The organism is Achromobacter sp. 1014246743 (genome assembly GCF_059760725.1).
The window spans coordinates 1-53,963 of sequence record NZ_JCBANA010000047.1 but is presented as its reverse complement, the minus strand read 5'-3'; the positions used below and the strand labels follow the sequence as shown (position 1 = coordinate 53,963).

Sequence of the window (53,963 nt, the reverse complement as noted above, 5' to 3'; positions counted from 1 at the left end):
TAACCCCCGAAAGGGTCGAGTCATACGTCGCTACTCAAAGGAAGTGAGGTATGTTCTTAAACTTGACGTCTAAGGTACTTCACTTCTAGTGAGCACTTGATTTCATTGTGCTTGTGACCGAAGTCACCCTGCACTCGCATCAAGCGCCCACACTTATCGGTTGTTTAATTGTTAAAGAGCGGCACTGCTAAATTCTGTACTGCGTTTACTTCTTGCTGCTATCTGCCGGTCAACTTCGGCTAACTTCGCTTTCGCGTCGTCGCTGTCGTTGCAGCAGAGAAACGAGATTATGAAGAAGTTTTTATCGTTTGTCAAGTCAGCTTCGCTTCGCTTTAAAACTTTCGTTTTTAACGCAAACTCGCTGCCCTGCTTTACGACCCCTTCAGGTCTCGCCCTAGCAGCTATCGAAACATCAGGGTTAACCCTAACTTTTCGGCAACTGCCAAGCCTGAAACTATAACACAACTTTTGCAGATTATGCAACCGGCTTTTGCCTAATTTGCATCCTATCTTGCAACCCCGCCATCCGGTGAATTCCTTCACTTTCCAGCAGCCCCGGGAAACCCCAGAGGTTGGCTACCGCTCAGTCGGCTAGCAACTTGATTCAGACTACCCTACCGGGTAAACCCTGATTCGCTGTCACCAGCCAAGCCCAAGCCTATAGCACAATTTTTGCAGATTGTGCAACTGGCTTCTGCCTGATTTGCACCATCTTTTGCAAAACCCGCTGACTGCTGGTTCGAGAACCGTTGCCGGTTCATCGCCTTGGAGCCCTGCGGCAGATCCGTTCGCTTTTGCGTCCCGATCCGTTGCACTTGCTTGGCTTCGCGGTTCACAAAACTGCTTGAACTGCGAAGGAGCGAGACTATAGCACAGAATTTTGCGTTGTCACACGCAGGACGCAAAAAGCTTGATGAATTCCGCTTCGGGCGCCGCAGCAACCGCCCCGTCAGCCCACCAAGCCAGTCCGCCACGATGGGCCTCGAGCCTCTTTCGCGCTGGCTTGCCCCACACTTCCCCGTCCGCCACGCCTGCCGGCCCTGGCCGGCGGACGGCCTGGTTACCGCACAGGGCAGTCATCTGCGCACAGGACGGCAATCTATATATAGAGGCGAACTTGCGCTCATTTCGCTATCTATATAGATAGCTGAACTTGGCTCTATATAGATAGAGTTGAACCATCGACTTGCCTGGCCCATGGGTACGTTTACTATTCGCCTTGGCGCCGTGCCCGCGCCCTACACCACCGGAGAAGATGCCCCCATGCCCCCAACCATCGCGTCGAGCGAAGATATCCTGATCAACATCACGCCCTTCGAGACGCGCGTCGCGCTGGTCGAGCAGGGGTCGGTGCAGGAGCTGCACGTGGAACGCAGCATCCAGCGCGGGCACGTGGGCAATATCTATCTGGGACGGGTGGTCCGGGTATTGCCGGGCATGCAGAGCGCCTTCATCGATATCGGCCTGGAACGGGCTGCGTTCATCCATATTGCGGATCTGCGCGAGAACCGGGGCGAACGCAGCCAGGGCCTGACCCCGACGCCCATCGAGAAGTTGCTGTTCGAGGGCCAGACCATCATGGTCCAGGTGGTCAAGGACCCGCTGGGCACCAAGGGGGCCCGGCTGTCGACGCAGATCAGCATGGCCGGCCGCATGCTGGTGTATCTGCCGCATGACCCGCACATCGGCATCTCGCAGAAAATCGATTCGGAATCCGAGCGCATCCAGCTGCGCGAGCGCCTGCAGGCACTGATGCCCGCCGAGGAAAAAGGCGGCTTCATCGTGCGCACCCAGGCCGAGGGCGCCACGGACGATGAACTGACCGCCGACCTGGAATACCTGCGCAAGTTGTGGGCGAGCGTGCAGGCTGCCGCTCGGACGCACCCGGCGCCGACGCTGCTGCACCAGGACCTGACGCTGGCGCAACGCGTGCTGCGCGATATGGTGGGGCCGTCGACCGGCTCGATCCTGGTGGATTCGCGCACCACCACCGCGGCCATGCTGGAGTGGGCCCGCATCTATACGCCATCAGTGGTGGACCGCATCCAGCATTACAGCGGCGAGCGCCCCCTGTTCGACACGGCCAATGTGGACGAAGAGATCGCTCGGGCGCTGTCGCGCCGGGTGGACCTGAAGTCGGGGGGCTACCTGATCATCGACCAGACCGAGGCGTTGACGACGGTGGATGTGAACACCGGCGGCTTCGTGGGCGGCCGCAATTTCGACGACACCATCTTCAAGACCAACCTGGAAGCGGCGCAGGCGATAGCCCGCCAGCTGCGGCTGCGCAATCTGGGCGGCATCGTGATCCTGGACTTCATCGACATGGAAGAGCAGGAGCACCGCGAAACCGTGCTGGCCGAATTGAAGAAGGCGCTGTCGCGCGACCGCACCCGCATGACGGTCAACGGCTTCACGCAGCTGGGCCTGGTGGAGATGACGCGCAAGCGCACCCGCGATTCGCTGGCGCATCAGTTGTGCGAGCCCTGCCCCATGTGCGAATCGCGTGGCAATGTGCGTACGCCGCGCACGGTCTGCTACGAGATCCTGCGTGAAATCCTGCGCGAGGCGCGGCAGTTCAATCCCAAGGAATTCCGCATCCTGGCATCGCAGGACGTGGTGGATCTGTTCCTGGAGGAAGAAAGCCAGCACCTGGCGATGCTGGGCGACTTCGTGGGCAAGCGGGTGTCGCTGGAAGTGGAGAGCACGTACACGCAAGAGAAATACGACATCATTCTGGTCTGACGCAGGGACGACGGCCGCCGCTCGCGGCCCGGTTTCGGGCCCGGTTTCGGGCCCGGAGCGAAACCTGAACCGAGGCCGCGAGCAAGCCCCGCGCAGCACACCGCCTTCGGGCGGTTTTCTTTTGGTTGCGGCTACCGGGAGCCGCATCCCGCGACGCTGCCGCCCGTGGATGGCGCACTATCAGTTAACACGCAAACTTTCACGTCAATGTGTGTGAAATTTGTATCCCTGCACTTCGATTGAAATGAAGTTTGAAACCCGTGGCGAGGCGAGCGTTGACCCGATAAGCTCGCGGGCGGCTGGGCTGGCTCGCCTTTTTTTTGGGCCACGCCCTTTCCTATGCTTTCGGAGAATCACCCCATGAAATCCCTATTCCGTCCGTTCGTTGCGCTGGCCCTCGCCTTGCCGCTGATGCTGGCCGCCTGCGGCAGCAAAGAACCCGAACAGCGCGCCGCGTTCATGCAGTTCCTGCAGACGCGTATCGTCGACAAGCCTGGCGTGCGCGTGCCCAAGCTGACGGACGAAGAGAAGAAGTCGTTCGGCGACTACGCCTCGCAATATGCGGTGATCACGGACTTCAACTCGGGCATGGACGCGTCGGTCAAGCCGATGGGTAACCTGATGCAGAAGGGCGCGGTGCGCTCGCTGAATGACGTGGTCGCCCGCCGCGATGACCTGAAGACGGTGCAGGCCGGCCTGAAAGACATGGGCGAAGCGCTGACCAAGGAACAGGCCAAGGCGGATGCCGCTCGCGCCCAGCTCAAGCAGCCCGACGACCTGAAGGCGGTCTATGACAAGGCGTACGAGAAGACGGTGACCCTGCCGGCCAATACGTTCCGCGAAGTGCTGCCGCAAATCACCGGCACGCTCGATAGCAGCCTGGCGATCGCCGACTACGTGGAGGCACACAAGTCGCAGATCGACCTGTCGGGTCCGGTAGCCCGCGTGCAGGATCCGACCGTGCAGGCCGAGCTGAACAAGCTGCTGCAGGAACTGACCGCCCAGGCGCAGAAGGTGCAGCAGGCGCAGACCCGCCTGCAAGCGGTGATGATGGGCAAGTAAGCCGCCCCCCGCCCTGCCTGACCGAAAGCCGCCTTGTGCGGCTTTCTTCTTTTACGCTGGGCCAGGCCGCCTACCCGGCGATGACGCGATTGCGGCCCGATTCCTTGGCGCGGTAGACCGCGGCATCGGCGGCTTCGACCAGCGAGGCGGCGTCGTCGCCTGGCTTGGGGATGCGGGTCGCCACGCCGATGCTGACCGTGACGATGCCGCCTTCATTGTCTTCGTGCTGGGCGCACAGGCCGACGACGGCCTGGCGGATCGTTTCGGCGATTTCCAGCGCCTGGGCCTGCGAGGTGTCAGGCAACAATGCGACGAATTCCTCGCCCCCATAGCGCGCGGCCAAGTCACGCGGGCGACGCGCCTTGCCCCTTAAGGTCAAGGCCAGGATCTTGAGCAGTTCATCGCCTTCCTGGTGGCCATAGCGATCGTTGTAGCGCTTGAAGCGATCAGCATCCAGGAACAGCAAGGACAGCGGCTTGCCTTCGCGAATGGCGCTCTGCCATTCGCGCTGCAGGGTTTCATCGAACGTGCGGCGATTGGCGATGCCGGTCAGGCCGTCGGTCTGGGCCTCTTTTTCGAGCTGGCTTTCGACTTCCATGCGCAAGCGCGTCTCGCGCCGGTACAGCACGATCTGGGCCATGACCGAGGCGAACAGCGCCAGCGTGATGGGAATGATCAACATGGCGCGCCGCACCCAGGGCTCGAGCACCTGATCGACCGCCATGGCGACGTCGATGATCAGCGGCGTACCCGGCACGCTGTCGAAGGTGTAGAGGCGATTGACGCCGTCGGGCGCCAGCACGCCGACAAACACGCCTTCGCGGCGGATCAGGAATTGCTGGAAATCCAGTTCCTGGCCGATGTCAGCGCCGAGATCATGCTTTGAATACGGCGTGCGCGCGATGACGGCGCCGTCGTTGCGGAAAATGGTGATGGCATCCTGAGGGCCGATGGATAGGCCGTCGAAGCGATCGCGGAAATACGCCAGCCGCAGGGATCCGGTGACCACGCCTGCGAAGCTGCCGTCCGCGTTGGACAGGCTGCGGCTGATGCCGATGCTTTCGTCGCCGCCTCGCAAGCGGCTGAGGTAGGGCCGGCTGATGTACATGCCGAGATCCGGGCTGTCGCGGTGGACCTGGAAGAAGTCGCGGTCGGAGAAATTGCCGCCAGGGGAGTCGAGGCTTTGGGAGTCGTACCGGACGTTGCCGTCCTTGTCGAGGATGAGGATCGTGCCCAGGTATTCCGCCGTCGCCGCACGATCGAACAAAAAGCGCTGCAAGGTGGCCCGTGGCAAGTCCTGGATGCCCGGTTCACGCAGACGCTCGATCACCCCTTGCAGCGACAGATCGTAGACGCGAATGGTGCGGCCGATGTCGGCGGACAGCACCTCGGTCAGGTTGCCCGCGGCGACGTAGGCCTGGTTCCAGGTGGTGCGCCGATCCATCCAGAGCAGTGCCACCGAGGCGGCACAGATGCCGATGGCGATCAGCCCCGCCAGCGCATACAGGCTGCGGTGTAGTAACCCATGGGACTTCAATACGGCGCTCCTTCGCGATCGCGGGGGGTGTCGTGCTTTTTGGGGTCATAATGCCGCAAGCGTGTGCAGCCAGGCAAGACGGCCTTGCCCGCATGCCCCAAGCATCTCGGCCCCGTTCCCATTGAACGAATCTATGAACAGCCAGGACCGGATTTACAGCTTGCCCCAATTACGGTTCACCCAATGGCTGGTGGACCCGGGCCGCAATGTGCCGCCAGACATCCGCGTGGCGCTGGTACGTGGCCTGTTCGGTTCATTGCCGATTTTCTTTGGCGGCATCATCAATACCCTGCTGGTCGCGGCGTTGATTACCGCCCGCCGACCCGAATTGCCGTTCCTGCTGTGGCTCGGCCTGGAAACGCTGGTGTGCGCTTCACGCATCGTTGTGCTGGTGTCCGCCCGTCGCCTGGCCTTGGCGGGCAGGCCCACGCCAACGGACCTGTATGTGATGCTGGCGCTGTGCTGGGCTGGCAGCGTGGGTTACGGCACGTTCATCAGCCTGATCAGCGGCGACTGGATCGCAGCGACCCTGGCCTGCCTGTCGGCCGCCTCCATGGTGGGCGGGATTTGTGTGCGCAACTTCGGCGCCCCCCGGCTCTCGGCAGCCATGGTGGCGCTCAGCGTCGGCCCCTGCGCCCTGGGCGCCTTGTTTACACAAGAGCCCATTTTCTGGCTGGTCCTGGTGCAGGTGCCGCTCTACATGACATCGATGTCGATGGCGTCGTACCGCCTCAATGGCATGCTGGTGTCGACCATGCTGGCGGAACGCGAAAACGAACGCCAGGCGCGGCAGGACTCGCTGACGGGCCTGTTGAATCGGTATGGCCTATTGCGTGCGCTGGACCAGGCCGTGGAGCGCGCCAGGCGGGGAACGGCTGAATTCGCCGTGCTGTACCTGGACCTGGACGGTTTCAAGGCGGTCAATGATACCTATGGGCACGGCACCGGCGACATGCTGTTGAAGCAAGTGTCAGAGCGGCTGCAAGCCCTGCAACCGCCCGACGCCCAGGCCGGCCGGATCGGCGGCGACGAATTCGTGTTGCTGATGCATCTGGACCCCACCGAAGACATCCAGCGGTTTTCGGACCGGATCATCGACAGCGTCCGGCAGCCCTATGATTTGCAGCAGGGCATGCCGGTGTTCATCGGCGGCAGCATCGGCATTGCCTTGATACCGCGCCATGGCGCGGACACCGCCGCCGTGCTGCATGCGGCCGACCGGGCGCTGTACCTGGCCAAGTCGGCCGGAAAGAGCCGGGCCGCGATGGCGCAGTTGTAAGACCGCGCCCGGCGGCAGGCCTTGGCCCGGCCACATGGCCGTCACGACGCGACGGCGGCCGCAATCCGGAAGGGAAACGCCTTGGCGCCGCGCGCCTTGTCGGTTTCCCGGTGGGCGCTGATCGCCCAGGCCGGACCGGCCGACACGGCGAATTGGCGCATGGCGCCGGCGGAAAACCCACATTGCAGGGTCGTGGCTTGACGCCTTGCAAGCTCCAGTCCGACAGCGTGTGGGGTCGTGGAAATACGATCCGATTGCAGCATGGCAGCCCCCTGGCTAACGCGCTTCGAAGCGAAGCGCCGTGGAAACCAATCTACCTCAGCGGATCGGGCTTGCGCGTGAAATGATGCGTAAAGTAATGCAAAGAGTCGGTAATAAGCCGGTCATGCCCCAGCTCGGTGCAGCCCAGGTCGGCCACCCTGCCCGGCGGCGCGTGAGCCCGCGGGATCAGGCAGGTGCGCCGGGCTCGTCATGAGCGGCGTGCCCGGTGGTTTCCCGGTCGGGCTGGTCATTCCTGCCGTCGGCCGGCCCCGTCATGTTGCCGTACAGCAGCGAGCGGCCGGCGAACAGGCCGCCAGCGACCTCGAGTTCGAACCGTTCGGTGTCCCGCCGCCGCACGTCGGCCACCACGTCGGCAGCCTCGTCCGCCGGCACGCCGATCACGCGCAGGGCAGCCTCGCCGAACGCCAGCGCCGATTCCAGGGTTTCGCGAACCTGGTAATCGACCCCTTCCCTGGCCAGGGCCAGCGAGTGGATCCGGTCGTAGGCGCGCACCACCAACTGCACCAAGGGGAATTCGGCCTTGATCAGCTTGACCATGTGGTTGACCGACTGCGGGTTGTCGATACAGATCAGGATAGCCTTGGCGTTTTCGGCACCCGCCGTGCGCAGCATGTCGATGCGGGTACCGTCCCCGTAATACACCTTGACGCCCCACTTGGCGGCGGCGCGAATGGCGTCGGTGTCTGTATCCAGGATCGATACCTTCATGCCGCGCGCCAGCATGGCCTGGGTGACGATCTGGCCGAAACGGCCGAAGCCGACGATGAGTGCGCAGCCGTCCAGGTCCTGGGCCACGTCGACGCCTTCCATCGAAGGTGCCGGCTTGGGCAGCAGCCAACGCAAGGCCAGCACGCACAGCGGCGTGAGGGCCATGGAAATGATGACGACGGCGATCAGCACCGCCGCCAGGTGGGCATCGAAGATGCCGGCGGCCGCGGCGGCGCCGTACAGCACGAACGCGAATTCGCCGCCCTGCGCCAGCAGGGCGGCACGGGTCATGGCTTCGGCATGGCTGGCGCGCAGCAGCCGGGCCACCAGATACACGCCCAGCGATTTGACCAGCATGAACACCACGACCGCGGCCAGGATCAACTGCCATTCCCGGGCCACCGCGGACAAGTCCAGCGACATGCCGACACCCAGGAAGAACAGGCCCAAGAGGATGCCGCGGAAGGGTTCGACGTCGGCTTCCAGCTGATGGCGGAAGGTGGATTCGGACAGCAGCACGCCGGCCAGGAAGGCGCCCATGGCCATGGACAGGCCGCCCAGTTCCATGACCAGTGCCGCCCCCAGCACCACCAGCAAGGCGGCGGCGGTCATGACCTCGCGGGCTTGCGCGGCGGCCAGCAGTCGGAACAAGGGGTTGAGCAGCCAGCGCCCCGCGGCCAGCAAGGCCAGGATGCAGCCGACGGCAATGGCCGATTGCAGCCAGGGATCGCCGTGTTCGCCACCGCCTGACGGCGCCAGCAAGGCCACCAACGCCAGCAGCGGCACGATGGCCAGGTCTTCGAGCAGCAGGATGGAGACGATGCGCTGGCCCTGGGCGCTGGCGGTTTCATCGCGCTCGGCCAGGATCTGCATGACGATGGCGGTGGATGACAGCACGAAGCCCATCGCCGCCATGAAGGCCGCGGCGCCCGACAGGCCGGCGGCCAGGCCGACCAGGGTCAGCAGCGCGCCGCAGGCCAGCACCTGGGCCACACCCAGCCCGAAGATCTCGCCCCGCAGCTTCCATAGCCGCGACGGCTGCATTTCCAGGCCGATGATGAAGAGAAACATCACGACGCCCAGCTCGGCGACGTGCAGGATGGACTTGGGGTCGGAGAACCAGCCGATGCCGAAGGGCCCGATCACCAGACCGGCGGCGAGATAGCCCAGGACGGACCCCAGGCCCAGGCGCTTGAACAAGGGCACGGCCACCACCGCCGCCCCCAGCAAGACCACGACATTGACGAGCTGGTTGCCATCGGCGGGCACGGACATGGGCGGCTCCAGGGTGGCGCGGCGCCGGGGCGCCGCGCGCGGCGGGGGTCAGTCTTCGCGGAACTGCATCTTGTAGAGCGACGCGTACAGGCCGTTGGCGGCCAGCAGCTGGGCGTGGGGGCCCTGCTCGACGATCTTGCCGGCATCCAGCACGATGATGCGGTCGGCGTTCTGCACGGTGGACAGGCGGTGCGCGATGACCAGCGTGGTGCGGCCCTTCATCAGGCGTTCGAGCGAGGCCTGGACCTGGCGCTCGGATTCGTTGTCGAGCGCCGAGGTGGCTTCGTCGAGAATCAGGATGGGTGCGTTCTTGATGAGGGCGCGGGCAATCGCCAGGCGCTGGCGCTGGCCGCCGGACAGACGGGCCGCGTTTTCGCCCACGGGGGTATTGATACCCTGCGGCAGGCCTTCGACGAAGTCCAGCAGGTTGGCGGCGGCGAGCGCATCGCGTACCTGCTGCTCGCTGGCCTGGCCCAGGGCGCCATAGCCCACGTTGGCGGCGATGCTGTCATCGAACAGCACGACGTCCTGGCTGACCAGCGACAGGTGCGAACGCAGGCTGCGCAGCTTCAGGTCGTTGATGGGCACGTCGTCCACGAAGATGGCGCCGCTGTCGGCCAGCACGAAGCGCGGCAGCATGTTGACCAGCGTGGTCTTGCCGCTGCCGGAGCGGCCCACCAGGGCCACGGTCTGGCCGGGTTCGACCACGAAGGACACGTCGTTGACGGTATCGCGGTCGGCGTCGGAGAAACGGTGCGTGACGTTGCGGAATTCGACCTTGCCGCGCACGGGTTCGGGCAGTTCGCGGGTGCCGTCGTCGCCTTCGGGGACCTGGTCGATCAGGGTGAAGACGCTTTCGGCGGACACCAGCATTTTCTGCATGCGGGCGGCCAGGTTGGTCAGGCGCTTGATGGGATCGAAGATCTGGGCCAGCGCGGCCATGAAGGACGCAAAGCTGCCCACCGTGAGTGCGCCGCTGTTGGCCTGGCTGAACGCCACGGCGATGACGGCGCCCACCGAGATCGAGATGCAGACCTGGGTCAGGGGCGTCAGGGCCGCGTCGGCGGTGGCGGTGCGCATGGCGTAGCGGCGCAGGCGCGTGCTGACGAAATCGAAGCGGCCGCGTTCGACTTCATAGCCGTCGAACAGCTTGATGACGCGCTGGCCGTCGATGCCTTCGCTGACCACGCGGGTCAGCTCGGCGTTCATGTTGACGGTTTCGCGGTTGATGCGGCGCAGGCGCTTGATGAAGACCCGGGCGATCAGTACCGAGACCGGCAGCATGATCAGGATGATCAGGGTCAGGACCCAGGACATGTACAGCAGCACGCAGATCAGCGCGATGACGACGAGGGTTTCGCGCACCAGCACGGTGATGACGTCGGTGGCGTAGCCGGTGACGTTGCCCGCGTCGATGGTGAAGCGGTTGAGCAGGCGACCGGTGTCGCCGCGCTTGAAATCGGCGTCGGGCAGACCCAGGAGGCGATCGAACATGTCGCGCCGCATGCCCAGCAGCACGTTGTTGGCGACCCATGCCAGGAGGTAGTCGCTGAAGAAGTTGCAGACGCCGCGCACGAAGATCAAGCCCACCACCGCCAACGGCAGCGCCCAGACGTAATAGGGTTTGGCGCCCGAGAAGCCCTCGTCGAGCAGGGGCTTCATAATGACGGCCAGCGTGGGCTGCGTGGCGGCGGCGCCGGCCATCAGCAGCGTTGCCAGCACCAGCCCCTTCCAGTAGGAGCCCACCCGGCTGTAGATGCGGCTCCAGAGTTCGGCTTTGACGGGCTGGGAGCCCGCGGGCGCGTTGCGTGCGGCAGAATTCAAGGAATCACTCGCTTTAATACAATTGTGCCCGGGATTGTACCGGCTACGCGCTGCAGCGCGGCGCCCGCCCCCGTCCTTCAGCCCTAATTGCGCGTCGCGCCCGTCCATGTCCGAAATCAGTTGCCTTTACGTCCGCCTGCCCAATTGGGTGGGTGATGTCTGCATGAGCCTGCCCAGCCTGCGCATCCTTCAGGCCACCGGCGTGCCCCTGGTGATCTGCGCCCGCCCCTGGGCCCGCGACCTGCTGGACGGCGTGGCGAAACGGGATTTCATCCCCATGCTGGGAAAAGTGGGGCCGGATAGAGCCCAGGTCAATGCACACCGTCGCAGCCTGGGCGCCGAAGGGCGCCGCGCGCGAGGCCTGCTGCTGCCGGATTCGCTGTCCAGCGCGCTGGTGTTCCGCCTGGCGGGCCTGCCGTCGGCCGGCTACCGGGACGACGGCCGCAGCTTCCTGTTGCGCTGGCCGGTGGCCAAGCCCGAAGCCGCGCTGCACGCGGTCCAGTCCTGGTACCACCTGACGCGCGAGGCCTTGACCCGCTGGGGCCTGCCCCCCGGCCCTGCCGAGCCGGGCCCGACGCTGGACCTGCCCCTGACGCCCGCCCATGAAAGCGCTGCAGCGCTGGCGCTGGAAGCGGCCGGGTTGGCAGGCCAGCGCTTCGTGCTGATCGCCCCCACGGCCACCGGGCTGCACAAGGGCAAGGTCAAGGTGTGGCCGGGATTCGATACACTTACGCGCGCGCTGCAGGCACGGGGGCATACCGTGGTAATGTGCCCCCCTCCGGCGGAAACCGACGAAGCCCGGCGCAATGCGCCGACGGCGCAGTTGCTGCCTCCCCTGTCCTTGGGCGCGTTCGCTGCCCTCACGGCCAGGGCGGCGCTGGTGATATGTAACGATTCCGGCGTGTCGCACGTCGCCGCGGCCGCTGCCGCCCGGGAACTGACGCTGTTCGGCGTCACCCGCCCGGGTCGCACCGGCCCCTGGTCGCCCAGGGCGGTGTGCGTCGGAGAGGAATCGGCATGGCCGTCCATGGAACAGGTGGAACAGCAAGCGAACCTGCTGCTGGACGGCGCGCAGTAAACGGATTGTTTTGACATGACCCTTTCCAGCTATCTCGCGAACCTGATCATTCCCTACAATTTGTGCGTGACCCTGGTCGTTGTCGGCCTGGTCCTTGGCCTGTTCCGCCTGCGCAAGACGGGCGGCGCCATCATCCTGGCCGGCCTGCTATGGGCGCTGGCCTGGTCGCTGCCGGCCACGTCGCTGTGGCTGGGCGGGGCGCTGGAAAGCCGCTATCCGCATTTGCCCCCCGCCGAATCGCCCACCGCGGACGCCATCGTGGTGCTGGGCGGCAACACCGCCAACGGCCGCGCCAACTGGTTCCTGCCCTATGACAAGGACACGGCGGTCGTGCGCATTGATACCGCGGCGCAGTTGTACCTGGCCGGCCGCGCGCCCAAGGTCGTGCTGTCCGGCGGCGCCCTGGAAGGCGACGTCAGCGAGGCCCGCGGCATGGCCCACACCATCCGCCAGCAAGGCGTGCCGGAATCGGCCCTGATCCTGGAGAACGCCAGCCGCACGACGTACGAAAACGCGGCCCTGACCGAAGACCAGTTGAAGACCCGCGGCATCGGCAAGGTGCTGCTGGTGACGTCGGCCCTGCACATGCCGCGCGCCATGGCGGCCTTCTCCAAGCAGGGCGTCACCGCCATCGCCGCGCCCGCCCCGCCCCAGATCGTGCGCCCCGCCGACGGTTCACTGAACCCCTGGCTGCCCGACCAACGCACCTTCGACGCCAGCCGTTCCATCATCAAGGAATACGCCGGGCTGTTCGTATATTGGCTGCGCGGGTGGGTCTGAACATGAGCACGGCGCTGGCCTGCCGGCCGGGCTGCGGGGCCTGTTGCATCGCGCCGTCGATCACGAGCGCGATTCCGGGGATGCCGGATGGCAAGCCGGCGGGAGTGCCCTGTATCCAGCTGCTGCCCGACATGCGCTGCGCGATCTTCGGCCAGCCTTCGCGTCCGGACTTCTGCGGCGGGCTGCAGGCCCAGCACGACATGTGCGGCCCGGACCGGGAATACGCGATCCGCTGGCTGGGTGAATTGGAACAGGCCACGGCGCCGCACCATTGAAAAACGGGACCTTTCGGGTCCCGTTTTCATTTGGCGGAGCGGGACGGGTCAGCCGCGCTCGTCCAGCACCGCCTGATACAGCGCTTCGTAGCGCGCCGCCACGGTTTCCCAGCTTTGGTCGCGGGCGATGGCCAGGCCGCGTTCGGACAGGGCCGCGCGCAGGTCGGGTTCGTCGCCCAGGCGCTGCAAGGCCTGGGCCAGCTGGGCACCGTCGCGCGGGTCTTGCAGGATGAGCGCGTCCTTGCCCGCCGACAGGTATTGGGCAAAACCACAGTAGGCGGGCGAGCTGACCACGACGGGCAAGCCGTGGGACATGGCTTCCAGGGGGGCCATGGCGTAGCTGTCGTTCAGGGTCGGGTGAGCATAGATGTCGGCCGCGGCGAAATACTGGGCGACGTCGGGCGTGGGGTCGACCAGCGTGACGCGCTGGGCGACTGCGCCGGCCGCCCGCACGCGTTCGCGGGTAGCGTCGTCGGCGCCCACGACCAGCAGGCGGTACGGCGCAGGCAGGAGCGCCAGGGCGTCAAGCAGCGCGGGCAAGCCCTTGCGCAGCGGATTGCGGGCAACCAGCAGGCAGCCGATGGTGTCGGCGTCCCAGCCAAGCCGGGCCCGGGTCGCGCCGCGCCCGGCGGCGGCTTCGGGCGAAGGCAGCTTCACGCCCGGCGCAATGATGTCGACCGGCAGTTCCGGGCCGTAGCTGCGGTGCAACTGGTCCATGATCAGCCCGGACACCGCCACCACGCGGCGTGCCGGCGCCTGGCGCACGCGGAATTTCTCGAGCAGCAGGTAGGTGGCCAGGCGCGGGCTGAGCCAGGCCAGCACGCGTTTGGCCGGCTTGGCACGGGTCAGCCGGTTGTAGCGTACGGGGGTGACGTGCATGACCTGGATTTCACCGGCCCAACCGTTCATGTGCGAATGCACGATGTCATAGCGGCCGCGAGTCAGGCGGTCGGCCTTCCAGGCGAAGTACAGCACCCGCATCCAGCTGGGCAGCCAGCCGGGAAAGCGCACGGGCAGGAAAGGGAAAGGCAGGTCGCTGTCGAAGTCGCGGGCGACGATGGAAACGTCGTGACGCTGGCCGAGCACGCGCATGAGTTCGACGCCGTAGGCCTCGGCGCCGCCGAAGCGGTTGCCGAAGCGGTCGACCAGCAATGCGATGCGCAGCCGCCGCTCAGCCGCGACCGCGCTTGTCTTCATAGCCGGTCAGGCATTTCTGCAGGAAACGGAAGATGCCGGTCGAGCGCGACACCGTTACCCGCGGCAGGCCGAAGGGATCGTCGCTGGCGTTGGCCAGGCCGCGCTTGGTGAGCGTGGCGTTGTCGTAGCCGGCTTCGCGCGCCATGACCAGGTGTTCGGGGCCGTGGTCGCCGTAGGGATAGCAGAAGGCCGTGACCGGGGCGCCCAGCGCCTGTTCCAGCACGTCTTTGGACTCGACCATCTGGCGGCGGGCCTCGTCGGGTGTCATTTCGGGCAGGTGGACGTGGTCCAGCGTGTGCGAGCCGACTTCGTGGCCGGACGCGGCCCATTGGCGCATTTCTTCGATCGTCATGAGCGGCGAGTGCGGAATGCCGATCTTGGCATCCCAGACGTTGCCGCCGTCGAACTGATTGGCCACCAGGTAGTTGGTGGCGGTGAATCCCAGTTTGTCCAGCACCGGCATGGCGTTCTGGACGACGTTGCGATAGCCGTCGTCGAACGTGATGCCGAACACCTTGCCGCGGCGCTCGCCCCGCACGTAGGGCATGACGTCGCGCATCGACAGACCGCGGTAACCGAGGAAACGCATCCAGCGCATCTGCCGCGCGAAGTCGTCGGGGTGCACCGTCAGGCCGCGAAACGGCGTGCCCTTGGGGTTGGGCTCGCCGATCTGGTGGTACATGAGAATGGGGATAGACATGGGGCGAATTATAAAGGCTCAGTGTCCGGCCAATGTACGCTGTGGTAGACGTCGACGGTGGCTTGGGCGAAACGCGCCAGGTTGAAGTCGCGCAGGCTGGTTTCGCGGGCATTGGCGCCCATGGCCCGGACTGTCTCGGGATGGGCCAGCATGTCCTGCAGGCGCGCGGTCATGGCGGCCACGTCGCGCACCGGCACGATCCAGCCGTCGACCCCGTCTGTGACGTTTTCAGGCAGGCCGCCGGCATTGGTGACCAGGGCGGGCAGGCCCAGGCACATGATTTCGCGGCAGGCGAACGACAGCGCTTCGCGGTAAGACAGCACAAAGCCGGCGTGGCACGACGCCAGCGCGGCGCGTACGTCGTCGAGCAGGCCGGGAAAGCGCACCTGGTCGATCATGCCCAGCTCGCGCACGCGGGCCAGCTTGGCCTCGTTGGGCGGATCGCCCGCCACCAGCAGCAGTACCCGTTCCTTGTCGCCCGGCGGCAGGGCCGCGACGGCGGCGACCAGATCAAGCCAGCCCTTGTCGTAGTCGGTGCCGCCCGCGCTGCCCAGGAGCAGCTTGCCGCGCCAATCGGGGCCGAAGAAGATGTCGCGCAGCTTGTCCAGGCTGTCGGCCGGCGGCGGCGCGAAGAACTGGGTGTCGATGCCGTGGCGGATGGTGGTGATGGGCCGCCGCTGGTAGGGCGAATCGGCCAGCAGGCGATGGATGTAGTCGCTGACCGCGATGCTGTGATCGGTGGCCAGGGCCACCCGCAGCTTGTGGCCGAAGCTGGCCACGGGGTGGTCGTTGTGCTTGGTGAAGACGATGCGCGGACGGCGCGCCATGGCCAGCGTGGCCAGCATGACCTGCTTGTGGTCGGCCGAGCCGTTGGCATGGATGATGTCGAAGCGGCCGTCCTTGATCAGACGACGCAGGCGGGCGCGGTCGCCGAACCAGGACGAGGGTCGCGTGGTGTAGCGCATGTCCACGACCGTCACGCCGGGAATGGCCTTGGCGTAGCGGTACAGGCGGCTGCTGGCGGGCGCGGCGACGGTGATCTGGTGATCCGCCACCAGGGCGCGCGCCAGGTTGATGATGTAGGTGACGTGGCCGCCGCCGTTGTTGGCGTGGAAGTTGGTGTAGAGAATCCTCACTTCTTCTTCTCGGCCAGGAACATCAGCTTCGAATAGCGGAAGAAGCTGCCCGCGGCCGCAGTGACGGCCAGCACCAGGCCGTGGCGCCCATCCAGGAAGCCGCGCCGGATCAGGTAGATGCGGACAAAGGTCCAGAAGCTGTGGCCCAGCGCGCCGAAGACGGACGTGCGTCGGCCCTTGGCGTACATCATGGCGGCGGCATCGGACGAATAGCGGTTGACCTTGGTGATCAGCGCGTCCAGGTTGTCGTAGGGATAGTGGTTGAAGTAGCCCTTCAGTTGCAACGGCTGGCCGTTGACCGGCACCACCCGCTCGTGCACCGCGGCGTCGTTGAAGCGTGCGGTGCCGCGCTTGAACAGGCGCAGCACGTAGTCGGGCCACCAGCCGCTGTGGCGAATGTCGCGACCGCAGAAGTTCGACAGGCGCGCGATCTCGTAGGTATCGGCGCGCGGGGCGCTGATCGTTTCCTGGATTTCGCGGGCCAGTTCGGGGGTGACGCGCTCATCGGCGTCGATGGACAGCACCCAGTCGCCGGTGGCCAGGTCCAGTGCGCGGTTTTTCTGCGGGCCGAAACCGGGCCAGTCGGGGGTGACTTCAACGCGCGCGCCCAGCGCCCGCGCCAATTCGACCGTGCCGTCGGTGCTGCCGGAGTCCACCACGATGAATTCGTCGGCAAAGGCCACGGACTTCAGGCAATCGGCAATGTTGGCCGCTTCGTTCTTGGTGATGACTATGACTGATAACTTCATCCGCGATTCCTAAGACGCTTTTTCCAGGCCTTCCAGGCGTGATAGCGCGGCCCCCAGAAGGGATCGCGCGACAGCCAGATGCGCCGGTTCAGCCAGGTGCCGCCCTGGTTGCGCACCGCGAAGCGGTAGATGTGTTCGGGGTCGGCGGCGGGCGTGTTCTGGCCGAAAGGGTCGGTAGTGTACAAGTGGCGAAAGCCCGCCTGCCGGGCGGCCGCGACGTAGTCGGCGTCGAAATAGCCCTGCGGCCAGCAGAGGTGGTCGCTGGCCTGGCCCAGGCGGCGCGTCAGCGTTTCACGCGAGTCGGCCAATTCCTGGGCGATGTGGGCCCGCTTGGCGTCGACATCGGCGCCGCAGACCTTGTCCCAGCGCGTGTGGGTATGGGTGTGCGAATGGAATTCGAAGGTGCCGGCGGCCCGCATGGCTTCGATTTCGCTCCAGCGCAGCATGGCATCGTCACTGCGGCCCGCGGCCACCAGTTGTTTGCAGGCGTCGTGGTCGGGCGTGGCCGGCAGCGGCAGGCCCTGCCCTGCGTGTGGCCGCAGCGGGCCATCGCCGATCCAGCCGGTGATGGTGAACAGCACGGCGCGCATGCCGTAACGCGCCAGGATGGGGTGTGCATGGACCCAGTTGTTCAGGTAGCCGTCGTCGAAGGTGATCAGCACCGAGCGCTCCGGCACCGAGGCGCCGGCCAGGTAGGCTGCGAACTGGTCGGTGGACAGGGACTGGTAGCCCGCCCGCGCCAGGCGCGAGATCTGGGCCTCGAACACGTCGGGCACGGCGTTGATCATGCCGCCGGCCGGCGTGACGTGGTGGTACATCAGCACCGGGACGTTGGGCGCATTCATCCGCGGCGCTCCGCCAGCCACTTGGTATAGACGGCCTCGGTGGTTTCAGCCAGCCGGGCGGGCGAGAAGACGCCTTCGTCCCAGACCATCTTGCGGCCGGCCTCGCCCATGCGGCGGCGCAGGTCCGCGTCGTCGATCAGCTTTTCCAGCGCGGCCGTCAGCGCAGCCGGATCCTTGGGCGGCACCAGGATGCCGGTTTCGCCGTTGCGGAACATCTCGGATACGCCGCCCACGTCGGTGCCGATGACCGGCAGGCCGCTGGCCTGGGCTTCGACGTAGACGGTGCCGGACGCTTCCTGCTGCGTGGCCAGCGCGAACAGGTCGCAACCCGCCAAGAGGTTCGGCACGTCGCGACGCGTACCCATCAGGTGGATGCGATCTTGCAGGCCGCGCTCGGCCACGTAGGCCTGGGTCTGCTCGAATACGGGCGAGCCGCCCCCCACGAACACCAGGTGCAACTTGGGCCGGCTGGCCATCAGCGGCGCAATGGCGTCGATCAGGTCTTTGTGGCCCTTGGTGGCGCGCATGACGGCGACGCAACCCACCACCAGGTCGTCCGGCGCCAGCCCGAGTTCTTCGCGCAGGGTGGAATGCTCGACCGGCGGCGGCAGCACGATGGGCGAATACACGGTGGCGACCCGTTCGGGGGGCACGCCGCGTTCGATCAGGTGTTCGCGCACGTGGTCGCTGACCGTGGTGACGCGGTGCGGCAGCCGGGTGTAGGACCAGAGCGAGCCGACCTTGTTGGACAGGTGACGGGTGCGCACGATGAGCGGCGTGCCCGCCAGCCGGCCGGCGGCGGCGGCAATGACGGTATCGCGGCGGCTGTGCGTGTTGAGCACGTCGAAACGGCCCTCGCGCAGGATGCGGCGGATGGTGGCCACGCCCTTCAGGTAGTTGAGCGGGCCGTCCATGTCCAGCGTATGCACGGTGAAGCCGGCTTCGGACAGGCGCTGGGCCAGCAGCGCATGCGGCTGGCAGATGGCTTCAAGGTGGTGCCCGCGCGCGCGCATGGCGTTCATTTCCTTGAAGATACGCCCTTCCTGGCCGCCGAAACTGGTGGCGGCTTCAGAGTGAACGATACGCATCAGTACGTGACCTCCACGCCGTTCGGCTTGGTCCAGGCGCTCAGGTTGGCGAGCAGCGTGTCGGCCATGCGGACCCGCCATTCTTCGCCCAGCCGCACCGTGCACAGGAAGTTGTTCTTGGTATAGACGATATCGACCGGCACGCCGGGGATGCCGTTTTCGGGCTCGGCGCGGAACGGGTTCAGCATCTGGCGCAGGCGCGCGGCATCGGCCGCGCCGTTGAGCTTGACGCGCAGCGACTTGGCGCGCGCCTCGCGGGCCAGCTGCAGGTCGTAGAGCTGGTCGGCCACGATGCGCATGCCGCCGGAATAGTCGTCGTTGCTGACCTTGCCCTGCACGATGACCAGCTGGTCTTCGCGCAGCCGGTTGCGGTGCTTTTCGTACAGCTCGTTGAAGACCGAGATTTCGACCTGGGCGGTGCCATCGTCGAGCACGGCGAAGACCATCTTGCCGCGGCGGGTCATCATGACGCGCACGCTGGCCAGCACCCCGCACATCCATTGCAGGTCGCGCTGCGGTTCGACCCGCGCCAGCTGCATCGGCACGATCTGGCGCACTTCGTCGCGCCAGGCATCGAACAGGTGGCCGCTGTAGTAGTAACCCAGCGCGGACTTTTCTTCGGTGAGCTTCTTGTGCAGGTCCCAGGGCGCGACCTTGGCCAGTTCGCCGGCCACCACGTCGCTGCTGTCGTCGCCGAACAGGGACGACTGGTTGGCGCTGCGCGCGGCCTGCTCGGCCGCTTCCATGGCGGTAGGCACCGACGCCAGCATGGCGGCGCGGTTGGGTTCGATGGTGTCGAACGCGCCCGCCTTGATCAGGGCTTCGATGGTGCGGCGGTTGACGGCGTGCTTGCTGACGCGGCGGCAGAAGTCGAACAGGTTCAGGAACGGGCCGCCTTCCTTGCGCGCGCGCAGGATGTCTTCGACCGCGCCCTGCCCCGTGCCCTTCACGGCGCCCAGGCCGTAGCGCATGGTGCGCGGGGGCTTGCCCTTTTCGGTGTACTTGTCGGCCACCGGCTCGAAGCGATACCCCGAGAAGTTGACGTCGGGCGGCAGCACTTCGACGCCGTTGTCCTGCGCGTCGCGGCAGAAGATCTGGACCTTGTCGGTGTCGTCCATATCGGACGACATGGTGGCGGCCAGGAATTCGGTGGGGTGATAGGCCTTGAGCCAGGCGGTCTGGTACGAGATGAGCGCGTAGGCGGCCGAGTGCGACTTGTTGAAGCCGTAGCCCGCGAACTTTTCCATCAGGTCGAACAGCTTGACCGCCAGGTCGGGATCGTGGCCCTTTTCCTTGGCGCCCTGCTCGAACAGCTCGCGGTGCTTGGCCATTTCCTCGGGCTTTTTCTTGCCCATGGCGCGGCGCAGCAGGTCGGCGCCGCCCAGCGAGTAGCCGCCGATGATCTGCGAGATCAGCATCACCTGTTCCTGGTAGACGATGACCCCGTAGGTGCTCTTGAGGGTCGCTTCCAGGTCGGCATGGAAGTAGTCCACCGCGGCACGGCCGTGCTTGCGGTTGACGAAGTCGTCCACCATGCCCGATTCCAGCGGCCCCGGTCGGTACAGGGCCAGCATGGCGATGATGTCTTCGAAGGTGTTGGGGCGCAGCTTCTTGAGCAGTTCCTTCATGCCGCGCGATTCCAGCTGGAACACCGCGGTGGTGTTCGCGTCGCACAGAATCTTGTAGGCAGCCGGGTCGTCCAGGCTGAGCGCCATGACGTCGAAGTCGCGCTTGTCTTCGTTGAACTGGCGCACGTAGCGCACGGCCCAGTCCAGGATGGTCAGGTTGCGCAGGCCCAGGAAGTCGAACTTGACCAGGCCGGCAGCTTCGACGTCGTCTTTGTCGAACTGCGAGACCGCACTGTTTTCCTGGCCGGGCTGGCAATACAGCGGGCAGAAGTCGGTGAGCTTGCCGGGCGCGATGAGCACGCCGCCGGCGTGCATGCCGATGTTGCGGGTCAGGCCTTCGAGCGGCTTGGCCAGGTCGACCAGGGCGCGCACTTCTTCTTCCTGTTCGTAGCGGTCCTTGAAGGCGGGTTCGTCCTTCAGGGTGCGCTCGAGCGACCAGGGGTCCATCGGGTTGAACGGGATCAGCTTGGACAGGCCATCGCAGAACATGTAGGGCATGTCCAGCACGCGGCCGGCGTCGCGCACCACGGCCTTGGCGCCCAGCGTACCGAAGGTGGCGATCTGGCTGACGGCGGCGCGGCCGTATTTTTCCTTGACGTAGTCGATGACCCGTTCGCGGTTGTCCTGGCAGAAGTCGATATCGAAGTCGGGCATGGAGACCCGCTCGGGATTCAGGAAGCGCTCGAACAGCAAGTCGTAGCGGATCGGGTCCAGGTCGGTAATGCCCAGCGCGTACGCCACCAGCGAACCGGCGCCGGAACCCCGGCCGGGACCCACCGGCACGCCGTTGTTCTTGCCCCAGTTGATGAAGTCCTGCACGATCAGGAAGTAGCCCGGAAAGCCCATCTGGATGATGGTCTTGCATTCCCAGCGCAGGCGTTCGTAGTACTGCTCGCGCCTGGACTCGCGCTCAGCGACGTCCGGGAACAGGAACTCCATGCGCTTTTCCAGGCCTTCCTCGGACAGCTGGACCAGGTAGTCGTCCAGCGTCACGCCGTCGGGCGTGGGGAAGTCGGGCAGGCGCGGCTTGCCCAGCACCAGGCTCAAATTGCAGCGCTTGGCGATTTCGACCGTGTTGGCCAGCGCCGAGGGCACGTCGGCGAAGCGGCGGGCCATTTCCTCGGAACTGAGCAGGTACTGCTCTTTGGTGAAGCGGCGCACGCGGCGCGGGTTGGCCAGGATTTCGCCTTCGGCGATGCAGACCCGGGCCTCGTGCGCCTGGAACTCGTATTCGTCCAGGAACTGCACCGGGTGCGTGGCCACCACGGGCAGGCCGGCTTCGGCGGCCAGGCGCATGGCGGCCTGGGTGTAGGCTTCGTCGCCGTCCATGCCGACGCGTTGCAGTTCGATGTAGTAGCAGCCCGGGAACATCAGCGCCCATTGGCGCGCCAACGCCAGCGCCGACACGGCGTTGCCCGCGTCCAGCGCCTGGCCGACGTCACCGCCGCGGCCGCCCGACAGCACGATCAGGCCGTCCTGCCCTTGCAGCCATTCGCGGCGGATTTCGGCGCGGCCCTTGCCCTGGTTGGTCAGGAATGAGCGCGACAGCAGTTCGCACAGGTTCAGGTAGCCCTGATGGTTGCGCACCAGCAGCAGCACCCGGAAGGGCTTGGTGGGATCTTCGTCGTTGGTCAGCCAGACATCGGCGCCGGCGATGGGCTTGACGCCCGCGCCGCGCGCGCCCTTGTAGAACTTGATCAGGCCGAACAGGTTCGACAGATCGGTCAGGGCCACCGCGGGCTGGCCCAGCTTGGCCACGCGCTTGATGAGGTCGGGGATGCGCACGATGCCGTCCACCACCGAGAACTCGGAATGGACGCGCAGGTGAACAAATGGGGACGGGTTTGTTACGGCTTCGGACATAGCGGAATTGTACCTAGTCGAACGCCCCAAAAACGCGCCAGCGACGATTCGACCGCCGCCTGCCCGGCGCCCCTGTGTAACAATAGACGATTGGACCTGACTCACCCGCCGCAGGACGAGATTTACGTATGAAATGGCTGATACCCGGGATCTGGCTCGCCGCCATCCTGTTCGCGCACTTCCGTGGCCGCGTCAAGCTGCCGCTGGGCCGGCAATTGCTGGATCACTCGGTGTTGCTCGCGCCCGTCAATGCCTTCATGGTGCTGGCGTCCCGCGTGCCGTCCACGCCCTACCTGACCACCAGCGAGATCGCCGAGCTCAAGGTGCTGGACGACAACTGGGAAACCATTCGCGACGAAGCCGTGCAGATGGCCGAGCTGCGCCGCATCAAGGCGGCCGACAGCCACAACGACATCGGCTTCAATTCGTTCTTCAAGTATGGCTGGAAGCGCTTCTACCTGAAGTGGTATGACGCGCGCCACCCGTCGGCCGAAGAACTGTGCCCCAAGACGGTGGCGATCCTGAAGACGCTGCCCAAGGTCAAGGCGGCCATGTTCGCCGAGCTGCCGCCGGGCGGCCAGCTGAACCCGCACCGCGACCCGTTCGCGGGCTCGCTGCGCTACCACCTGGGCCTGGTGACGCCCAACGACGACGGCTGCCACATCATCGTCGACGGCGAACAGTACAGCTGGCGCGACGGCGAAAGCGTGGTGTTCGACGAAACCTACGTCCACGAAGCCTACAACCGCACCGATCAGAACCGCATCATCCTGTTCTGCGACGTCGAGCGGCCGCTGAAATGGGGCTGGGCCGAAGCGTTCAACCGCTGGTTCGGCCGGGTGGTGATGTCGGCCGCCAGCTCGCCCAACGACGGCGGCGACCAGACCGGCGCCATCAACAAGCTGACCCACGCGCACTGGGTCATCGACCAGAAGCGCAAGGCCTTCAAGGCCTGGAACCGCACGGTGTACAAGGCCACCAAGTATGGCCTGATCGTGCTGGTCATCGCGGGCTTCATCGCGCTGTAACGCGCCCCGCGCCTGATACGACGGCGGGCCGTTCGGCCCGCCGCGCCTTCCCTTCCTACCCCGCGTCGCGGTCCGGCAGCGTCAGCAAGCCGGTGTGGTAGTCGTAGCCGTAGATTTCACCGTAGCGGCCCCACTCCACCGCGATCTTCAGCACGCGCTCGGCTTCGTCGGGCTTGAGGAATTCTTCCAGCGAATCCAGGAAGTTCTTTTCCGGCAGAGCGCCGGCAGGCTCCTGTTCCAGGCTGTGGCGGATGTGCGCGGCCAGCGGCACGTGCGCCAGCAACTGGCGCCCGAAGATGATCTGCTTTTGCCCCTGGTCGGCATGCACGTAGCGCTGGCCCAGCGGCGTCAGGAAGATGTCGCCCTTGTCGATCTGCGCCAGCCCGAACAGCCCCAGCGCTTCGCAGGCCGGCAGCAGGTCGTCGTCGGAAATCTCGGCTTCCTCGGCCAGCTTGGGCAGGTCGGCGCGGCCGTTGAACGGGTCTTCGGCCAGCACGTCCAGCACGCCTTCCATGCGCTCGACCTCGGTCTGCGGGAAGCGGTAGCCCAGGCCTTGCTGGCGCGGGGTGGGCACGTCGTGGGCCGGGCGCTGGGTCATCAGCGCGTAGACCTCGTCGATCAGCGCGCGGACCTGGGGCGAATCGGCGTTACGCGGCCGCGGCAGGCCGATCTGGACCTGGCTGCGGATGCGGCCGGGATCGCTGGAGAAGATGATGATGCGATCGGCCATCATGACCGCTTCTTCGATGTTGTGCGAGACGATGAGGATGCCCTTGGTGGAGATGCGGCTTTCGTCCCACAGCTCGAGCATGTCGTCGCGCAGGGTTTCGCCGGTCAGCACGTCCAGCGCCGAGAAGGCTTCGTCCATCAGCAGCACGTCCGGGTTCATGACCAGGGCGCGGGCGATGCCCACTCGCTGGCGCATGCCGCCGGACAGTTCGCGCGGCAAGGCGCCGCCGAAACCGCCCAGGCCCATCAGGTCCAGCACGGCATCGGCGCGCTTGGCGCGTTCGGCGGGCGCCACGCCCTGGGCTTCCAGGCCCAGTTCGACGTTCTGCTGGGCGGTCAGCCACGGAAACAGCGCGAACGACTGGAACACCATGGCGATGCCCGCCGCCGGGCCATACACGGGCTGGCCGCGGTAGGTGACGGTGCCCTGGTCGGCGTTGACCAGCCCCGCCATGATGCGCAGGAGCGTTGATTTGCCCGAGCCGGACTTGCCCAGCAGGGCGACGATTTCGCCTTCGCGCAGGGTGAAGTCCACGTGCTCCAGCACGTTGCGGGCGGTGCCGTCCGCGGCGCGGAACGACTTGCCGACGTCGTGCAGTTCGATCAGGAGATGGGTGTTCATCAGGACTCCTATCGGCCGCGGTCTTCGGCCAGCAAATACAGTTTTCGCCAGAAAAACCGGTTCAACAGCATGACGAAGATGCTCATGACCCCGATGCCGAGCGCGATGCGATGGAAGTCGCCCTGCTCGGTCATCTGCTTGATGTAGCTGCCCAGGCCATCGGCGACCAGCGAGGTATTGCCCCAGGACACGTATTCGGCCACGATGCTGGCGTTCCAGGACCCGCCGCTGGCCGTGATGGCGCCGGTGATGAAGCTGGGAAACACTGCCGGCAGGTACACCCGGCGCCACAGCAGCCAGCCCTTCAGGCCCAGGTTGCTGGCCGCCAGCCGCAATTCGTTGGGAATGGTCGACGCACCCGCCACCACGTTGAACAGGATGTACCACTGGGTGCCGAAGATGATCAGCGGGCTGAGCCAGATGTTGGGGTTCAGTTTCAACGCCACCATCACGAACACCACGGCCGGGAACAGCAGGTTGACCGGGAACGCCGCCAGGAACTGCGCCACGGCCTGCACCCGCTGCGAATACTTGGGCCGCAGGCCGATCCAGACGGCAATGGGCACCCAGATGGCCGAGGCCAGGCCGATCAGCACCATCACCCGCACCAGCGTGATGCCGCCCAGGCCGACCACGTGCAGCACTTCGGCCCAGCCCACTTCCGCGTGCACGAAGACCACCAGCTTGTAGGTGGCCAGCAGCGCGCCGGCAGCCAGCAGGGAATCCCAGATGCGGGTCCAGCGCGGGTCCGGCGCCTTGGCGCGGGCGCGGATCGAGGTGCCGTCGTACGACACGCTGAACCAGCCCAGCGCGCGGCGCATGCGGGCCCAGAACAGGTTGGACAGGGCCTGCATCCAACGGCTGCGGCGGGTCCAGTCCAGCAGCCAGGACTGCTGGGCGACGTCGGCCTGCGATTCCTCGAAGCGGAACTTGTCGGCCCAGGCCAGCAGCGGGCGGAAGAACAACTGGTCGTAGAGCAGGATGCCGGCCATCATGGCGCCGATGGCCCAGGCGATGGCGGTGCCGTTCTCGGCATCAATGGCCACGGCGATGTACGAGCCGATGCCAGGCAGCTTGATGTCCTGCCCGGCCACCGAAATGGCTTCGGCCGCCACCAGGAAGAACCAGCCGCCGGACATGGACATCATCATGTTCCAGAGCAGGCCCGGCGTGGCGTAGGGCAATTCCAGCCGCCAGAAGCGCTGCCAGCCCGACAGCCGGAAAACGCGGGCGGCCTCGTTCAGTTCGGCCGGCACCGTACGCATGGACTGGTACAGGCTGAACGCCATGTTCCAGGCCTGCGAGGTGAAGATGGCGAAGATCGCCGCGCATTCCACCCCCAGCAGGTTGCCGGGGAACAAGGCGATGAACGGGGCGATGGCGATGGCCTGAAAACCCAGGATGGGCACCGACTGCAGGATGTCCAGCATCGGGATCATCGCTTTTTCAGCCGTGCGGTACTTGGCGGCGATGGCCGCGAAGACAAAGCTGAACAGCAGCGAAAAAGCCAGCGCCGTGAACATGCGCAGGATGGTGCGCAACAGGTAGTACGGCAGGTAGATCGGGTCCAGCGAGATGGGCAGTTCTTCGCCGACGGCGAAGGGGCGGCTCATCTGCGAGGCGCCGTAGGCCATGGCGGCCAGCACCACCAGGACCAGGGGCAGCAGCGCCCAGTCCCAGCGGTTGGGCGAGGAGCGGGACGACGAGGACGGGCGGGTCCGGGTGCTGAAAAGCTCGAACATGTCGGCAATGCTCCAGGGAGCGGCGGGGAAAGGCCCGCGCATTGAAGCATAACCAGATGACGTGTCTCTGAACGGAAAACGACTGAAATCTGTCTGTAATACGGGACGGCTCGCGCCGTCCCGCCGTCAGCGTTGCAGGGACTCCCAGCTTTTCATCAGTCGCTTGACCGACACCGGCATGGGCGTGCGCAATTCCTGCGCAAACAGCGCCACCCGCAGCTCTTCGAGCAGCCAGCGGAATTCGTCCAGGCGCGGGTCGGGCGCCCCCTTCAGGGCCGAGCGGGCCCGCTGGTACTGGGTGAGCAGCGGCGCCATTTCGGCCACCAGCTTGGCATCCCGCCCCGGGTCGGCGCGCAGCTTGTCGATGCGCGCCACGGCCGCCTTCAGGTAGCGCGGAAAGTGGGACAGCTGGGCGTACGGGGTGTCGCGGATGAACCACTTGGGCATCAGCGCCCCCAACTGCTGCTGCAGGTCGGCGTAGGCGGACGCGTGCGGCTTGGCCTGCGGCAGCTTGCGCTGCAGGGCCGCGTATTCCGTCAGCACCGTGCCGGCCAGGCGCGCGACTTCCTGGGCCAACAGGCCCAGGCGGCCCTTGCCTTCGGCCCGGCGGGCCTCGAACTGCTGCTCGTTGACCGGCCAGGGCTCGGCCAGGCAGGCCTGGCCCAGGGCGCAGTCGATGATCTGGTCGCGCAGTTCTTCCTGCGTACCCAGCGTCATGTAGAGCATGCTGATCCTGGTAAGGTCGGCCAGGTTCTTTTCCAGGAACTTGACCTGCTCGCGCAGGCCCAGCCGGAACAGCTTGAGCAGGCCGGCGCGGTGGGCCTTGCGGGCCTCGTCCGGGTCGTCGAACACGTCCAGGTCGCAATGCGCGCCCCGATCGACCAGCGCCGGATAGCCGATGACCGACCGGCCGCGGCGCTTGATCTCGAGGATCTCCGGCAGCGGGCCGAACGACCAGGAGGTCAGGTTTTCATGCGCCAGCGCCTGGGCCACCTGGGTGTCGCTGGCGGCCAGTTGCTGGAAGGTGGCCTGGGCCTGCTTGCCGAATTCGGCGCGCAGCTGGGCCAGGTTGCGGCCGGCGGACAACATGCGGCCGTGTTCGTCGACCACCCGGAAGTTCATGAACAGGTGGGCCGGCAGGGTTTCCAGCTTGAAATCGGCCACGGCCGGGCGCACCTGCACCTGGTCCCACATATCGGCGATCAGGGCGTCGACCAGGCCCATCTGGGGATCGGCCATGCGCTCGAACCAGCGGTCATAGAAACCGGCGGCGTAATCAGGCAGCGGCACGCAGTGGCGCCGCAGCTTCTGCGGCAGCGACTTGAGCAGCAGGTGCGCCTTTTCCTTGAGCATGCCGGGCACCAGCCATTCGCAGCGCGCCGGGTCGATCTGGTTCAGGGCGAACAGCGGCACCGACAGCGTCACGCCGTCGCGCGGCGAGCCGGGTTCGAAGTGATAGTCCAGCGCCATCGACACGCCCTGCCACTCGACCTTCTTGGGAAAGACGTCGGTAGTGACACCGGCGGCCTCGTGCCGCATGAGTTCGTCGCGCGTCAGCATCAGCTTGGCGGCCGCGGCCTTGTCCAGGCCGCCCACCCACTTTTCCAGCGTGGCGGTCTGCGAGATGTCGGCCGGCAGCTGGCGGTCGTAGAAGGCGTAGATCAGCTCGTCGTCGACCAGGATGTCCGGGCGGCGGGTCTGGTGTTCGAGCTTTTCGATGCCGGCGATCAGCTTGCGGTTGTGGGCCACGAAGGCCAGGCGCGTGTCGATCTCGCCCGGCACCAGGGCCTGGCGGATGAACAGTTCGCGCGCCTCGCGCGGATGCACGCGGCCGTACTGGATGCGCCGGCCGGTGTAGATGGTCAGGCCATACAGCGTGGCGCGTTCGTTGGCCACCACCTGGCCGGCCTTCTTTTCCCAGCGCGGGTCGGACCAGTTCTTGCGGATCAGGTGGGCGCCCACCTTTTCCAGCCAGACCGGGTCGATGCGGGCCACGCAACGCGCATACAGGCGGGTGGTCTCGACCAGTTCGGCGGCCACGATCCAGCGCCCGGCCTTCTTGACCAGGCGCGAGCCGGGGTGGATATGGAAGCGGATGTCGCGGGCGCCCTGGTAATGGCCGCCCTCGTCGCTCTTGAAACCGATGTTGCCGAGCAGGCCCGACAGCAGCGCCAGGTGCAGTTGCTCGTAGGTGGCTTCGATTTGATTGACGCGCCAGCCCTGCTCGCCCACCAGGGCGGCCAGCTGGGTGTGGACGTCGTGCCATTCGCGCAACCGGATCGGCGACAGGAAGTTCTGCCGCAACAGACCCACCAGCTTGCGCTGCGAGGCCTTGTGCTGGACCTGTTCGCCGTACCAGCGCCACAGCTTCAGGAAGGAAATGAATTCGGACTTGTCGTCGGCGAACTTGGCGTGCGCGGCCTCGGCGGCCTCGCGTTCCTGCATGGGGCGGTCGCGCGCGTCCTGCACCGACAGGGCCGAGGCGATGATCAGCATTTCGGCCAGGCATTGCTGTTCGCGCGCGGCCAGGATCATGCGCCCGATGCGCGGGTCGACCGGCAGCTTGGCCAGTTCGTGGCCCGTCTGGGTCAGCACGAACGAGGCGCCGGTGCGGGTGGCGTCGGTATCGTCGTCGACCGAGGCCAGCTCGATGGCGCCCAGTTCCTGCAGCAGGTGGTAGCCGTCGGCCACCGCGCGCCCAGGCGGCGCCTCGACGAAGGGGAACTGCTCGATGTCGTCCAGCTTGAGCGACTTCATCCGCAGGATGACCGAGGCCAGCGACGAGCGCAGCACTTCGGGGTCGGTGAAGGCGGCCCGCGCGTTGAAGTCGGCTTCGTCGTAGAGCCGGATGCAGACGCCCGGACCCACGCGGCCGCAACGACCGGCGCGCTGGTTGGCCGAAGCCCGGCTGATGGGCTCGATGCGCAGCTGCTCGACCTTGTTGCGCCACGAATAGCGCTTGATGCGGGCCAGGCCGCTGTCGACCACGAAGCGGATGCCGGGCACCGTCAGCGAGGTTTCGGCCACGTTGGTGGCCAGCACGATGCGCCGCGCATTGCCGCGCGGATGGAAGATCTGTTCCTGTTCGGCCTGCGACAGGCGCGCGTACAGCGGCAGCACCTCGGTGCCGGCCGGGTGGCGTTTGCGCAGGGCCTCGGCCGATTCGCGGATCTCGCGTTCGCCGGGCAGGAACACCAGCACGTCGCCCGGGCCGTGGCGGGCGCACTCGTCCACTGCGTCGACGATGGCGTCGATCAGGTCGCGCTCTTCGTCGCCGGACATGCGTTCGCGGTCGCGCCCGGCCTTGGCGGGGGGGTCGTCTTCGGCGGGTTCTTCCCGCACCGGGCGGTAGCGCAGTTCAACCGGATACAGGCGGCCCGAGACCTCGATGACCGGCGCGGGCTTGTCTTCGGACGCCGCGAAATGGCGGGCAAAACGCTCGGCGTCGATGGTGGCCGACGTGATGATGATCTTCAGGTCCGGGCGCCGCGGCAGCAACTGCTTCAGGTAGCCCAGCAGGAAGTCGATGTTCAGGCTGCGCTCGTGCGCCTCGTCGATGATGATCGTGTCGTAGCGGCGCAAAAGCGGGTCGCGCTGCGACTCGGCCAGCAGGATGCCGTCGGTCATCAGCTTGATGGACGCGTTGGGGCCGGTGCGGTCGTTGAAACGCACCTGGTAGCCCACCACCTCGCCCATCGGCGTATTCAGCTCTTCGGCGATGCGCTTGGCCACGGATGTCGCGGCCAGCCGGCGCGGCTGGGTGTGGCCGATCATCTTCTGGCGGCCGCGGCCCAGTTCCAGGCAGATCTTGGGCAGCTGGGTGGTCTTGCCCGAGCCGGTCTCGCCGCTGACGATCACCACCTGGTGGTTGGCGATGGCGCGCGCGATCTCCTGGCGCCGCGCGCTGACGGGCAGGTCTTCGGGGTAGGAAACGACCGGAATGGGCCGTTCGGGGCGGGGCGCCCGGCGCTCGGCCTGGGCCGCGCCGTCGGCCCGCGGTTTTCCGGGGGCACGGGTCGACCCGTCAGCCGCTTCAGGCGGCCGCGGGCGGGAAGATTCTGGCATGTACGATTTGTCCGGTTAGCTGTCTATTATATAAACGCCCCGCGGCCATATAATTTCGGCACGCCGCCCTTGCGACGGCGCGTTGACGCGGCCCCTGCCGCGTTGTTGCCACTCTCAGGAATTGCCCCGCCCATCATGCCCGACCTGGAACCAGACACCGTCTCCGCCCTTGAAGCCCCTGAATTCGCCCCTGCCCAGTTCGTCCGATGGTTCCGAGATGTGGCGCCCTATGTGCATGCGTTCCGAGGCAAGACCTTCGTGGTGGCGTTTGGCGGTGAATTGGTGCAGGCCGGCGCGCTGAACGCGCTGGTCCAGGACTTGTCGCTGCTGTCCTCGCTGGGCATCCGGCTGGTGCTGGTGCACGGCTCGCGCCCCCAGGTCAACGAACAGCTGCGCCTGAAGGGCTTCACCCAGCAATTCGACCGTGGCCTGGCGCCCACCGACGCCGCCGCGCTGGAATGCGCCAAGGAAGCCGCCGGCGAGATCCGCCTGGATATCGAGGCCGCTTTCAGCCAGGGCTTGCCCAATACACCGATGTCGCACGCCCACATCCGCGTCATTTCGGGCAATTTCGTCACCGCCCGCCCCACCGGCGTGCTCGAAGGCGTCGACTACAAGCACACCGGCCAGGTGCGCAAGATCGACGTCGACGCGCTGAAGTTCGCCATCGAAAAGGGCTCGTCGGTCGTGCTGCTGTCGCCGCTGGGCTTCTCGCCCACGGGCGACGCCTTCAACCTGGCCATGGAAGACCTGGCCACCAGCGTGGCCGTGGCGCTGCGCGCCGAAAAACTGATCTTCCTGTCCAGCGGCCAAGGCGTGCTGAACGAAGACGGCACCGTGGACACCGAACTGGCCCGCGTGGACGCCGACGGCCTGTTGGCCGCCGGCTCGCTGGACGAAGAAACCGGCGCCTACCTGCAATATGCGTCGCTGGCGGTCAAGCGCGGCGTGGCCCGCGCCCACCTGGTGCCCTTCGCGCTGGACGGCAGCGTGCTGCTCGAGATCTTCACCCACGACGGCGTGGGGACCATGGTGGTCGAAGACACCCTGGATGACCTGCGCCCGGCCACCATCGACGATGTCGGCGCCATCCTCAGCCTGATCGAGCCCCTGGAAGCCGACGGCACGCTGGTGCCGCGCCCCCGCAGCGTGGTCGAGCGCGACGTCGAGAACTTCACCGTGCTCGAGCACGACGGCGTGATCTACGGCTGCGCGGCCTTGCACACGTTCGCCGACGAGCAGATGGCCGAAATGGCCTGCCTGATCGTGCACCCCGAATGGCAAGGCTCGGGCGAAGGCGAAATCCTGCTGCGGCACATGGAATCGCGCGCCCGCGCCACCGGGGCCAAGCGCCTGTTCGTGCTGACCACCCGCACCTCGCACTGGTTCATGAAGCGCGGTTTCGTGCAGGGCGGCATCACCGATCTGCCGCGCGAAAAGCAGAACCACTACAACCGTTCGCGCAACAGCCTGGTGTTCATCAAGAAGCTGTAACGCCCGGCCCTACCCGCAGGGGCCGAAGGGGCTTGGCGCCGTCCGCGCGCCAAGCCCGCTAAAATGGCCCATTACTTATTCTTTCCGGCAGCGAACCATGGCCCGTATCGTCAACTGTGTGAAATTGAAGCGTGAAGCCGAAGGGCTGGATTTTCCGCCCTACCCCGGCGAACTCGGCACCCGTATCTGGCAGAGCATTTCCAAGGAAGCTTGGGAAGAGTGGAAGCAGGTGCAGACGCGCCTGGTCAACGAAAACCGCCTGAACCTGGCCGACGCCCGCGCCCGCAAGTACCTGCAGCAGCAGATGGAACGCTTCCTGTTCGAAGACGGCAGCGTCGAAGCCCAGGGCTACGTCCCGCCCTCGGCCTGAATCCGGCGCCGCCTCTCGCGGCAAGCCTGTGAAGCCCCTCGCCCGCGAGGGGCTTCGCGTTTTGGCGGCCCGCCCCGCCCCGCCCCGCACTGGCCTTAAGATTCCGATATCGCAGGCCGTATTAATGCTGTCATGAACGAAGAACCGAGTTCCGTCGCCACGCCCGACCTGCCCCCGGCCATCCGGCGTGCGTTGGGTATCGCCCCCGACCGCAAGCGCGGCACGCTCGACGACGTGCGGCATGTCGTCATCCTGATGCAGGAAAACCGGTCCTTCGACCACTATTTCGGCGCGCTGCCGGGCGTGCGCGGGCTGGCCGACCCGCATCGGGTGCCCACGGCCAGCGGCAACGTACTGACCCAGGTCCACGGCCGCCAGACCCTGCGCCCCTACGCGCTGCACGCCGACTACGCCAGCCACACGCCGGTGGGCTACATCACCCCGCATACCTGGGACGACGCCCAGCGCGCCTGGAACGATGGCCGCATGGACCAATGGCTGGCCGCCAAGAGCCGCCTGGGCCTGGGCGCCTACCGCCCCGACGAGGTGCCGTTCCAGACCGCGCTGGCCAACGCCTTCACCGTGTGCGATGCCTACCACTGCGCGATTCATGCCGGCACCAATCCGAACCGGCTGTTCCTGTGGACCGGCACCAACGATCCGCTGGGGCGCGCGGGCGGCCCCGCGCTGGTCAACACGTTCGACCGCCTGGGCCCGGCCGACCAGGGCTACGGCTGGACGACCTACCCCGAACGCCTGCAGGCCGCCGGCATCGACTGGCGCATCTACCAGGACATGGCGGACAACTTCCACGACAATCCGCTGGCGGGCTTTCGGCAGTACCGCCGCCAGCACGCCAGCGCGGCCGCGCAGGCCCCGTTGCGCGACCGCGCCCTGTCGACCCATACCCTGGACGACCTGGCCCGCGACGTGGACCAGGGGACGCTGCCGCAGGTGTCGTGGATCATCGCCCCCACCGCCGATTCCGAGCACCCGGAAGTCTCGTCACCCCGCCAGGGCGGCGCCTACACCGAACGGGTGCTGGATATCCTGACGCGCAACCCTGCCGTCTGGAGCGGCTGCGTGTTCCTGGTCACCTACGACGAAAACGACTGCTTTTTCGACCACATGCCGCCGCCTGCGCCGCCGGCCCGCCCCCTGGGCGGCCGGGCAGGCAGCCACTCGGGCGGCTTGTCGACGGTGGAACTGGACGGCGAATACCACGACGCCCGCCATGGCCCCAGCGCCGGTACCCCGGACGATCCTCCCGCCCTGCACGGCCGCGCCTTCGGCATGGGCCCGCGCGTGCCGATGCTGGTGGTGTCGCCCTGGAGCCGGGGCGGCTGGGTCAATTCGCAGGTGTTCGACCATACGTCGGTGATCCGCTTCCTGGAGGCCCGCTTCGGCGTGCCCGAACCCAATATCAGCGCCTGGCGCCGCGCCGTGGCGGGTGACCTGACGTCGGCCTTCGACTTCGCGGGCGACCGCGGTTCGCTGCACGCCGACAGCATCCGCCACGCCTGCGCCCTGCCCTACGCGCTGGAGGCCGTGGGCCGCATGACGGCCGACGGCGAACACTATCGCCTGACCTTCCGCAACCCAGGCACTGCCGGTGCCGTGCTGCACGTGTACGACCGCCTGGCATTGGACCGCGCCCCACGCCGCTACACCCTCGGCGCCGGCGCGCGCCTGGACGACGGCTGGCGCCTGGACGCGCAGGGCGCCTACGATCTCTGGCTGCTGGGTCCGGACGGCTTTCACCGCCAGTTCCGCGGCGACGCTCGCGATGCCGGCCTGCTGGAAGCGCAGCTGGTGCCGGTCAGTTCGGGGCTGCGCCTGCGCCTGATCAACCACGGCGACACCCCCCATCCAGCCATGATCGAATCGCACATGGGCGACGGCTGGCGCGCCATGGTCCACGTGCAGGCCGGGGGCTCGCTGGAGCTGAAATATGCCGGGTGCGAAGGCTGGTACGACCTGGAAGTCACCGCGCAGGCGCTGCCCGCCTTCGGCCGCCGCCTGGCCGGACGGATCAACGCGGGCAAGTCCGGCGTGCCCGACCCGCGGCTGTGCCAGGGCGCGGCGCTGCCGTCGGCGGCCGCTGCCAGCCTGTAGGCTCAACGCCCCCGAATAAAAAAACCCCAAGACGCCAGCGCGCTTGGGGTTTTCTGTTGCCTCACCGGCATGCGGCTGGATGCCGCCGCGGATCAGGAATCCTGCGATTCGGCGGGCGTGTCTTCTTCGCCGCGCGCCAGGCGCTCGGTGTTCTTCACGCCCGTGTGGCGCACGTCGGCGCCCTTGACCATGTAGATCACGCGTTCGGACATGTTCTTGGCATGGTCGCCAATGCGCTCGAGCGCGCGGGCGATGAAGATCATGTCGATGGCGCGCGAGATGGTGCGCGGGTCTTCGATCATGTAGGTGATCAGGTGGCGCAGCGCGCCCTTCCATTCCTTGTCGACTTCCTTGTCGCTGCGCACCACGGCGGCAGCCAGGATCGGGTCGAGGCGGGCAAAGGCGTCCAGGGCCTGGTGCAGCATGGTGCGCACGTTGGAGGCCATGTGGCGCAATTCGATCACCGGAATGTGCGGCATGTCGGCTTCGTGGATACGGCGGGCCACGGTGGCCACTTTCTCGGCCTCGTCGCCCGAGCGTTCCATGTCGGTCAGCATCTTGGACACGGCCATCAGCATGCGCAGGTCGATGGCGGTGGGCTGGTGGCGGGCCAGGATGCGGCTGATGCTTTCGTCGATCTCCACTTCGTGGCGATTGACTTCCTTTTCGCGCTCGCGCACCTTTTCAACCAGCGTCAGATCGCCGCTGGCCAGCGCGTCGATGGCCTCCTGGATCATGGCTTCGACCACGCCGCCCATTTGCAAGAACTGCGAACGGACGCTTTCCAGATCAGCGTCGAACTGCTTGTTTGTATGCTCCGTCATCCGGGCTCCCTGCGTGGTTGATCTCATTGCATTGCCCCGATATGAAAGAGTTTCTCGAGATGGGCCTGCACAACCGGCAAGGTTATGACCCAAGTGTGACAGGATTATGAATCGCGGCCCCGCCCCCGGCAAGCGCACGGGCGCGGGGCCGGCGGCCGGGGCCTCAGGCGCGGCGGTCCAGGCGGCGGATGCCGTCTTGCGTGGCCAGCAGCGCCACGTCGGCGCCGGCGATGGCGAACAGGCCGCAGGTCACGACACCGGCCAGGTTGTTGACGCGGGCTTCCAGGCCCGGCGCGTCGGTGATCGACAGGCCGGCCACGTCCAGGATGACGTTGCCGTTATCGGTGACGAAACCCTCGCGCAGGCGCGGCTGGCCGCCCAGCGCAACCATGGCGCGGGCCACGGCTTCACGCGCCATGGGTATGACTTCGATCGGCAGCGGGAACTTGCCCAGCACCTGCACCAGCTTGGATTCGTCGACGATGCAGACAAAGCGCTCGGCCACCGAGGCCACGATCTTTTCGCGCGTCTGCGCGCCGCCGCCGCCCTTGATCATGTGCAGGTTGGCGTCGATTTCGTCGGCGCCATCCACATACAGGGGCATGGAGGTCACGTCGTTCAGGTCCAGCACCTTCAGGCCATGACCCGCCAGGCGCGCCGCGCTGCGCTCGGAACTGGCGACCGTGCCCCCGATACGGCCCTTGAAGCGCGCCAGGCCGTCAATGAAGAGATCGGCCGTGGAGCCGGTGCCCACGCCGATGATGACATCGGGGCCGGCGACCTGTTCAACGAGTTCCAGGGCCGCGTCGGCGGCTTGCTGCTTGAGTTCTTGCTGGGTGAGCATGGCAGGAAAAAATGCGGTTCAGGTGAGTAGAGCGGGGAAATTTAGCATGCGGCCGCGGCCGGCCAGGCGCGCGCCAGGATCTCCGCGACATCGGTGCCCCCTTCCAGCTCGCCGAAGACGCCGCCCAGGGCCCCGAGCCGGTTGACGACAAAGCCCTGCGCCACGGCCTGTGGCGCGTGCCGGATCAGCAGGGCGGCCTGCCACAACCGCGCCAGTCCGCAAGCGATGCGGCGGGCCTGGAACTCGGCCTGCGCCGGGTCCGCCAGCAGCCCGCGCCAGGCCGCCAGCGCGGCATCGAATTCGCGGTACTGGCCGGTGGCGGGCGCGAGTTCGCTTTCGAGCGCCGGCAACGCCTCGGGTTCGCGCTGCAAGGCCCGCAGCACGTCCAGTGCCATCACGTTGCCCGAGCCTTCCCAGATGGAATTGACCGGGGTTTCGCGGTACAGGCGCGGCATCGGCCCCTCTTCGACGTAGCCGTTGCCGCCCCAGGCTTCCATGCATTCGGCGACCGCCGCGATCGCCCGCTTGCATACCCACAGCTTGGCGGCCGGCGTGCCCACCCGCGCCAAGGCGCGCGCGCCGGCGTCGCCGCGTTCGTCCACCGCCCGCGCCAACCGCAACGCCAGCGCCTGCGCGGCCTCGGATTCCAGCGCCAGGTCGGCCAGCACATTGCGCATCAGTGGCTGCGCCAGCAGCGGCTTGCCGAAAGCCTGGCGATGGCCCGCGTGGTGCAGCGACTGCACCACGGCCTGGCGCAGCAGCGCGGCGCTGCCCAGCACGCAATCGAGCCGGGTGGTGGCCGCCATTTCCAGCAGCACCGCCAGCCCGCGGCCGGGTTCGCCCACCATGGCGCCCCAGGCGTCCTCGAATTCGACCTCGGCGCTGGCATTGCTGTGATTGCCCAGCTTGTCCTTCAGGCGCCGGATGCGGACGGCATTGCGCGGGCCGCCCGGTATCCAGCGCGGCACGAAAAAGCAGCTGAGGCCCGCGTCCGTCTGGGCCAGCACCAGGTGGGCGTCGGCCTGCGGCACCGAGAAGAACCATTTATGCCCCACGATGCGATACGCGCAGCCGCGGCCGGCCGGGCCCAGGGGTTCGGCCCGCGTGGTGACGGCACGCAGATCCGACCCGCCCTGCTTCTCGGTCAGTCCCATCCCGATCAAGGCGCCGCGCTTGCCGGCCAGCGGCGCGTCGGCGCCATCGAATTCGCGCGAGAACAGCACCGGCAGCCAGTCGCCGCCGTAATCGACCACGCCGGCCGGTTCGCGCTGCAGCAGCGGCACAGCGGCGAAGGTCATGGTGGTGGGGCACAGCGTGCCGGCCTCGACCTGGCCCTGCATCAGGTAAGCCGCCGCGCGCGCCACCTGGGCGCCAGGCACCGGCTGCGCCCAGGCCCGGCTATGCAGGCCGCGGGCGGCGATACCGCCCATCAGCAGTTGCCAGGCCGGATGGAATTCCACATGGTCGATGCGGTGGCCGCCGCGGTCGTAGGCCAGCAGCCGCGGCGGGCAGCGGTTGGCCTCGGCACCCGCGGCCAGCGTCTGGGCGCGGCCCAGCCAGGCCCCATGCGCGGCCAGGTCGCCGGCCCAGGCCCCGGCGCCCTCGCGAACGAGGGCCTCGCGCAAGGCCGGGTCGGTCTCGTACAACGAATAGTCTTCCAGGGGCGGAACCTGGTTCAGAACGGTATGGGTCGCGAACGAAGTCATGCTGGCTCCCGGCGATGCGTTGATGCGCCGCGCGTGACGGGCGCGCGGCGTTGCCCTGCCCGGCGCGCCCCAGCCTATCGGGCGATGGGCGCCACCCGCTGCCACGGCCGCAGGGCTTCGACCTGGGCAGCCAATTCCAGCAGCCAGGCCTCGCTGCCCAGCGGGCCCATGACCTGGATGCCGATGGGCAGGCCGTCGGCGGACAGGCCGAAGGGAATGGAAATGGCCGGCATGCCGGTCAGGTTGGCCAAAGGCGCAAACGGCGAATAGCCGATCACGCCCTTCTTGCCCAGACGGTAGGCCAGGTAGTCGGCGTTGTCCATGGCGTAGCGGCCGATGGGCGCAGGCAACTGGGCCAGCACGGGTGACAGGAACAGGTCGTGGCCCTGCGCGCCCTCGCGATGCAGGAAGCGACCGATGCGCCGCGTGATCTCGTGGCAGGTATCCACGCAGGCCACGTACTGCGCGCCCGAAATGGCGCGCGCATACTCGCGCGCCCCCAGCGTGGTCGGCTGCAGCTCGTCGGCGGCCAGCCGGCGGTTGCGGACGGCGACGAAACTGTCGATGGCGTTGGCCGCGGCGCTGGCGATCAGGGGCAGCATGGGCGACAGCACTTCTTCCGATCCCACGGGCGGCGCGGCCGTGACGAGTTCATGGCCCAGGCCGGCGAAGAAGCGGGCTGCCTCTTCGACCGCGGCCGCGACTTCAGGGTCGATCGCCGCGCCTTCGTAGGTGGTGCTGAGATAGGCGATGCGGCGGCGCGGCGCGCCGTGCGGGTCGGCAGCCACGCGCGAGACGATGTCCAGGTAGGTGTGCAGCGGCTTGGCAGGCGACGCATACGGCGCGCCCACGTCAGCCCCGGCGCTGATATCGAGCGAGGCGGCGCAATCGCGCACCGACAGGGTCATCATGTGTTCGGTGGCCAGGCCGCCCCAGCCTTCGCCCTTGAGCGGACCCAGCGGCATCATGCCGCGCGAGGGTTTCAGGCCCAGCACGCCGCAACACGACGCCGGAATGCGGATGGAGCCGCCGCCGTCGCTGCCGTGCGCAATGCGCACCATGCCGCTGGCCAGCGCCGCGCCCGCGCCGCCGCTGGAGCCGCCGGCGCTGTGTCCGGTCTTCCAGGGGTTCTGGGTGGGCGCGCCGTAGACCGGCGATTCGGTGGTGGGGCTCAAGCCGAGTTCAGCGCTGGTGGTACGGCCGAACGGAATGAGGCCGGCGCGGCGGTAGCGCTTGACGATGTTGGCGTCGACCGACCATTCGACCTTGCCATACAGCACCGACCCCATCGTGCTGGGCAGGCCCAGCGCGGCGGTGCCCAGGTCCTTGAGCAAGGTAGGCACGCCCAGGAAGGGGCGTTCGCGCAGCAGCGCCAGTCGTTGCGGGGAAGTCAGGCTGGCCAATTCCTGGTCGAGCGACTTGGCCAGGTCCAGCCCCAGTTCGGCCTGCACTCCGCAGGCGGCGTTGATCGTGGGGTTGCGCGCCGCCACCCTTTCCACGGCTTGCTGCATCGCGGCAAGCGCTGTCGTGGCCCCCTGGGCGATATCGGCGCCCAGCGCCATCGCGTCGAAGGAAGAGGAATCAAGTCGGTCAGCGGTGCCCATGCTTACGATGCTCCAGATATCGACGGCGAATTGCCGCAATGATGAGGATATCGACAGACCGCCCCGGTCACAAGCGCGGACGGGGCCGGATCGGGCAGCCGCGGGCCGCGCGCTGCGTTTGCGGACGAAGTCGGACCCGTTGCGCCCGACTTGCGGAATCAGTTCGCGGCGGGTGGCGGGGGGACGCCGTCGGTCTCGGCGTCGCCCGCCGCTTCGGCATCCGCGTCGTCGCTACCTTCGCTACCCAGCAGGCGCAGCGCATCCGCTTCCGGCAGCGCCTCGACGCTTTTCAGGTTGCGCAGCATGGCGCGGGTGCGCACTTCGGTCTGACCGATCTTGCTGCTGGCGGTGTCCAGCGTCTTCTTGACGCCGGCCAGCGCATCGCCGAACTTGCCGAATTCCGTCTTGACCGCGCGCAGCACCTGCCAGACCTCGGACGAACGCTGCTCGATGGCCAGCGTGCGAAAGCCCATCTGCAGACTGTTGAGCAGCGCGGCCAGGTTGCTGGGCCCGGCGACGTTGATGCGCAGGTCATGCAGGCGATCCAGCAACCCCGGGCGCCGCAGCACTTCGGCATACAGGCTTTCGGTGGGCAGGAACATGATGGCGAAATCGGTGGTGTGCGGCGGCGCCACGTACTTGGACGCGATCAGGCGCGCCTGCACCTCGACCGCCTTGCCCAGCGCGGCGCCCGCGGCCTTGACTCCCTCGACGTCGGCGGCGTCCTGCGCATCCATCAGGCGTTCGTATTCTTCCTTGGGAAACTTGGCATCGATGGGCAGCCAGACCGGCGCGCCGCCGTCGCCGCGGCCCGGCAGGCGGATGGCGAATTCCACCACCGCGTCGCTGCCCGGCACCGGCTTGATGTTGCTGGCGTACTGCTCGGGCGTCATGTTGTCTTCGATCAGCCGCGCCAGCTGCACTTCGCCCCACGTGCCGCGCGACTTGACGTTGGTCAGCACCCGCTTGAGGTCGCCCACGCCGGCGGCCAGTGCCTGCATTTCGCCCAGGCCCTTGTGCACGGCTTCCAGGCGGTCGGACACCTGCTTGAACGACTCGCCCAGGCGCTGTTCCAGGGTGGCATGGAGCTTTTCGTCCACCGTGCGACGCATCTCATCGAGCTTGGTACTGTTGTCTGCCTGCAACGCTTGCAGGCGCTCGTCTACCGTCGTGCGCACTTCCATCAGGCGACGCTCGTTGATCTGGATCAGCCCCTGCAATTGCTCACTGAAACCCGTGGCGAAACGGCCCAGGGACTCGGCCGATTCGGCGCGGGCGGCCTGGGCGTCGCGGGTCAGCGCGGCGCGCAGGTCGCCGTGGGATTGCGCCAATTCCTGGCGCAGCGCGCGGGTGGATTCCGCAAATTCGGTGCGCAAGCCGCGCTGGCCCTCGGCGATATCGGCGCGCAGGGCCCGTTCGGTGCGCTCCAGGCCGTCCAGCAGCGCATCCAGTCTGACATCGTGGCTGGGACGCGACAGCCACGCCATCAGCGCGGCCAGGCTGGCCAGCACCGCGCCGCCGGCGGCAATCCAAAGCAGAACGTCATTCGACAAGGCAAACCCCTACGCCGCGCCCACGGCGGCCGTCCGAAATTATAGGGCCGCATCCCTGTTGCTGTAGCTATCCGAAACGACTTGGCGGGCGCCCCGCAAGACCAATGGCAAGCAAGAGCATTAAACTGTTAACAACATATATAAGAACCTTAAAAAGAGTTGAATACCGCTGATCTTCCCCCATCCTGTCCGGCCGCCGTCGACTTCGGCTCCGTCTTCGGTCCATTGAACCTCAATGACGAGACGCCCGTCGCCATCGGCGGCGACCGACACATCTTCCAGCATCCCCATGCCCCTTCGCTGCTGGTGAAGGTGATGGACATGCAGGCGCGCGCCGTCTACCTGGACGCACGTCCCTTCAAGCGTTGGTACAAGCAATACCAGCGTGAAAGCGCCTACCGCGTCTACCTGAACGAAATCACGGAATACGTCACCACCACCACCCGACCGTCGGGCGTGTGGCAGGTGCCGATGGCCCGCATCCTGGGCGTGGCCCAGACCACGCTGGGCCTGGGCCTGCTGGTCGAAAAGATCACCGACGGCCAGGGCAATATCGCCCCCACGGTGGCCGACCTGGCCCGCCAGGGCAAGATGGATGCGGATCTGTCCGCGCAACTGGACGAATTCATCGAAGACCTGGCCGATGCCCACGTCGTGCTGCACGATCTGTCGGCCAGCAACATCGCCTGTGGCCAGAATGCGGACGGCAAGTCGGGGCTGTTCCTGATCGACGGCTTCGGCGTGCTGCCGCTGGTGCCGGTGTATGCCTGGAGCAAGCGGCTGAACCGCAAGCGCATCCAGCGCAAATACGCCGACATGCGCGCCGCCATGGCACGGCGGGCTCGTGAAGCCGCCTTGCGGGCGGCCAGCCAGGATCAATCGCAAGCGCAGGCCTGACGGCCCCTCTCGAACCGTCCGGCGCCGGGAGGCGCTCGCCGTTCAGGGCGCGTGCGGCAGCAGCGCCCCCTCCCGATCCACCCATTGATAGTCGCGCCCCGCCACCTGCCCCCGGCGCAACGGGTTGCGGGTGCAGAAGGCCGCATAGGCCGGGTCGACGTAGCGGTATTCCAGGTGTTCGTCGCGCCCCGGCGGAATGCCCAACCGGGTGGTGCTGATCAGCGCCGGCGGCGCCTCGCCCACGTCTTCCACATAGAGCGCGTGCGGATCGAAACGGCGCGCGTCCCAGTCCGGCACTTTCAGGCCCAGCGCCCGGCACAGCAGCGTCTGGCCCGCACACAGCCTGGCGAGCGGCCGCGGCTGTCCTTGGGCATCGGGGTTCAACTGCTGCATGCGGGCCAGCGCGTCGGGGCCGGACAGCGCGTCGGTCCAGGGGTAGGCGGACTTGATCAGCACGGCGTTGCCGGGCCCCGCCGCGCTGAAATTGAGCGAGTCGCCCCCACGCGCGTAGTACATATAGACCACGCCCCCGTCCATGAACAGGGCACGGCGCTTGTGCGTGTAGCCCAGCGACGCATGGCTGCCTTTTTCTTCCAGGTAATAGGCTTCGGTCTCGATGATGCGGGCCGACAGCCACAGGTCGCCGACGCGGTGGCGCACCACCTTGCCCAGCAGGTCGCGCGCAAGCGTGCGGGCGTCACGATTGAAAAAGGCATCGGGCAGCGCGTTGCCCGCGCGGCGCGATGCCTGGTTGGCCGGGGTGGCCACGGCGTCAGGCGAAACGTTCGCCGTAACGCTTTTCGCTGAAGCCGACGCCGACTTCGCCATCGGGCGTGACGGTGACCGGGCGGCGCACCAGCGCGGGGAACTCGGCGATCAGCTGGGTCCATTGTGCATCGGTGGCGGGCGTCTTGCGGTCGTCGGGCAGATTGCGCCAGGTCATGGAAGCGCGGTTGACCAGTTTTTCCCAGCCGCCGACCTTGCCGGACCACGCCTTCAGGGTGGCGGCAGGCACGGGATGGTCGCGGTAGTCGATGAACTCGTGGTCGACGCCGTGTTCGGTCAGCCACTCGCGCGCCTTGACGCAGGTGCTGCACTTGGTCAGGCCATACAGGGTGGTTTGCTTCATTTGGGTTCGGACTCCTTGCGCCATTGCATGCGATTGGCCAGGATCACGCAGGTGCCCACCGCCAGGATGAACAGGGTGGCCAGCGCGTTGATCTCGGGTTTCAGGCCCAGCCGCACGCGGGAGAAGACTTCCATCGGCAGCGTGCTGGAACTGGGGCCGGACAGGAACGACGCCAGCACGACGTCGTCCAGCGACAGGGTGAACGACAGCAGCCACGCCGACGCCAGCGCCGGTGCGATCAGCGGCAGCGTGATCTTGAAGAACACGGTGATGGGCGTGGCACCCAGGTCCAGCGCGGCTTCTTCGAGCGAGCGGTCCAGGTCGCGGATGCGGGTCTGGATCACCACGGCCACGAACGCCATGCACAGGGTCACGTGCCCCACCCAGATCGTGAAGATGCCGTTCTCGGCGGGCCAGCCCAGATGGCCGCGCAGTTCCACGAACATCAACAGCAGCGAGATGCCCAGCACCACTTCAGGGATGACCAGCGGCGCGCTCAGCATGCCCACGTACAACGCGAAACCGCGGAACCGCCCCATGCGCCCCAGCACGTAGCCCGCCCAGGTGCCGATGATGACGGCGGCCGTGGCCGTCATGGCGGCGATGCGGAACGACAGCCAGGCCGCGCGCAGCAGTGCGTCGTCGTTGAACAGCGAGTGGTACCAGCGGAACGAGAAGCCGGTCCAGGACGTGACGGCGGGCGATTCGTTGAACGAGAACACCATCAGGCTGATGATGGGCACGTACAGGAAGAAGTAGCCCAGCCCCAGCACGACGGCGCGCAAAGTCTTGTTGGGACCGTTCATTTGCGGCCTCCGGTTGCCAGTTCCTGCTGCTTGACCTGGTTGTACTGGAACAGCGCCAGGGGCACCAACAGCAACAGCACCATCACGCAGGTCACCGCCGAGGCCATCGGCCAGTCGGTATTGTTGAAGAACTCGTTCCACATGACCCGGCCCATCATCAGCGTGTTGGCGCCGCCCAGCATTTCGGGAATGACGTATTCGCCGACCGCCGGAATGAACACCAGCATGGCGCCGGCAATGACGCCCTGGCGCGACAGCGGCACGGTAATCTGCCAGAACGCCTGCCAGGGCTTGGCGCCCAGGTCGTAGGCGGCCTCCAGCAGGCGCAGGTCCATCTTCACCAGCGTGGCGTACAGCGGCAGGATGAAGAACGGCAGGTAGGCGTAGACCATGCCGATGTACACCGCCAGGTCGGTCCGGTAGATTTCGAGCGGGCTGGAAATGATGCCCAGCCACTGCAGGAAATTATTCAAGAGGCCGTCGTTGCGCAGGATGCCGACCCAGGCATACACCCGCAAGAGCAGCGAGGTCCAGAACGGCAGGATCACGCCCAGCAGCAGCAGGTTGCGCACGCCGGGCGAGGAGCGCGCGATGTAGTAGGCAATGGGATAGCCGATCAGCACGCAGGCAAGCGTGGTGATGGCGGCGATCTTGACCGAGCTGAGGTAGGTGGCGAAATACAGGCTGTCGGTGAACAGCAGGATGTAGCCGCGCAGGTGCAGGCTGAACTGCACCGCTTCGTCCTTGAATTCCGCCAGCGACGTGTACGGCGGAATGCCGAACTTGAGTTCGGCGAAGCTGATCTTGAACACCAGCAGGAAAGGCACCAGCAGGAACAGCACCAGCCAGGCGAACGGCGGCACCACCGCCAGCGCCCGGCCCGAGGGCAGCCAGTCGCGGGGCGAAAAGCGGATCATGACGCCAGCACCGTCGCGCTGTCGGCGTCCCAGCTGACGAAGATCTCTTCGTCGATGCCCGGGGCGTCCATTTGCGCCAGCAGCAGGCTGGGCACGCTGGCTTCGACCATCGCGCCGGAATCCAGGCGGATCTGGTAGAGCGCGTAGCTGCCCATCCAGGCCATGTGGCTGACCATGCCGTGGGCCCAGTTGTAGTCGCCTGCGGGCTGTTCGCGCGACACCACCATGCGCTCGGGGCGGATGGAAACGTGCACGTCCATGCCCAGGGGTTCGCTGACGCCGTGGCTGACGTACAGCGGCCGGCTCAGCTCGGGGCTTTCGATGGCGACGTGGTCAGGTTCGTCGACCACGATGGTGCCGGTGAACATGTTGGTCGAGCCGATGAAGCTGGCGACGAAACGCGAGTTCGGGAAGGCGTAGACGTCTTGCGGCGTGCCGCATTGGACGATCTGGCCGTCGGTCATGACGGCCAGGCGGTGGGCCATGGTCATGGCTTCTTCCTGGTCGTGCGTGACCATGATGCAGGTCACGCCCACCTGTTCGAGGATCTTGACCAGTTCGATCTGCGTCTTCTGGCGGATCTGCTTGTCCAGCGCCGACATGGGTTCGTCAAGCAGCAGCAGCTTGGGCCGCTTGACCAGGCTGCGCGCCAGGGCGACGCGCTGCTGCTGGCCGCCGGACAGCTGGTTGGGCTTGCGGCGCGAATAGCCCGCCATCTGGACCAGGTCCAGCGCCTCGAACACGCGGTCGTGGATTTCGGCGCGATCCACGCCTTCCTGTTTCAGGCCGAAGGCCACGTTGGCCTCGACCGTCATGTGCGGGAACAGCGCGTAAGACTGGAACATCATGTTCACGGGCCGACGATACGGCGGCACGCTGGTGATGTCTTCGCCATCGAGCAGGATCTGGCCGGAGGTGGCCTCCTCGAAGCCGGCCAGCATCCGCAGCAAGGTCGACTTGCCGCTGCCGGAGCTGCCCAGCAACGCGAAAATCTCGTTGCGCTTGACCGAAAGATTGACGGAACGGACGGCGACCACATCGCCAAAGATCTTCACCACATCGGCCACCCGGACGAACTCGTCCGGGTCAGCCGAATGCTGCGCCGAGTAACGGCTATCGGTCATGATGGCTATCGTCCGGACTTGAGCTCGGCCCACATGCGGGTTTGCAGGCGTTGGATGTTCAGGGGCTGGGCCTTGATGACGTACAAGGTCTTGGAGACCTCGGGCGACGGGTAGATCATGGGGTTGTCGGCCACGTCCTTGACCACGTACTTGCGCGCCTCTTTGTTGGCGTTCGGATAGAACATGGTGTTGGTGATGGCGGCATGCACCTGGGGCGTTTCAATGTAGTTGATGAACGCCAGGGCTTCTTCGGGGTGCGGGGCGTCCTTGGGGATGACCATCAGGTCGAACCACGCCGGGGCGCCACCCTTGGGAATGAAGTAGTTCACTTCGTAGGACTTCTTGGCTTCCTGGGCCCGCTTGCGCGCGATCATGACGTCGCCCGAGAAGCCATAGACCATGCAAAGGTCGCCCACGGCCAGCTCGTCGATGTAGCCGGACGAGCTGAACTGGCGGATGTACGGACGGATCTGTTTCAGCACGTCCAGCGCGGCCTTGTAGTCGTCGGCGCTGGTGCTGTTGGGATCTTTGCCCAGGTACTTGAGCACGGCCGGGAATACCTGCGCGGCCTCGTCCAGCATCGAGATGCCGCATTCCTTCAACTTGGCGGCATTTTCGGGCTTGAAGATCATGTCCCAGTTGGCCAGGTCGACGTTGTCGCCCATGATCTGCTTGACCTTGGTGACGTTGTAGCCCAGGCCGTTGGTGCCGTAGCCCCAGGGCACGGCGTACTCATTGCCGGGGTCGACCGAGGCGACCAGCGCCATCACGTCGGGATCCAGGTACTTCCAGTTGGGGATCTTGGACTTGTCCAGCTTCTGGAACAGGCCGGCCTCGATCTGGCGCGAAGCGTAGTGCGTGGACGGGACAACGACGTCGTAACCCGATTTGCCAGCCAACAGCTTGGCCTGCAGGGTGTCGTTGCTGTCGTAGACGTCGTAGCGGACCTTGATGCCGGTTTCCTTTTCGAAACCCGGGATCGTGTCCGGAGCCGTGTATTCGGCCCAGTTGTAGACGTTGACGACCTTGTTCTGCGCCACCGCGGCCGACGTGGCTGCCGTGACCAGCATCGTGCCTAGCGCCCAGCGCATTCCCGCCCTTAGTTTCATTACCAGCCCCCCAGCTATCCGCCGTAAGTTACAGGAGTACCAAAAGGCGAAATCATAAAGCTTTTTAGCAAGGACCTGACCAACTTTACCGGCAGATTTAGCCGAATTTGCCGCAATTAGGCCCCGATTGCGATGTATCGGGTGCCCGATGGCTTACGGCTGCACGCCCACGCCCCAGGCGGTCCAGTAACTGTCGCGCAATTTGAGCCAGAAGCGCTCGCCGTCTTCGCCGGCCACCTTCACCAGCGACCGGCGCAGGCGGTCCAGGTTGCCCTGGCGCTGGCGGTCCGACAGGCCGCCCTGGGTGCCGCGGTCGAAGTCGATCAGCCAGACCCGGCCATCGGAACCGATCAGGATGTTGAAGGCGTTCAAATCGGCATGCCAGACACCGGCCCGGTGCATCCGCACGATGGCCTCGGCCACCGGCTGCCACAGGGGCTCGGCCAGGGCCTGGGCCAACGGCCGCACGCCCGGAATGCGCTCGACGATGATGGCGGCGCGATAGGTGGGCCCCTGGCGCCAGTAGGCGGCGGCCAGCGGCGCCGGCACCGGCAGGCCCTGGGCGCGCATCGCGGCCAGCAAGCGGAATTCGCGGAAGCTGCGGCTGCGGTCTTCGCCCGCCCACAGATAGGTGTCGCGGCTGATCCTGGCAATGAGGCCGCCGCGGCGGTAGCGCCGCAGCACCCCCTGCCAGCCCTGCCCCTGCACGAACCAGGCGGCCTGGCGGCCACCGGCATCCACCGGCCGGGCCCGGTCGCCATAGTGGGACGGGTTGAAGATGTCCGGCCCTGACTCGCCCAGGCGGGCGTCGCTGAGCATGGCACCGGCCAGCGGTGCGGGCCAGGCCTGGCGCCGGGCGCCCGAGGCGTCCCGCTCAGCCTTCACGATTGCGCATCCAGTCGGCCACGCCGAAGAACGACTGCAACAGGCGTTCGACCAGCGCGGGTTCGATGCCTTCGTCCTCCATGGCCCGGCCCATGCACGCAACCCATTGATCGCGTTCGACAATACCGATCGAGAACGGCAGGTGACGAGCCCGCAGCCGGGGATGGCCGAAGCGCTGGATATAGTGGTCGGGGCCGCCGAAGTAGCCGCACAGGAACCAGAACAGCTTGTCGCGGGCCTCGTCCAGGCTGGGGCCATGGGCGGCCCGCAGCGCCTTCAGGTCGGGCTCGATGTCCATCAGGTCGTAGAAGCGGTCGACCAGGGCGCGCACGCCGGGTTCGCCGCCCAGAAGGTCGAAAATGCTGCGGGAAATATCCACGGGTTCGGTAATGATCTGCACGCGGGAACTCATCAGGTTTCTCTCAGGGTGACCAGGGGCGGGGTGCGCAGCACGCCGCGCAGCGCCAGCGCGCCGCCGGCCCAGGCGCCGAGCATACCCGCGCCGACCCCGACCAGCCAGGGCCAGAGGCTGAGGGTAATGGTGAAATCGAACACCTGGGTTGATAAAACCCAAGCGATCACGGTGGCGCCGGCCGCGGCCAACAGGCCGGCCAGGCCGCCGACGGCCCACAATTCGATGCGCTGCGACCGCGCCAGCTGGCTGCGGGTGGCGCCCAGCGCACGCAGCACGGCGGCTTCACGCATGCGTTCGTCGCGGGTGGCGGTCAGGGCGGCCGACAGCACCAGCACGCCGGCCGCCAGGGTGAACAGGAACAGCAGTTGCACCGCCCGCCCGACCTCGTTCAGCACCGATTGCAACTGCTGCAGGATGGCGCCGACGTCGAACACGGTCAGGTTGGGAAACTGCCGCACCAGGCCGGGCAGCACCTGCGCCTTGTCGGGCGGCAGATAGAAAGACGTGATCCAGCTTTGCGGCATGTCGGCCAGGGACTTGGGCGTGAGAATGGCGAAAAAATTGACGCGCATCGTATCCCAATCGACCCGGCGGGTGCTGGACACCGCCACTTCCACCTGCTGGCCGGCCACGTCGAAGGTCATCTTGTCGCCCAGCTTGATGCCCAGGGTCTTGGCCAGGCCCGATTCCAGCGACACCTCGGCCGACCCCGGCGTCAGCCAGCGGCCTTGCTCGATGCGGTTGGACGACGGCATGTCGTCGCCATAGGACAGGTTGAATTCGCGATCCACCAGCCGCTTGGCGCGCGGCTCTTCGTAGTCGTCCGGCCCCACCGGCTTGCCGTTCACGGCGATCAGCCGGCCCCGCACCATCGGCGACAGCACGATGCCGCCCAGGCCTTCGCGGGTCAGCGCGTCGGTCACGGCCTGGCGCTGGTCGGGCTGCACATTGATCAGGAACCGGTTCGGCGCATCCGGCGGCAGCGTGCGCTGCCAGCCCTGGATCAGGTCGGTGCGGGTCATGGCCAGCAGCAGCAAGGCCATCAGCCCCACCGCCAGCGCGCAGACCTGCGTGATGGTGGCGGCGCGGCGCCGCACCACCCCGGCCAGCGCAAAGCGCAGGGCCGGCAGGCCCGCCGCCAGGCCGCGCAGCCGCGCCAGGCCCAGGATGCACAGCCAGGCGACCAGCGCGAACACGGCGAACGCGCCCAGGAACCCGCCCGCCACCACGCCGCCCAGCCTGGCATCGCCGGCGAACCACCAGATCAGCAAGGCAAAACCGACGGCACCCACGACATAGCCGGTGGCGCTGCGGGCGCTGATCGAATCCGCGTCGCGCCGCAGCACCCGGGCCGGCGGCACATGGCGCAACTGCGCCAGGGCGGGCAAGGCAAAGCCCAGCAACAGCAGCAGGCCGGTCAGCAGCCCTTGCAAGGCGGGGATGGCCGACGGCGCCGGCAAGGCCGTGTCGATCAGCGAGGCCAGCACCATCACCAGCACCTGGTGCACGGCATAGCCCAGCAGGCAGCCCGCCGCCGACGCGAACAGGCCGACCAGCGCGAATTCCAGCGTCAGCATGCGCGACACCTGCGACTGCACCGCGCCCAGGCAGCGCATGACGGCAATGCCGTCGCGGTGCCGGGTCATGTAGCGGCCCGCCGCCAGCGCCACCGCCACCGCGGAAATCAGCACCGCCAGCAACGCCACCAGCGACAGGAAGCGCTGCGCCCGATCCAGCGTGCGGCGCACTTCGGGCCGGCCGGATTCCAGCGTGGCGACCTTCTGGCCCCGTTTCAGATTCTGGTTGAGCCAGGTGGAATACCCCGCCACGGCGTCCGGCTCGCCCGCGGCCAGGAGGGCATAACCGATACGGCTGCCCGGCGCGATCAGGCCGGTGGCCGGCAGGTCGCTGGCGCGCAGCAGCACCCGCGGCGCGACGTTCACAAACTGCATGCCGCGGTCGGGTTCGTAAGTGATGACACGGTCGATGCGCAGGTGGGCATCGCCCACATTAAGGGTGTCGCCCACTTTCAGGCCCAGCAGCGACAGCACCTGGGCATCCACCCAGACCGCCCCCTCGGGCGGGATCTCGCGCGTCGGCGCATCCGGGCTGAACGGCGCATCCGCCACCCGCAGCGCCCCGCGCAGCGGATACCCCGGTTCGACCGCCTTCAACGCGGCCAGCTGGGCGCCGTCGCCCGCACTGACCATGGACGGGAACTGCCAGGTGCTGGACACCTGCAGCCCGCGTTCGCGCGCCTGGTCCATGAAGGCCGCCGGCACCGGCTCGTCGGCATCCAGCACCAGGTCCGCCCCCAGCATCTGTCCGGCGTCGCGTTCCAGCGCCCGGCTGACGCGATCGGCCAGGAAGCCGACGCTGGTCACCGCCGCCACCGCCACCACCAGGGCCAGCACCAGCAGCCGCAGCTCGCCGGCGCGGGCGTCGCGCATCATCATGCGGGCGCCCAGCGCCAGGGTGGTCCAGAAACCGGGGCGCCGGGCCCGCGAGACATCAGGGAAATCCATCATCTGCCAATGTTAACCAACGGCCGGAATGGGGGCCGAATCCCGCTATCATGCGCGAAGCGCCTTGCGGCGCCGCACCTATCGCTACACAAAAATACCCAAACCCCTGGAGAAGACAATGCGTAAATCCTGGCTCGCGGCCACGATTCTTGCCGCCTGCGCGGCCGCCGTTCCCCTGGCCGCCTCGGCCCAGACCCCGCTGAAGATGGCCTATGCCCTGTCCACGTCGTCGCACTACGGTGCCGGCGCCGACGCCCTGGCCAAATCCATCGAGGCCTCCAGCAACGGCAAATACAAAGTACAGCAATTCGCCAACAGCGCGCTGGGCGGCGAACGCGAAGTGATCGAAGGCCTGCAGATCGGCACCATCGACCTGGCCATCGTCTCGACCGGCGCCACCCTGAACTTCGTGCCCGAGACCGGCGTCTTCGACATTCCCTTTCTGCTGCGCGACCTGCCCCATGCCCGTAACGTGCTGGACAGCAAGATCGGACAGGATATGCTGGCAAAGTTCCCCAGCCGCGGCATCATCGCGCTGGCCTGGGGCGAACAGGGCTTTCGCCACCTGACCAACAACGTGCGCCCGGTCAAGACGCCGGCAGACGCCAAGGGCCTGAAGATCCGCACCACCGAGAACCCGATCCACATCACGGCGTTCCGCCAGATCGGCATCCTGCCCACCCCCATGGCCTGGCCCGAAGTGGCCACCGCCCTGCAGCAGGGCACCATCGACGGCCAGGAGAACCCGCTGTCGGTCATCACCTCGGCCAAGCTGTCGCAGATGCAGAAGTACCTGTCGCTGACCGGCCACGTCTACGGCCCGGCCCTGGTGCTGATGTCGTCCAATGTGTATGACGGCCTGTCGGCGGACGACAAGGCCAAGTTCGACAAGGCCGGCAAGGAATCCGCCCAGGCCATGCGCGCCTACGTGGACAACATCGAGAAGACCGGCGTCGAGCAGCTGAAGAAAGAAGGCATGCAAGTGTCTGAAGTCGACCGCGCCGCCTTCGCCGCCGCCGTCGAGCCGGCCTATCCCGAGTACTACAAGAAGTTCGACAAGAAGCTGATCGACGCGATCCGCGACACCAAGTAAAACCGGCGGCACGGGCCGCTGCCGCGGGGGGACCCGGTTCCCTCCTGGCAGCGGCCCTGCGTCGGACAGCGGCGCGCGTCGGCCCCCCGCTGCGGAGCGGTCTCGATGCAGGCCTGACGCCGGACCGACGGCCGGTCCTTCTGTCCTGACCTCGCGCCGCCCGTTGCGCCGTGCCCGCCTGCCTTGCCCCTCGCGTTGTCCTGCTCTGCCCCTTTGTTATTCGCTACCGGAAACTTCCATGCGATTGCTCTGCGCCTTCGACCGCATCCTGTTCAAGCTGGTGTCGGTCATCGCCCAACTTCTCCTGGTGGCCGCCGCGGCGGCGGCCTTCTATCAAGTCATCGCCCGTTTCGTGCTGCACTCGCCCGCCGACTGGAGCGAGGTGCTGACCCGCGCCCTGCTCATCTGGACGGTGCTGCTGGGCGTCGCGCTGGCCTTTCGCCACGGCGCGATGATCAGCGTCGAGCTGCTGCGCAACCTGCTGGGCGGCATGCGCCGCCGCGTGCTGGAGGCCGTGATCGGCCTGATCTGCGCCGGCTTCCTGGGCTTCATTGCCTGGATCGGCGGCCAGATGACCTACCGCGTGCGCTTCCAGAACGTGCCCAGCCTGGACATCTCGATTTCCTGGATCTACTCGGCCATTCCGGTCGGCGCCACGCTGGCCGCCATCGCCGTGCTGGCCCGCTGGTGCGCCGGCGAGGAAGAAGACGTCCCCGTGCGCAACGACGCGCAAGGCTGAGCCCCCCGCCCCGAATCCAAGCAGACGATATCGCCATGTCCCAATTAATGATTGTCTCGATGCTGATTTTCTTCGGGCTGTCCGTGCCGGTCGCCGTGTCGATCGGCCTGGCCAGCCTGGCCGGCGTCGGCGCCGCCAACCTGCCCTGGCTGGTGGTGGCCCAGCAGCTATATGCCGCGCTGGACAAATACCCGCTGGTCGCGATTCCCTTCTTCATCCTGGCCGGCAACCTGATGGAAGCCGGCGGCATTTCCGAACGCATGGTGGAATTCGCCAAGAGCGTGGTGGGCGGCATCCAGGGCGGGCTGGCCTGCACCTGCGTGCTGACCTGCATGATCTTCGCCGCGGTCGCCGGTTCCAGCGTGGCGACCACTTTCGCGGTGGGCGCGATCCTGATCCCCGCGATGATCCGCCACGGCTACCCGGCCCCGTTCGCGGCGTCATTGCAGGCCAGCGCGGCCGAGCTGGGGGTGATCATCCCGCCGTCGATCCCGATGATCCTGTTCGCGGTGTCGACCGACACGTCGACCGGCGAGCTGTTCATCGCAGGCGTGATGCCCGGCATCCTGATCGGCGTGGCGTTGATGTTCTACGTCTGGCTCTATGCCAAGCGCAACAACCTGGGCAAGCGCGACGGCGAAGGCCGCCTGCCGCTGTGGCCGGCCTTCAAGCGCGCCTGGCTGGCGCTGATGATGCCGGTGATCATCCTGGGCGGCATCTACGGCGGCGTGTTCACACCGACGGAAGCCTCGGTGGTGGCGGTGATGTATGCGGTGGTGGTGGGAAAATTCATCTACCGTCGCCTGAGCTTCACGCAACTGTCCGGCACGCTGCACAAGTCGGTGGTCTCGACGGCGGTGATCATGTTCGTGATCGCCAACGCAGGCGTGTTCAGTTTCCTGTTGAACCGCGCGGGCATCCCGGACGCGCTGGGGGTCTGGCTCTCCCAACTGTTCGACTCGCAGTTCACGTTCCTGATGGGCGTGAACGCGGCACTGTTCGTGATCGGCATGTTCATCGAAACGTCGGCATCGATCGTGGTGCTGGCCCCGCTGCTGCTGCCGGTGGCGCTGAAGTTCGGGGTAGACCCGGTGCACTTCGGCATCATCATGGTGGTGAACCTGGCCCTGGGCATGATCACCCCCCCATTCGGGGTGAATCTCTTTGCGGCGTGCGCGGTGGCCAAGTTGCCGTTGGAGAGGTTGATCAAGCCATTAGTGCCGTTCGTGGGGGTGGTGATTGTTTGCCTTCTTGTGATTACTTATTGGCCTGGGTTGTCGTTGGGGTTGCGGGATTTGGTTTATTCCAAATAGGGTTGTGGGTGCGTCGGTGGTCGCTTCGTAGGTCGCCCCTTGCGGTGGCGGCATGCGGAGTGGGCGCCCACGATTGCGGTCCGGAGCCTTCGCTCCGGACTTCCCCTTCGTCATCTTCGTCCGGGCCTTCGGCCCCTCCTTGTATCTTGAGCCCTGGGATGGTTAGCTACCATTCCACGAGAGACAGGTGAGTTTCTGCGGCTCCCTTAGGTGCCTGACCCTGTTCTGAAGACTAAACCCCTGTCTCTCACCTCTGACGCCATC

42 protein-coding genes are annotated in these 53,963 nt (G+C 66.7%); 14 read left to right on the top strand and 28 right to left on the bottom strand.

What is annotated here, in order from left to right; genetic code table 11:
* The first annotated feature begins 1,263 nt into the window (after positions 1-1,263).
* Together rng and AC6LJ2_RS19740 are read left to right on the top strand one after the other, a co-directional pair.
* Entirely contained in the window at positions 1,264-2,745 is a 1,482-nt protein-coding gene (gene rng, locus AC6LJ2_RS19745; protein ID WP_263915567.1) for a ribonuclease G, read from the top strand.
* Between the two features lie 360 nt (positions 2,746-3,105).
* Positions 3,106-3,807: a DUF3053 domain-containing protein gene (locus tag AC6LJ2_RS19740; protein WP_263915566.1), complete on the top strand. Its 702-nt coding sequence runs from the start codon at positions 3,106-3,108 to the stop codon at positions 3,805-3,807.
* Positions 3,808-3,877: 70 nt separating this feature from the next.
* Here the strand turns inward: AC6LJ2_RS19740 and AC6LJ2_RS19735 are convergent, their stop codons facing one another.
* A complete protein-coding gene (locus tag AC6LJ2_RS19735; protein WP_498151995.1) occupies positions 3,878-5,344 on the bottom strand; it encodes a sensor domain-containing diguanylate cyclase in 1,467 nt (488 codons plus the stop codon).
* 133 nt (positions 5,345-5,477) lie between these two features.
* On the opposite strand from AC6LJ2_RS19735, the gene AC6LJ2_RS19730 reads away from it, so the two are divergent.
* On the top strand, positions 5,478-6,623 hold the full coding sequence (locus tag AC6LJ2_RS19730) for a diguanylate cyclase domain-containing protein (RefSeq protein ID WP_263915564.1): 1,146 nt from the start codon (positions 5,478-5,480) through the stop codon (positions 6,621-6,623).
* A 41-nt stretch (positions 6,624-6,664) separates the two neighbouring features.
* Here the strand turns inward: AC6LJ2_RS19730 and AC6LJ2_RS19725 are convergent, their stop codons facing one another.
* The 3 genes from AC6LJ2_RS19725 to msbA form a co-directional block, all read right to left on the bottom strand.
* Positions 6,665-6,886 carry a hypothetical protein gene (locus AC6LJ2_RS19725; protein WP_263915563.1) on the bottom strand — a complete coding sequence of 74 codons (222 nt, stop codon included), beginning with the start codon at positions 6,884-6,886 and terminating at the stop codon, positions 6,665-6,667.
* A gap of 184 nt (positions 6,887-7,070) precedes the next feature.
* Complete coding sequence (locus AC6LJ2_RS19720) at positions 7,071-8,888, bottom strand: monovalent cation:proton antiporter-2 (CPA2) family protein (RefSeq protein WP_263915562.1); 1,818 nt, start codon at positions 8,886-8,888, stop codon at positions 7,071-7,073.
* 48 nt (positions 8,889-8,936) lie between these two features.
* The gene (gene msbA / locus AC6LJ2_RS19715) at positions 8,937-10,712 is read right to left on the bottom strand and encodes a lipid A export permease/ATP-binding protein MsbA (RefSeq protein ID WP_498151994.1); all 1,776 of its coding nucleotides are present in this window, start codon (positions 10,710-10,712) and stop codon (positions 8,937-8,939) included.
* A 106-nt stretch (positions 10,713-10,818) separates the two neighbouring features.
* On the opposite strand from msbA, the gene AC6LJ2_RS19710 reads away from it, so the two are divergent.
* Genes AC6LJ2_RS19710 through AC6LJ2_RS19700 form a run of 3 tightly spaced genes read left to right on the top strand, consistent with a single transcriptional unit; the run spans position 10,819 to position 12,845 of the window.
* Positions 10,819-11,790 carry a glycosyltransferase family 9 protein gene (locus AC6LJ2_RS19710; protein WP_263915560.1) on the top strand — a complete coding sequence of 324 codons (972 nt, stop codon included), beginning with the start codon at positions 10,819-10,821 and terminating at the stop codon, positions 11,788-11,790.
* 15 nt (positions 11,791-11,805) lie between these two features.
* Positions 11,806-12,570: a YdcF family protein gene (locus AC6LJ2_RS19705; RefSeq protein WP_498151993.1), complete on the top strand. Its 765-nt coding sequence runs from the start codon at positions 11,806-11,808 to the stop codon at positions 12,568-12,570.
* A 2-nt stretch (positions 12,571-12,572) separates the two neighbouring features.
* Entirely contained in the window at positions 12,573-12,845 is a 273-nt protein-coding gene (locus AC6LJ2_RS19700; protein WP_445658580.1) for a YkgJ family cysteine cluster protein, read from the top strand.
* 48 nt (positions 12,846-12,893) lie between these two features.
* Here the strand turns inward: AC6LJ2_RS19700 and AC6LJ2_RS19695 are convergent, their stop codons facing one another.
* From AC6LJ2_RS19695 to dnaE, 7 genes are read right to left on the bottom strand one after another with little or no spacing between them, the layout of a single operon-like run.
* Positions 12,894-14,042 carry a glycosyltransferase family 4 protein gene (locus tag AC6LJ2_RS19695; RefSeq protein WP_263915555.1) on the bottom strand — a complete coding sequence of 383 codons (1,149 nt, stop codon included), beginning with the start codon at positions 14,040-14,042 and terminating at the stop codon, positions 12,894-12,896.
* Positions 14,017-14,742, bottom strand: a complete 726-nt coding sequence (locus AC6LJ2_RS19690; protein WP_263915554.1) for a polysaccharide deacetylase family protein — start codon at positions 14,740-14,742, stop codon at positions 14,017-14,019. Before AC6LJ2_RS19690 ends, AC6LJ2_RS19695 begins: the two co-directional genes overlap by 26 nt.
* 8 nt (positions 14,743-14,750) lie before the next feature.
* Complete coding sequence (locus AC6LJ2_RS19685) at positions 14,751-15,878, bottom strand: glycosyltransferase family 4 protein (protein WP_498151992.1); 1,128 nt, start codon at positions 15,876-15,878, stop codon at positions 14,751-14,753.
* Entirely contained in the window at positions 15,875-16,627 is a 753-nt protein-coding gene (locus AC6LJ2_RS19680) for a glycosyltransferase family 2 protein (protein ID WP_175219488.1), read from the bottom strand. The genes AC6LJ2_RS19685 and AC6LJ2_RS19680 overlap by 4 nt, the downstream gene beginning before the upstream one ends.
* A complete protein-coding gene (locus tag AC6LJ2_RS19675) occupies positions 16,624-17,472 on the bottom strand; it encodes a polysaccharide deacetylase family protein (RefSeq protein WP_445658578.1) in 849 nt (282 codons plus the stop codon). Before AC6LJ2_RS19675 ends, AC6LJ2_RS19680 begins: the two co-directional genes overlap by 4 nt.
* Positions 17,469-18,560 carry a glycosyltransferase family 4 protein gene (locus AC6LJ2_RS19670; RefSeq protein WP_263915551.1) on the bottom strand — a complete coding sequence of 364 codons (1,092 nt, stop codon included), beginning with the start codon at positions 18,558-18,560 and terminating at the stop codon, positions 17,469-17,471. Before AC6LJ2_RS19670 ends, AC6LJ2_RS19675 begins: the two co-directional genes overlap by 4 nt.
* Positions 18,560-22,051: a DNA polymerase III subunit alpha gene (dnaE, locus tag AC6LJ2_RS19665; RefSeq protein WP_445658577.1), complete on the bottom strand. Its 3,492-nt coding sequence runs from the start codon at positions 22,049-22,051 to the stop codon at positions 18,560-18,562. Before dnaE ends, AC6LJ2_RS19670 begins: the two co-directional genes overlap by 1 nt.
* 128 nt (positions 22,052-22,179) lie before the next feature.
* Here dnaE and lpxO point away from each other — a divergent pair, with 128 nt between their 5' ends.
* Entirely contained in the window at positions 22,180-23,079 is a 900-nt protein-coding gene (gene lpxO / locus AC6LJ2_RS19660; protein WP_199167039.1) for a lipid A hydroxylase LpxO, read from the top strand.
* A gap of 55 nt (positions 23,080-23,134) precedes the next feature.
* Here lpxO and AC6LJ2_RS19655 read toward each other — a convergent pair whose 3' ends face one another.
* The 3 genes from AC6LJ2_RS19655 to hrpA all read right to left on the bottom strand — a co-directional run bounded on the left by AC6LJ2_RS19655 (position 23,135) and on the right by hrpA (position 30,237).
* A complete protein-coding gene (locus AC6LJ2_RS19655; protein WP_498151991.1) occupies positions 23,135-24,430 on the bottom strand; it encodes an ABC transporter ATP-binding protein in 1,296 nt (431 codons plus the stop codon).
* 8 nt (positions 24,431-24,438) lie between these two features.
* Positions 24,439-26,172: an ABC transporter permease gene (locus AC6LJ2_RS19650; protein WP_498151990.1), complete on the bottom strand. Its 1,734-nt coding sequence runs from the start codon at positions 26,170-26,172 to the stop codon at positions 24,439-24,441.
* A gap of 126 nt (positions 26,173-26,298) precedes the next feature.
* On the bottom strand, positions 26,299-30,237 hold the full coding sequence (hrpA, locus tag AC6LJ2_RS19645) for an ATP-dependent RNA helicase HrpA (RefSeq protein ID WP_498151989.1): 3,939 nt from the start codon (positions 30,235-30,237) through the stop codon (positions 26,299-26,301).
* Between the two features lie 135 nt (positions 30,238-30,372).
* Here hrpA and argA point away from each other — a divergent pair, with 135 nt between their 5' ends.
* From argA to AC6LJ2_RS19630, 3 genes are all read left to right on the top strand, one after another.
* A complete protein-coding gene (argA, locus tag AC6LJ2_RS19640) occupies positions 30,373-31,731 on the top strand; it encodes an amino-acid N-acetyltransferase (protein ID WP_175194648.1) in 1,359 nt (452 codons plus the stop codon).
* Positions 31,732-31,828: 97 nt separating this feature from the next.
* Entirely contained in the window at positions 31,829-32,101 is a 273-nt protein-coding gene (locus AC6LJ2_RS19635; protein WP_263915546.1) for an oxidative damage protection protein, read from the top strand.
* 132 nt (positions 32,102-32,233) lie between these two features.
* Positions 32,234-34,216 carry a phosphocholine-specific phospholipase C gene (locus AC6LJ2_RS19630; protein WP_263915545.1) on the top strand — a complete coding sequence of 661 codons (1,983 nt, stop codon included), beginning with the start codon at positions 32,234-32,236 and terminating at the stop codon, positions 34,214-34,216.
* A 92-nt stretch (positions 34,217-34,308) separates the two neighbouring features.
* Here AC6LJ2_RS19630 and phoU read toward each other — a convergent pair whose 3' ends face one another.
* From phoU to AC6LJ2_RS19605, 5 genes are all read right to left on the bottom strand, one after another.
* Complete coding sequence (phoU, locus tag AC6LJ2_RS19625; RefSeq protein ID WP_025141156.1) at positions 34,309-35,040, bottom strand: phosphate signaling complex protein PhoU; 732 nt, start codon at positions 35,038-35,040, stop codon at positions 34,309-34,311.
* Between the two features lie 163 nt (positions 35,041-35,203).
* Positions 35,204-35,884 carry a ribose-5-phosphate isomerase RpiA gene (gene rpiA / locus AC6LJ2_RS19620; protein WP_263915544.1) on the bottom strand — a complete coding sequence of 227 codons (681 nt, stop codon included), beginning with the start codon at positions 35,882-35,884 and terminating at the stop codon, positions 35,204-35,206.
* Between the two features lie 41 nt (positions 35,885-35,925).
* On the bottom strand, positions 35,926-37,590 hold the full coding sequence (locus tag AC6LJ2_RS19615; protein WP_498151988.1) for an isovaleryl-CoA dehydrogenase: 1,665 nt from the start codon (positions 37,588-37,590) through the stop codon (positions 35,926-35,928).
* A 74-nt stretch (positions 37,591-37,664) separates the two neighbouring features.
* Positions 37,665-39,194 (bottom strand): amidase, encoded by a 1,530-nt coding sequence (locus AC6LJ2_RS19610; RefSeq protein WP_445658571.1) that lies wholly within the window; start codon positions 39,192-39,194, stop codon positions 37,665-37,667.
* Positions 39,195-39,352: 158 nt separating this feature from the next.
* Positions 39,353-40,747, bottom strand: a complete 1,395-nt coding sequence (locus AC6LJ2_RS19605) for a DNA recombination protein RmuC (protein WP_263915540.1) — start codon at positions 40,745-40,747, stop codon at positions 39,353-39,355.
* A 159-nt stretch (positions 40,748-40,906) separates the two neighbouring features.
* On the opposite strand from AC6LJ2_RS19605, the gene AC6LJ2_RS19600 reads away from it, so the two are divergent.
* Positions 40,907-41,644: a PhoP regulatory network YrbL family protein gene (locus AC6LJ2_RS19600; RefSeq protein ID WP_263915538.1), complete on the top strand. Its 738-nt coding sequence runs from the start codon at positions 40,907-40,909 to the stop codon at positions 41,642-41,644.
* A gap of 42 nt (positions 41,645-41,686) precedes the next feature.
* Here AC6LJ2_RS19600 and AC6LJ2_RS19595 read toward each other — a convergent pair whose 3' ends face one another.
* The 9 genes from AC6LJ2_RS19595 to AC6LJ2_RS19555 all read right to left on the bottom strand — a co-directional run bounded on the left by AC6LJ2_RS19595 (position 41,687) and on the right by AC6LJ2_RS19555 (position 50,557).
* Entirely contained in the window at positions 41,687-42,412 is a 726-nt protein-coding gene (locus AC6LJ2_RS19595; protein WP_263915537.1) for a DNA-3-methyladenine glycosylase, read from the bottom strand.
* A gap of 4 nt (positions 42,413-42,416) precedes the next feature.
* Positions 42,417-42,773, bottom strand: a complete 357-nt coding sequence (locus AC6LJ2_RS19590) for a Spx/MgsR family RNA polymerase-binding regulatory protein (RefSeq protein ID WP_263915535.1) — start codon at positions 42,771-42,773, stop codon at positions 42,417-42,419.
* Entirely contained in the window at positions 42,770-43,579 is an 810-nt protein-coding gene (locus tag AC6LJ2_RS19585) for an ABC transporter permease subunit (RefSeq protein ID WP_006384055.1), read from the bottom strand. Before AC6LJ2_RS19585 ends, AC6LJ2_RS19590 begins: the two co-directional genes overlap by 4 nt.
* On the bottom strand, positions 43,576-44,496 hold the full coding sequence (locus AC6LJ2_RS19580) for an ABC transporter permease subunit (protein WP_263915532.1): 921 nt from the start codon (positions 44,494-44,496) through the stop codon (positions 43,576-43,578). The genes AC6LJ2_RS19585 and AC6LJ2_RS19580 overlap by 4 nt, the downstream gene beginning before the upstream one ends.
* The gene (locus tag AC6LJ2_RS19575; RefSeq protein ID WP_263915531.1) at positions 44,493-45,620 is read right to left on the bottom strand and encodes a polyamine ABC transporter ATP-binding protein; all 1,128 of its coding nucleotides are present in this window, start codon (positions 45,618-45,620) and stop codon (positions 44,493-44,495) included. Before AC6LJ2_RS19575 ends, AC6LJ2_RS19580 begins: the two co-directional genes overlap by 4 nt.
* 5 nt (positions 45,621-45,625) lie before the next feature.
* Positions 45,626-46,729 (bottom strand): polyamine ABC transporter substrate-binding protein, encoded by a 1,104-nt coding sequence (locus tag AC6LJ2_RS19570; protein WP_498151987.1) that lies wholly within the window; start codon positions 46,727-46,729, stop codon positions 45,626-45,628.
* A 153-nt stretch (positions 46,730-46,882) separates the two neighbouring features.
* Positions 46,883-47,548 (bottom strand): 3-deoxy-D-manno-octulosonic acid kinase, encoded by a 666-nt coding sequence (locus AC6LJ2_RS19565; protein WP_445659140.1) that lies wholly within the window; start codon positions 47,546-47,548, stop codon positions 46,883-46,885.
* A 55-nt stretch (positions 47,549-47,603) separates the two neighbouring features.
* On the bottom strand, positions 47,604-48,026 hold the full coding sequence (locus AC6LJ2_RS19560) for a globin domain-containing protein (RefSeq protein WP_263915527.1): 423 nt from the start codon (positions 48,024-48,026) through the stop codon (positions 47,604-47,606).
* Positions 48,026-50,557 carry an ABC transporter permease gene (locus AC6LJ2_RS19555; RefSeq protein ID WP_445658566.1) on the bottom strand — a complete coding sequence of 844 codons (2,532 nt, stop codon included), beginning with the start codon at positions 50,555-50,557 and terminating at the stop codon, positions 48,026-48,028. The genes AC6LJ2_RS19560 and AC6LJ2_RS19555 overlap by 1 nt, the downstream gene beginning before the upstream one ends.
* A gap of 115 nt (positions 50,558-50,672) precedes the next feature.
* Between AC6LJ2_RS19555 and AC6LJ2_RS19550 the strand changes: the two genes are divergently transcribed.
* From AC6LJ2_RS19550 to AC6LJ2_RS19540, 3 genes are all read left to right on the top strand, one after another.
* Entirely contained in the window at positions 50,673-51,647 is a 975-nt protein-coding gene (locus AC6LJ2_RS19550; protein WP_263915525.1) for a TRAP transporter substrate-binding protein, read from the top strand.
* 238 nt (positions 51,648-51,885) lie between these two features.
* Positions 51,886-52,386 carry a TRAP transporter small permease gene (locus AC6LJ2_RS19545; RefSeq protein ID WP_263915523.1) on the top strand — a complete coding sequence of 167 codons (501 nt, stop codon included), beginning with the start codon at positions 51,886-51,888 and terminating at the stop codon, positions 52,384-52,386.
* A gap of 35 nt (positions 52,387-52,421) precedes the next feature.
* On the top strand, positions 52,422-53,699 hold the full coding sequence (locus tag AC6LJ2_RS19540; protein ID WP_498151986.1) for a TRAP transporter large permease: 1,278 nt from the start codon (positions 52,422-52,424) through the stop codon (positions 53,697-53,699).
* Positions 53,700-53,963 lie beyond the last annotated feature (264 nt).

Coding starts and splice junctions, on each gene's coding strand:
- AC6LJ2_RS19740 (WP_263915566.1), top strand. CDS start 3,106: ATGAAATCCCTATTCCGTCCGTTCGTTGCGCTGGCCCTCGCCTTGCCG.
- AC6LJ2_RS19635 (WP_263915546.1), top strand. CDS start 31,829: ATGGCCCGTATCGTCAACTGTGTGAAATTGAAGCGTGAAGCCGAAGGG.
- AC6LJ2_RS19650 (WP_498151990.1), bottom strand. CDS start 26,172: ATGTTCGAGCTTTTCAGCACCCGGACCCGCCCGTCCTCGTCGTCCCGC.
- AC6LJ2_RS19720 (WP_263915562.1), bottom strand. CDS start 8,888: ATGTCCGTGCCCGCCGATGGCAACCAGCTCGTCAATGTCGTGGTCTTG.
- AC6LJ2_RS19555 (WP_445658566.1), bottom strand. CDS start 50,557: ATGATGGATTTCCCTGATGTCTCGCGGGCCCGGCGCCCCGGTTTCTGG.
- AC6LJ2_RS19570 (WP_498151987.1), bottom strand. CDS start 46,729: ATGAAACTAAGGGCGGGAATGCGCTGGGCGCTAGGCACGATGCTGGTC.
- AC6LJ2_RS19540 (WP_498151986.1), top strand. CDS start 52,422: ATGTCCCAATTAATGATTGTCTCGATGCTGATTTTCTTCGGGCTGTCC.
- AC6LJ2_RS19730 (WP_263915564.1), top strand. CDS start 5,478: ATGAACAGCCAGGACCGGATTTACAGCTTGCCCCAATTACGGTTCACC.
- hrpA (WP_498151989.1), bottom strand. CDS start 30,237: ATGCCAGAATCTTCCCGCCCGCGGCCGCCTGAAGCGGCTGACGGGTCG.
- AC6LJ2_RS19565 (WP_445659140.1), bottom strand. CDS start 47,548: ATGCTCAGCGACGCCCGCCTGGGCGAGTCAGGGCCGGACATCTTCAAC.
- AC6LJ2_RS19655 (WP_498151991.1), bottom strand. CDS start 24,430: ATGAACACCCATCTCCTGATCGAACTGCACGACGTCGGCAAGTCGTTC.
- AC6LJ2_RS19585 (WP_006384055.1), bottom strand. CDS start 43,579: ATGAACGGTCCCAACAAGACTTTGCGCGCCGTCGTGCTGGGGCTGGGC.
- AC6LJ2_RS19670 (WP_263915551.1), bottom strand. CDS start 18,560: ATGCGTATCGTTCACTCTGAAGCCGCCACCAGTTTCGGCGGCCAGGAA.
- AC6LJ2_RS19700 (WP_445658580.1), top strand. CDS start 12,573: ATGAGCACGGCGCTGGCCTGCCGGCCGGGCTGCGGGGCCTGTTGCATC.
- AC6LJ2_RS19705 (WP_498151993.1), top strand. CDS start 11,806: ATGACCCTTTCCAGCTATCTCGCGAACCTGATCATTCCCTACAATTTG.
- lpxO (WP_199167039.1), top strand. CDS start 22,180: ATGAAATGGCTGATACCCGGGATCTGGCTCGCCGCCATCCTGTTCGCG.
- AC6LJ2_RS19710 (WP_263915560.1), top strand. CDS start 10,819: ATGTCCGAAATCAGTTGCCTTTACGTCCGCCTGCCCAATTGGGTGGGT.
- phoU (WP_025141156.1), bottom strand. CDS start 35,040: ATGACGGAGCATACAAACAAGCAGTTCGACGCTGATCTGGAAAGCGTC.
- AC6LJ2_RS19575 (WP_263915531.1), bottom strand. CDS start 45,620: ATGACCGATAGCCGTTACTCGGCGCAGCATTCGGCTGACCCGGACGAG.
- AC6LJ2_RS19680 (WP_175219488.1), bottom strand. CDS start 16,627: ATGAAGTTATCAGTCATAGTCATCACCAAGAACGAAGCGGCCAACATT.
- AC6LJ2_RS19590 (WP_263915535.1), bottom strand. CDS start 42,773: ATGAAGCAAACCACCCTGTATGGCCTGACCAAGTGCAGCACCTGCGTC.
- AC6LJ2_RS19560 (WP_263915527.1), bottom strand. CDS start 48,026: ATGAGTTCCCGCGTGCAGATCATTACCGAACCCGTGGATATTTCCCGC.
- AC6LJ2_RS19675 (WP_445658578.1), bottom strand. CDS start 17,472: ATGAATGCGCCCAACGTCCCGGTGCTGATGTACCACCACGTCACGCCG.
- AC6LJ2_RS19615 (WP_498151988.1), bottom strand. CDS start 37,590: ATGACTTCGTTCGCGACCCATACCGTTCTGAACCAGGTTCCGCCCCTG.
- dnaE (WP_445658577.1), bottom strand. CDS start 22,051: ATGTCCGAAGCCGTAACAAACCCGTCCCCATTTGTTCACCTGCGCGTC.
- AC6LJ2_RS19630 (WP_263915545.1), top strand. CDS start 32,234: ATGAACGAAGAACCGAGTTCCGTCGCCACGCCCGACCTGCCCCCGGCC.
- AC6LJ2_RS19690 (WP_263915554.1), bottom strand. CDS start 14,742: ATGTCTATCCCCATTCTCATGTACCACCAGATCGGCGAGCCCAACCCC.
- AC6LJ2_RS19610 (WP_445658571.1), bottom strand. CDS start 39,194: ATGGGCACCGCTGACCGACTTGATTCCTCTTCCTTCGACGCGATGGCG.
- AC6LJ2_RS19580 (WP_263915532.1), bottom strand. CDS start 44,496: ATGATCCGCTTTTCGCCCCGCGACTGGCTGCCCTCGGGCCGGGCGCTG.
- rpiA (WP_263915544.1), bottom strand. CDS start 35,884: ATGCTCACCCAGCAAGAACTCAAGCAGCAAGCCGCCGACGCGGCCCTG.
- rng (WP_263915567.1), top strand. CDS start 1,264: ATGCCCCCAACCATCGCGTCGAGCGAAGATATCCTGATCAACATCACG.
- argA (WP_175194648.1), top strand. CDS start 30,373: ATGCCCGACCTGGAACCAGACACCGTCTCCGCCCTTGAAGCCCCTGAA.
- AC6LJ2_RS19545 (WP_263915523.1), top strand. CDS start 51,886: ATGCGATTGCTCTGCGCCTTCGACCGCATCCTGTTCAAGCTGGTGTCG.
- AC6LJ2_RS19550 (WP_263915525.1), top strand. CDS start 50,673: ATGCGTAAATCCTGGCTCGCGGCCACGATTCTTGCCGCCTGCGCGGCC.
- AC6LJ2_RS19725 (WP_263915563.1), bottom strand. CDS start 6,886: ATGCTGCAATCGGATCGTATTTCCACGACCCCACACGCTGTCGGACTG.
- AC6LJ2_RS19695 (WP_263915555.1), bottom strand. CDS start 14,042: ATGAAGACAAGCGCGGTCGCGGCTGAGCGGCGGCTGCGCATCGCATTG.